At 61.4% G+C, this 57,671-nt stretch carries 54 protein-coding genes and 1 pseudogene (2 of these 55 only partly in view); 33 read left to right on the top strand and 22 right to left on the bottom strand.

Annotated elements, in window-relative coordinates; all coding sequences use genetic code 11:
- Positions 1-110 carry the 3' end of a tryptophan synthase subunit alpha gene (trpA, locus tag F3J44_RS16890; protein ID WP_167274224.1) on the top strand. Its footprint begins 700 nt before the window's first position, so 110 of the gene's 810 nt are visible here — the last part of the coding sequence; its start codon lies off the left edge, out of view; it ends in the stop codon at positions 108-110.
- 123 nt (positions 111-233) lie between these two features.
- Here trpA and F3J44_RS16885 read toward each other — a convergent pair whose 3' ends face one another.
- Positions 234-566, bottom strand: a complete 333-nt coding sequence (locus F3J44_RS16885) for a DOPA 4,5-dioxygenase family protein (protein ID WP_167063790.1) — start codon at positions 564-566, stop codon at positions 234-236.
- Between the two features lie 50 nt (positions 567-616).
- The gene (locus F3J44_RS16880; protein ID WP_167274221.1) at positions 617-1,516 is read right to left on the bottom strand and encodes a LysR family transcriptional regulator; all 900 of its coding nucleotides are present in this window, start codon (positions 1,514-1,516) and stop codon (positions 617-619) included.
- A gap of 108 nt (positions 1,517-1,624) precedes the next feature.
- Between F3J44_RS16880 and betC the strand changes: the two genes are divergently transcribed.
- Positions 1,625-3,142: a choline-sulfatase gene (gene betC, locus F3J44_RS16875; protein ID WP_167063784.1), complete on the top strand. Its 1,518-nt coding sequence runs from the start codon at positions 1,625-1,627 to the stop codon at positions 3,140-3,142.
- Positions 3,143-3,156: 14 nt separating this feature from the next.
- Positions 3,157-4,086 carry a choline ABC transporter substrate-binding protein gene (gene choX / locus F3J44_RS16870; RefSeq protein ID WP_167274218.1) on the top strand — a complete coding sequence of 310 codons (930 nt, stop codon included), beginning with the start codon at positions 3,157-3,159 and terminating at the stop codon, positions 4,084-4,086.
- Between the two features lie 212 nt (positions 4,087-4,298).
- On the opposite strand, the gene aroE is transcribed toward choX, so the two are convergent.
- Together aroE and hemF are read right to left on the bottom strand one after the other, a co-directional pair.
- On the bottom strand, positions 4,299-5,123 hold the full coding sequence (gene aroE, locus F3J44_RS16865; RefSeq protein ID WP_167063778.1) for a shikimate dehydrogenase: 825 nt from the start codon (positions 5,121-5,123) through the stop codon (positions 4,299-4,301).
- Between the two features lie 25 nt (positions 5,124-5,148).
- Entirely contained in the window at positions 5,149-6,060 is a 912-nt protein-coding gene (gene hemF, locus F3J44_RS16860) for an oxygen-dependent coproporphyrinogen oxidase (protein WP_167063775.1), read from the bottom strand.
- 135 nt (positions 6,061-6,195) lie between these two features.
- Here hemF and F3J44_RS16855 point away from each other — a divergent pair, with 135 nt between their 5' ends.
- Positions 6,196-7,173 (top strand): NADPH:quinone reductase, encoded by a 978-nt coding sequence (locus tag F3J44_RS16855; protein ID WP_167063771.1) that lies wholly within the window; start codon positions 6,196-6,198, stop codon positions 7,171-7,173.
- A 303-nt stretch (positions 7,174-7,476) separates the two neighbouring features.
- Here F3J44_RS16855 and F3J44_RS16850 read toward each other — a convergent pair whose 3' ends face one another.
- The 4 genes from F3J44_RS16850 to dprA form a co-directional block, all read right to left on the bottom strand.
- Entirely contained in the window at positions 7,477-7,776 is a 300-nt protein-coding gene (locus tag F3J44_RS16850) for a hypothetical protein (RefSeq protein WP_167063768.1), read from the bottom strand.
- 422 nt (positions 7,777-8,198) lie between these two features.
- On the bottom strand, positions 8,199-8,495 hold the full coding sequence (locus F3J44_RS16845) for a hypothetical protein (protein ID WP_167274216.1): 297 nt from the start codon (positions 8,493-8,495) through the stop codon (positions 8,199-8,201).
- 1,324 nt (positions 8,496-9,819) lie between these two features.
- Entirely contained in the window at positions 9,820-10,377 is a 558-nt protein-coding gene (locus tag F3J44_RS16840; RefSeq protein WP_167063762.1) for an L-threonylcarbamoyladenylate synthase, read from the bottom strand.
- A gap of 43 nt (positions 10,378-10,420) precedes the next feature.
- On the bottom strand, positions 10,421-11,518 hold the full coding sequence (gene dprA, locus F3J44_RS16835; RefSeq protein ID WP_167274213.1) for a DNA-processing protein DprA: 1,098 nt from the start codon (positions 11,516-11,518) through the stop codon (positions 10,421-10,423).
- Positions 11,519-11,725: 207 nt separating this feature from the next.
- Here dprA and def point away from each other — a divergent pair, with 207 nt between their 5' ends.
- Genes def through F3J44_RS16810 form a run of 5 tightly spaced genes read left to right on the top strand, consistent with a single transcriptional unit; the run spans position 11,726 to position 16,256 of the window.
- Entirely contained in the window at positions 11,726-12,232 is a 507-nt protein-coding gene (gene def / locus F3J44_RS16830) for a peptide deformylase (RefSeq protein ID WP_003260000.1), read from the top strand.
- Positions 12,233-12,292: 60 nt separating this feature from the next.
- Positions 12,293-13,225: a methionyl-tRNA formyltransferase gene (gene fmt / locus F3J44_RS16825; RefSeq protein ID WP_167274210.1), complete on the top strand. Its 933-nt coding sequence runs from the start codon at positions 12,293-12,295 to the stop codon at positions 13,223-13,225.
- Positions 13,222-14,532 carry a 16S rRNA (cytosine(967)-C(5))-methyltransferase RsmB gene (rsmB, locus tag F3J44_RS16820; RefSeq protein WP_167063755.1) on the top strand — a complete coding sequence of 437 codons (1,311 nt, stop codon included), beginning with the start codon at positions 13,222-13,224 and terminating at the stop codon, positions 14,530-14,532. The genes fmt and rsmB overlap by 4 nt, the downstream gene beginning before the upstream one ends.
- A gap of 23 nt (positions 14,533-14,555) precedes the next feature.
- Positions 14,556-15,929 (top strand): Trk system potassium transporter TrkA, encoded by a 1,374-nt coding sequence (gene trkA / locus F3J44_RS16815; protein WP_167274208.1) that lies wholly within the window; start codon positions 14,556-14,558, stop codon positions 15,927-15,929.
- Positions 15,930-15,941: 12 nt separating this feature from the next.
- The gene (locus F3J44_RS16810) at positions 15,942-16,256 is read left to right on the top strand and encodes a tetratricopeptide repeat protein (RefSeq protein WP_110638922.1); all 315 of its coding nucleotides are present in this window, start codon (positions 15,942-15,944) and stop codon (positions 16,254-16,256) included.
- 173 nt (positions 16,257-16,429) lie between these two features.
- Here the strand turns inward: F3J44_RS16810 and F3J44_RS16805 are convergent, their stop codons facing one another.
- Positions 16,430-17,317 (bottom strand): lysophospholipid acyltransferase, encoded by an 888-nt coding sequence (locus tag F3J44_RS16805; RefSeq protein WP_027917130.1) that lies wholly within the window; start codon positions 17,315-17,317, stop codon positions 16,430-16,432.
- Between the two features lie 41 nt (positions 17,318-17,358).
- Positions 17,359-17,910 (bottom strand): DNA-3-methyladenine glycosylase I, encoded by a 552-nt coding sequence (locus F3J44_RS16800; protein WP_167063752.1) that lies wholly within the window; start codon positions 17,908-17,910, stop codon positions 17,359-17,361.
- 104 nt (positions 17,911-18,014) lie between these two features.
- Between F3J44_RS16800 and glyQ the strand changes: the two genes are divergently transcribed.
- The 4 genes from glyQ to F3J44_RS16780 all read left to right on the top strand — a co-directional run bounded on the left by glyQ (position 18,015) and on the right by F3J44_RS16780 (position 22,355).
- The gene (glyQ, locus tag F3J44_RS16795) at positions 18,015-18,941 is read left to right on the top strand and encodes a glycine--tRNA ligase subunit alpha (protein ID WP_370526384.1); all 927 of its coding nucleotides are present in this window, start codon (positions 18,015-18,017) and stop codon (positions 18,939-18,941) included.
- A complete protein-coding gene (gene glyS / locus F3J44_RS16790) occupies positions 18,938-20,989 on the top strand; it encodes a glycine--tRNA ligase subunit beta (protein ID WP_167274205.1) in 2,052 nt (683 codons plus the stop codon). The genes glyQ and glyS overlap by 4 nt, the downstream gene beginning before the upstream one ends.
- Positions 20,990-20,992: 3 nt before the next feature.
- Positions 20,993-21,520: a D-glycero-beta-D-manno-heptose 1,7-bisphosphate 7-phosphatase gene (gene gmhB, locus F3J44_RS16785; RefSeq protein ID WP_167274203.1), complete on the top strand. Its 528-nt coding sequence runs from the start codon at positions 20,993-20,995 to the stop codon at positions 21,518-21,520.
- Positions 21,521-21,584: 64 nt separating this feature from the next.
- The gene (locus F3J44_RS16780) at positions 21,585-22,355 is read left to right on the top strand and encodes a 1-acyl-sn-glycerol-3-phosphate acyltransferase (protein ID WP_167063746.1); all 771 of its coding nucleotides are present in this window, start codon (positions 21,585-21,587) and stop codon (positions 22,353-22,355) included.
- Between the two features lie 213 nt (positions 22,356-22,568).
- On the opposite strand, the gene F3J44_RS16775 is transcribed toward F3J44_RS16780, so the two are convergent.
- The gene (locus F3J44_RS16775; RefSeq protein ID WP_167274200.1) at positions 22,569-24,197 is read right to left on the bottom strand and encodes an MFS transporter; all 1,629 of its coding nucleotides are present in this window, start codon (positions 24,195-24,197) and stop codon (positions 22,569-22,571) included.
- Between the two features lie 97 nt (positions 24,198-24,294).
- On the bottom strand, positions 24,295-25,941 hold the full coding sequence (locus tag F3J44_RS16770; RefSeq protein WP_167274198.1) for a GMC family oxidoreductase: 1,647 nt from the start codon (positions 25,939-25,941) through the stop codon (positions 24,295-24,297).
- A 195-nt stretch (positions 25,942-26,136) separates the two neighbouring features.
- Between F3J44_RS16770 and F3J44_RS16765 the strand changes: the two genes are divergently transcribed.
- Positions 26,137-27,024, top strand: coding sequence for a LysR family transcriptional regulator (locus tag F3J44_RS16765; protein ID WP_167274195.1), 888 nt, complete (start codon positions 26,137-26,139; stop codon positions 27,022-27,024).
- Here the strand turns inward: F3J44_RS16765 and F3J44_RS16760 are convergent.
- The 3 genes from F3J44_RS16760 to F3J44_RS16750 are packed head-to-tail and all read right to left on the bottom strand — an operon-like array spanning position 27,013 to position 30,003.
- Entirely contained in the window at positions 27,013-27,831 is an 819-nt protein-coding gene (locus F3J44_RS16760) for a sulfite exporter TauE/SafE family protein (RefSeq protein WP_167063735.1), read from the bottom strand. The genes F3J44_RS16765 and F3J44_RS16760 overlap by 12 nt on opposite strands.
- Positions 27,828-29,084, bottom strand: a complete 1,257-nt coding sequence (locus F3J44_RS16755) for an FAD/NAD(P)-binding oxidoreductase (RefSeq protein ID WP_167274192.1) — start codon at positions 29,082-29,084, stop codon at positions 27,828-27,830. The genes F3J44_RS16760 and F3J44_RS16755 overlap by 4 nt, the downstream gene beginning before the upstream one ends.
- Before the next feature lie 40 nt (positions 29,085-29,124).
- Positions 29,125-30,003 (bottom strand): MBL fold metallo-hydrolase, encoded by an 879-nt coding sequence (locus F3J44_RS16750; protein WP_370526762.1) that lies wholly within the window; start codon positions 30,001-30,003, stop codon positions 29,125-29,127.
- A 155-nt stretch (positions 30,004-30,158) separates the two neighbouring features.
- Between F3J44_RS16750 and F3J44_RS16745 the strand changes: the two genes are divergently transcribed.
- The 3 genes from F3J44_RS16745 (at position 30,159) to F3J44_RS16735 (ending at position 32,727) form a co-directional block, all read left to right on the top strand.
- Positions 30,159-31,502 (top strand): sigma-54-dependent Fis family transcriptional regulator, encoded by a 1,344-nt coding sequence (locus F3J44_RS16745; RefSeq protein WP_205299940.1) that lies wholly within the window; start codon positions 30,159-30,161, stop codon positions 31,500-31,502.
- Between the two features lie 173 nt (positions 31,503-31,675).
- Complete coding sequence (locus tag F3J44_RS16740; protein ID WP_167063726.1) at positions 31,676-32,074, top strand: RcnB family protein; 399 nt, start codon at positions 31,676-31,678, stop codon at positions 32,072-32,074.
- A 212-nt stretch (positions 32,075-32,286) separates the two neighbouring features.
- Positions 32,287-32,727 carry a hypothetical protein gene (locus tag F3J44_RS16735; RefSeq protein WP_167274190.1) on the top strand — a complete coding sequence of 147 codons (441 nt, stop codon included), beginning with the start codon at positions 32,287-32,289 and terminating at the stop codon, positions 32,725-32,727.
- 362 nt (positions 32,728-33,089) lie between these two features.
- On the opposite strand, the gene F3J44_RS16730 is transcribed toward F3J44_RS16735, so the two are convergent.
- The 3 genes from F3J44_RS16730 to F3J44_RS16720 form a co-directional block, all read right to left on the bottom strand.
- Complete coding sequence (locus F3J44_RS16730; protein WP_167274187.1) at positions 33,090-35,462, bottom strand: DEAD/DEAH box helicase; 2,373 nt, start codon at positions 35,460-35,462, stop codon at positions 33,090-33,092.
- 345 nt (positions 35,463-35,807) lie between these two features.
- On the bottom strand, positions 35,808-36,407 hold the full coding sequence (locus tag F3J44_RS16725; RefSeq protein ID WP_167274185.1) for a hypothetical protein: 600 nt from the start codon (positions 36,405-36,407) through the stop codon (positions 35,808-35,810).
- A complete protein-coding gene (locus tag F3J44_RS16720; RefSeq protein ID WP_167274182.1) occupies positions 36,404-37,525 on the bottom strand; it encodes a helix-turn-helix transcriptional regulator in 1,122 nt (373 codons plus the stop codon). The genes F3J44_RS16725 and F3J44_RS16720 overlap by 4 nt, the downstream gene beginning before the upstream one ends.
- 368 nt (positions 37,526-37,893) lie before the next feature.
- Here F3J44_RS16720 and F3J44_RS16715 point away from each other — a divergent pair.
- Positions 37,894-38,145: pseudogene (locus tag F3J44_RS16715) on the top strand (transposase); the annotation flags it as partial.
- A 124-nt stretch (positions 38,146-38,269) separates the two neighbouring features.
- On the opposite strand, the gene gyrB reads toward F3J44_RS16715, so the two are convergent.
- The 4 genes from gyrB to dnaA are packed head-to-tail and all read right to left on the bottom strand — an operon-like array spanning position 38,270 to position 44,496.
- On the bottom strand, positions 38,270-40,690 hold the full coding sequence (gene gyrB / locus F3J44_RS16710) for a DNA topoisomerase (ATP-hydrolyzing) subunit B (RefSeq protein ID WP_167063686.1): 2,421 nt from the start codon (positions 40,688-40,690) through the stop codon (positions 38,270-38,272).
- Positions 40,691-40,694: 4 nt separating this feature from the next.
- Positions 40,695-41,798 carry a DNA replication/repair protein RecF gene (gene recF / locus F3J44_RS16705; RefSeq protein ID WP_167274180.1) on the bottom strand — a complete coding sequence of 368 codons (1,104 nt, stop codon included), beginning with the start codon at positions 41,796-41,798 and terminating at the stop codon, positions 40,695-40,697.
- A 15-nt stretch (positions 41,799-41,813) separates the two neighbouring features.
- Positions 41,814-42,917, bottom strand: coding sequence for a DNA polymerase III subunit beta (gene dnaN / locus F3J44_RS16700; protein WP_167063680.1), 1,104 nt, complete (start codon positions 42,915-42,917; stop codon positions 41,814-41,816).
- A 40-nt stretch (positions 42,918-42,957) separates the two neighbouring features.
- Positions 42,958-44,496, bottom strand: coding sequence for a chromosomal replication initiator protein DnaA (gene dnaA, locus F3J44_RS16695; RefSeq protein ID WP_167274176.1), 1,539 nt, complete (start codon positions 44,494-44,496; stop codon positions 42,958-42,960).
- Between the two features lie 584 nt (positions 44,497-45,080).
- Here dnaA and rpmH point away from each other — a divergent pair.
- The 15 genes from rpmH to atpA all read left to right on the top strand — a co-directional run.
- Positions 45,081-45,215 carry a 50S ribosomal protein L34 gene (gene rpmH, locus F3J44_RS16690; protein WP_003253163.1) on the top strand — a complete coding sequence of 45 codons (135 nt, stop codon included), beginning with the start codon at positions 45,081-45,083 and terminating at the stop codon, positions 45,213-45,215.
- 16 nt (positions 45,216-45,231) lie between these two features.
- Positions 45,232-45,633 carry a ribonuclease P protein component gene (rnpA, locus tag F3J44_RS16685; protein WP_370526378.1) on the top strand — a complete coding sequence of 134 codons (402 nt, stop codon included), beginning with the start codon at positions 45,232-45,234 and terminating at the stop codon, positions 45,631-45,633.
- Positions 45,626-45,871, top strand: coding sequence for a membrane protein insertion efficiency factor YidD (yidD, locus tag F3J44_RS16680; protein ID WP_079230263.1), 246 nt, complete (start codon positions 45,626-45,628; stop codon positions 45,869-45,871). Before rnpA ends, yidD begins: the two co-directional genes overlap by 8 nt.
- 2 nt (positions 45,872-45,873) lie before the next feature.
- Positions 45,874-47,556 carry a membrane protein insertase YidC gene (gene yidC, locus F3J44_RS16675; protein WP_167063674.1) on the top strand — a complete coding sequence of 561 codons (1,683 nt, stop codon included), beginning with the start codon at positions 45,874-45,876 and terminating at the stop codon, positions 47,554-47,556.
- A gap of 85 nt (positions 47,557-47,641) precedes the next feature.
- The gene (gene mnmE / locus F3J44_RS16670) at positions 47,642-49,012 is read left to right on the top strand and encodes a tRNA uridine-5-carboxymethylaminomethyl(34) synthesis GTPase MnmE (RefSeq protein WP_167274173.1); all 1,371 of its coding nucleotides are present in this window, start codon (positions 47,642-47,644) and stop codon (positions 49,010-49,012) included.
- A gap of 519 nt (positions 49,013-49,531) precedes the next feature.
- Positions 49,532-51,424 carry a tRNA uridine-5-carboxymethylaminomethyl(34) synthesis enzyme MnmG gene (gene mnmG, locus F3J44_RS16665; protein ID WP_167274171.1) on the top strand — a complete coding sequence of 631 codons (1,893 nt, stop codon included), beginning with the start codon at positions 49,532-49,534 and terminating at the stop codon, positions 51,422-51,424.
- The gene (gene rsmG, locus F3J44_RS16660) at positions 51,421-52,071 is read left to right on the top strand and encodes a 16S rRNA (guanine(527)-N(7))-methyltransferase RsmG (RefSeq protein ID WP_167274168.1); all 651 of its coding nucleotides are present in this window, start codon (positions 51,421-51,423) and stop codon (positions 52,069-52,071) included. Before mnmG ends, rsmG begins: the two co-directional genes overlap by 4 nt.
- Before the next feature lie 18 nt (positions 52,072-52,089).
- Entirely contained in the window at positions 52,090-52,881 is a 792-nt protein-coding gene (locus tag F3J44_RS16655; protein ID WP_167063662.1) for a ParA family protein, read from the top strand.
- A 9-nt stretch (positions 52,882-52,890) separates the two neighbouring features.
- Complete coding sequence (locus F3J44_RS16650) at positions 52,891-53,763, top strand: ParB/RepB/Spo0J family partition protein (protein ID WP_167063658.1); 873 nt, start codon at positions 52,891-52,893, stop codon at positions 53,761-53,763.
- 149 nt (positions 53,764-53,912) lie between these two features.
- Positions 53,913-54,320 (top strand): F0F1 ATP synthase subunit I, encoded by a 408-nt coding sequence (locus F3J44_RS16645; protein WP_043199916.1) that lies wholly within the window; start codon positions 53,913-53,915, stop codon positions 54,318-54,320.
- Between the two features lie 16 nt (positions 54,321-54,336).
- A complete protein-coding gene (gene atpB, locus F3J44_RS16640) occupies positions 54,337-55,206 on the top strand; it encodes a F0F1 ATP synthase subunit A (RefSeq protein ID WP_167274165.1) in 870 nt (289 codons plus the stop codon).
- A 144-nt stretch (positions 55,207-55,350) separates the two neighbouring features.
- Positions 55,351-55,608, top strand: coding sequence for a F0F1 ATP synthase subunit C (gene atpE, locus F3J44_RS16635; RefSeq protein WP_003097235.1), 258 nt, complete (start codon positions 55,351-55,353; stop codon positions 55,606-55,608).
- A gap of 57 nt (positions 55,609-55,665) precedes the next feature.
- Positions 55,666-56,136: a F0F1 ATP synthase subunit B gene (locus F3J44_RS16630; RefSeq protein ID WP_027917106.1), complete on the top strand. Its 471-nt coding sequence runs from the start codon at positions 55,666-55,668 to the stop codon at positions 56,134-56,136.
- Positions 56,137-56,148: 12 nt separating this feature from the next.
- Positions 56,149-56,685, top strand: a complete 537-nt coding sequence (locus F3J44_RS16625; RefSeq protein WP_167274163.1) for a F0F1 ATP synthase subunit delta — start codon at positions 56,149-56,151, stop codon at positions 56,683-56,685.
- 21 nt (positions 56,686-56,706) lie between these two features.
- Positions 56,707-57,671: the 5' portion of a F0F1 ATP synthase subunit alpha gene (gene atpA / locus F3J44_RS16620; protein WP_085676550.1), read on the top strand. Its footprint extends 580 nt past the window's final position; the window shows 965 of its 1,545 coding nt (coding positions 1-965); the start codon lies at positions 56,707-56,709; the stop codon falls past the right edge of the window.

Below are 57,671 nucleotides of genomic sequence, written 5' to 3'. Positions count from 1 at the left end.
CGGCGCTGGTCGACAAGATTGCCCAGGCCAAATCCGCGGACCAAGCCGTTGGCGATGTATTGAGCCTGTGTTCGGCACTGGCTGAAGGTGTGCGCGGCGCCCGGTTGTAAACCGCGTCGCCTGCTTCGCGGGGCAAGCCCGCTCCTACAGGAGGAATGCGTAGCCCGCAGGGCTGGGTGATCTCTGTAGGAGCGGGCTTGCCCCGCGAAGAGGCCAGCCCAGGCTAACCCGGCCTAACCCCCAAAAATCGACAGATTCAAAGGCCGCACAGCCCCCATCCAGATCGCATGGTCCCGGTGATCCGCCAGTTCATCCCCAGTCAGCGGATGCAGGAACACCACCAGCCCCTTGCGATAAAGCGCCAACCACGGCAGCACCACCCCAACGAACTCCGGCTCGAACGCCAACTGGCAACTCCAGTCCGGGTGTGGCCCGACCGGCTTCTGGTGCATGCGCCCCATGGTCACCGGAAACAACCGCGCGGCCTCTTCACACAGCTCGCGGGCCTGCTCCAGGGTGGATGCGTCGTAATAAACGTGGGCGTGGTAGCCCTTGATCCTTTGCACGGTAACTCCTGAAATCGAACCGACCGTATGACTATACGCCGAACCCAGCACTACTGACTGCGCTCCTGCTCCAGCCAACCCACGAACCGCTCGATCAGCGCCCCGCGCCGCTTGCGCGTCGGCAGCACCACGTAATACCCCCGCGCCGAGCGCAAACTCCCCTGCAGCGGCCGGCACAGCAACCCTTGCTCCACCAGCCCGTCCACCAGGTGCCCCCAACCAATCGCCACCCCTTGCCCAGCAATCGCCGCCTGAATCAGCAGGGTGTAGTTGTCGAACCGCAACTGCCCCGGCGGCGGCGGGCTGGCCAGGCCAAGCCCGCGAAACACCCCTGCCCAGTCAAACCAACGGCTGGCTTGCTCGCCGCGCAAATGCAACAGGGGTAATCGCTGCAAAGCCTCGGCTGACAAGGGTTTGCCAGGAATCAGCCGTGGGCTGCACACCGGAAACACTTCTTCGTCGAACAACCAGCGGCTTTCGCCCTGGCGAAAGCGGCCGTCGCCAAACAACACGGCCACATCAATGTCCGGGCGCAGCATTGCCTGGCTGCGCTCACCCGTCACCAGGCTGACATCCACCTGTGGATAAAGCTGGTGAAAGCGCTGCAAGCGGGGCATCAGCCAGAACGCGGCAAAGGCAAAATCCGTGGCCACCTGCAGCACCTCACGCTGGCCTCGGCCACTTGCCTGGGCAATGCCATCGTCCATGGCCTGCAGGCCCTGGTGCACCTGTTCATAAAGCACCAGGCCCGCCTCGGTCAGCTCGATGCCCCGGTAGATGCGGTCGAACAAACGCGTGCCCAGCTGCGCCTCCAGGCGCTTGACCTGCTGGCTCACCGCCGGCTGCGTGGTCCCCAGCTCCAACGCTGCGGCGGTGAAGCCACGCAGGCGGGCGGCGGCCTCGAACACCCGCAAGGTATCCAGTGAAAGCTCGGCAAGGTGCTCAAACATAAGCGTGGCTAATCCCAGTCATTGCCCGCCATGGGCTTTACCCATGTTATCCACAGTCGCATCTTGGTAGGCAAGCGGTTCGCATAACCCCCAACGATGGATACCAGCATGACGCGCCCGAATATCCTGTTCATCATGGCCGACCAGATGGCCGCACCCTTGCTGCCGATCTACGGCCCTTCGCCCATCCAGATGCCGCACCTGAGCCGCCTGGCCGAGCAGGCGGTGGTGTTCGATTCGGCGTACTGCAACAGCCCGCTGTGCGCGCCCTCGCGTTTCACCCTGGTCAGCGGCCAGTTGCCCAGCCGCATCGGCGCCTACGACAACGCCGCCGATTTCCCCGCCGACGTGCCCACTTATGCACACTACCTGCGCCGCCTGGGCTACCGCACCGCGTTGTCGGGCAAGATGCACTTCTGCGGCCCCGACCAGTTGCACGGTTACGAAGAACGCCTGACCAGCGACATCTACCCCGCCGACTACGGCTGGGCGGTGAACTGGGATGAGCCGGATGTGCGCCCCAGCTGGTACCACAACATGTCCTCGGTACTGCAGGCCGGGCCCTGCGTGCGTACCAACCAGCTGGATTTCGACGAGGAAGTGGTGTTCAAGGCCCGCCAGTACCTCTACGACCATGTGCGCGAGAACGATGGCCGGCCGTTTTGCCTCACGGTGTCGATGACCCACCCGCACGACCCGTACACCATTCCCAAGCGCTACTGGGATCGCTACGAGGCTGTGGATATCCCCATGCCACGCGCCGAGCTCAGCCAATCGGCGCTCGACCCCCATTCCCAGCGCCTGCTCAAGGTCTACGACCTGTGGAACAAGCCGCTGCCTGTGGATAAGATTCGCGATGCCCGCCGCGCCTACTTCGGCGCCTGCAGCTACATCGACGACAACATCGGCCAGCTGCTACAAACCCTGGAAGAGTGCAACCTGGCCGACGACACCCTGATCGTGTTCTCCGGCGACCACGGCGACATGCTGGGTGAGCGCGGGCTCTGGTACAAAATGCACTGGTTCGAAATGTCGGCCCGGGTGCCCTTGCTTATCCACGCGCCCAAGCGCTTCGCCGCAGGCAGGGTGAGGGCTTCGGTGTCGACTTGCGACCTGCTGCCAACCCTGGTGGAACTGGCTGGCGGGGCTGTGGATAACCACCTGCACCTGGACGGCCGCTCACTGCTCGGCCACCTGCAGGGGCAGGGCGGGCACGACGAGGTGATCGGCGAATACATGGCCGAAGGCACCGTCGGCCCGCTGATGATGATTCGCCGTGGGGCCTATAAATTCGTGTACAGCGAAGACGACCCCTGCCTACTCTATGACCTGAGCCACGACCCGCACGAGCGGGAGAACCTCGCCGGCAGCCCGGACCACCAGGCGCTGCTGCAGGCATTCGTCGATGAAGCGCGCCAGCGCTGGGATATCCCCAGCCTGCGCCAGCAGGTACTGGCCAGCCAGCGGCGCCGCCGCCTGGTGGCCGAGGCCCTGGCCATCGGCACACTGAAAAGCTGGGACCACCAACCGCTGGTGGATGCCAGCCAACAGTACATGCGCAACCACATCGATCTCGACGACCTCGAGCGCAAGGCACGTTATCCACAGCCCGCCCCCATGGATTGAGAAGAGAGGCCGCCATGCAGAAGTTCTCCACCGCCGTGTTGACCCTGGCCCTGGGCCTGGGTGCTGCCACGGCCCACGCCGCCGACGACGACGCGCAATGCAGCACCGTGAAGATGGCCGACCCCGGCTGGAGCGACATCGCCTCGACCAACGCCGTCGCCCGCTTGCTGCTGGAGAGCCTGGGTTACCAGGTGAAGATCGACAGCCTGGCGGTGCCGATCATCTACGGCGGCCTCAAGAATGGCCAGGTCGATGCCTTCCTGGGTAACTGGATGCCGGCGCAGCAGGGCTTTCACGACAAGTTCATCGCCAGTGGCGACGTGCAGCAACTGTCGCGCAACCTGGAAGGCACCGAGTTCACCCTGGCCGTACCGGATTATGTGTGGAACGCCGGGGTGAAAGATTTCGCCGACCTGCAAAAGCACGCCGACCAGTTCGACAAGAAGTTGTACGGAATTGGCTCAGGGGCCCCGGCCAACTTGTCTCTGAAGGAAATCATCGAAAAGAACCAGTTCAACCTTGGCCAATGGAAGCTGGTGGAATCGAACGAGCAGGCGATGCTGACGCAGGTAGACCGGGCGGTGAAGAAGCAGCAGTTCATCACTTTCCTCGGCTGGACGCCGCACCCGATGAACGTGAAGCTAAAAATGCACTACCTGACGGGCGGGGAGCAGTGGTTCGGCAGCAAGGGCGAGGTGTTTACGCTGACGCGCAAGGGTTATCCACAAGCCTGCCCGAACGCGGCCAAGTTGTTGGGCAACCTGAGTTTCACCCTCGACATGGAAAACACCATCATGGCCCAGGTTGTGGATAAGAAGGTGAGCTTCGATCAAGCGGCCAAGGCGTGGGTGAAACAGCACCCAGAGTTGCTGGAAGGTTGGCTTGCCGGGGTGACTACCAAGGAAGGTGGCGATGCCCTGGAGGCCGTAAAAGCCAAGCTCTGATCCCTGCCCCTGTGGATATCCCCCTGTAGGAGATCACTCTGCGCTGTCGCGCAGGGAACATTGCCAGCAGAGGCGCCGCCATTCTTTGTAGGAGCGGGCTTGCCCCGCGAAAACCGGCGTAGCCGGTGCCATACACCGCGCCGCCTGCTTCGCGGGGCAAGTCGGGTCGCCGCACCGCCGCTCCTACAGGTATTGGGTAATGCCTGGGGAGGTCAACCCCGCGCCAGCTGCCGGCGCAGCTCGGCCAGCACCGGCGCGGTATCCGGCCGCACGCCACGCCACAGGAAGAACGCCTCGGCCGCCTGTTCGGCCAGCATCCCCAGCCCATCCAGCACCTTGGCCGCCCCCAGCTTTTCAGCCCACTGGCAAAACGGCGTCGGCTCCTTGCCATACATCATGTCGTAGCACACGGTGCGCCCGGCCTCGACCAAGCTCTCGGCAATCGGCGGCAGCTCACCGGCCAGGCTCGCCGACGTGGCATTGATGATCACGTCCACCGGCTCACGCAGCCAGGCAAACCCGCTGGCCACCACCGGGCCCAGTTCATCGAACTCCCGCGCCAGCTGCTCGGCCTTTTCCACCGTGCGGTTGGCGATCACCAGCGACTGCGGCTTGTGCGCCAGAATCGGCTCCAGCACGCCACGCACGGCGCCACCGGCACCCAGCAGCAGAATGCGCTTGCCAGCCAGCACTACCCCGGCATTCACCGTCAGGTCGCGCACCAGGCCGGCGCCGTCGGTGTTGTCACCCAGCAGGCTGCCATCGGCCAGCTTGCTCAGCGTGTTCACCGCGCCAGCGCGTTGGGCACGTGGGGTCAGGCTGTCGCACAGGCGATAGGCCTCTTCCTTGAACGGCACGGTGACGTTGCCACCGCTGCCTTGCTTGAAGAAGCCGCGCGCGCAGTCGCTGAATTCATCCACAGGCGCCAGCAAGGTGGCGTATTCCAGGTGCTGGCCGGTTTGCTCGGCGAACAGGCGGTGAATCAGCGGCGACTTGCTGTGGCCGATGGGGTTACCGAAAACAACGTACTGGTCCATGACGGTTCCTTGTTTATCCACAGGCTCACTGGCCGAGCCAATCGCGGTCCTGCAGGAAGTATTCGGTCAGGCGCGCTTCCTCGCTACCGGGTTCGGCCTTCCAGTCGTAGCCCCAACGCACCTGCGGTGGCAGCGACATGAGGATCGACTCGGTGCGGCCCCCCGATTGCAGGCCGAACAGGGTGCCACGGTCGTACACCAGGTTGAACTCCACATAGCGGCCACGGCGGTATTCCTGGAATTCGCGCTGCTGCGGGGTGAAGGGGGTGTGCTTGCGGCGCTGGACGATCGGCAGGTAGGCCTCGACGTAAGCGTCGCCGATGGCGCGCAGGAAGGCGAAGCAGGTGTCGAAGTCCCATTCGTTCAGGTCGTCGAAGAACAGGCCGCCGATGCCGCGTGGCTCGCCACGGTGCTTGAGGTGGAAGTAACGGTCGCACCAGGCCTTGTAGCGCGGGTACACGTCGGCGCCGAACGGCGCGCAGGCCTGCTCGGCCACGCGGTGCCAGTGGATGCAGTCTTCTTCGTGGGCGTAATACGGCGTGAGGTCGAAGCCGCCGCCGAACCACCACACCGCCTCTTCGCCTTCTTTTTCAGCGATGAAGAAGCGCACGTTGGCGTGGGACGTGGGCACATGGGGGTTGTGCGGGTGAATCACCAGCGACACGCCCAGGGCTTCGAAGCCTCGGCCTGCCAGTTCCGGGCGATGGGCGCTGGCCGACGGCGGCAGGCCGGCGCCGAACACGTGGGAGAAGTTGACCCCGCCTTTCTCGATCAGCTGGCCATCACCGATCACCCGCGTGCGGCCCCCGCCACCGGCTTCGCGCACCCAGGCGTCCTCGACGAAGCGGGCACCGCCGTCTTCGGCTTCGAGGGCAGAGCAGATGCGGTCTTGCAGGTCGAGCAGGTAGGCTTTCACGGCCTCGGTGCGGCTAGTCATCGGGTCACCAGGAACGGGCAGGGAAGAATTCGCCGGCTAGCATACCACCGCCGGCGCGCGCGCCGCAGTTGACGGCGATCAAGCAAAGGCGTCCGATAGAAGGCCTTTTCCCGATCCCGACAACAGGAGTGCGAGATGGCCAAGCGTATCCAGTTCAGCCAGCATGGCGGCCCGGAAGTGCTGCAGCTTGTGGAATTCGACCCCGCCCCGCCGGGCCCGCAGCAGGTGCGCGTGCGCAACCATGCGATCGGCCTGAACTTCATCGACACCTATTTCCGCGGCGGGCTGTATGCGCCGCCGTCCCTGCCTTCGGGGTTGGGCACCGAGGCCGCTGGCGTGGTCGAGGCCGTGGGTGAGGGCGTCAGCCGCCTGAAGGTCGGCGACCGCGTGGCCTACGGCACCGGCCCGCTGGGTGCCTACAGCGAGGTGCACACGCTGCCGGAGGCCAACCTGGTCAAGCTGCCCGAGCACATCAGCTTCGAGCAGGCCGCGGCGGTCATGCTCAAGGGCCTGACCGTGCAATACCTGCTGAAGCAGACCTACGCCGTGCAACCGGGCGACGTGATCCTGTTCCATGCTGCGGCGGGGGGTGTTGGCTCGCTGGCATGCCAGTGGGCCAAGGCGTTGGGGGCCAAGCTGATCGGCACGGTGAGTTCTGCCGAGAAGGCCGAGCGGGCGAAGGCGCTGGGGGCCTGGGCGACTATCGATTACAGCCGCGAAGACGTGGCCAAGCGGGTGCTGGAGCTGACCGATGGCAAGAAATGCCCGGTGGTGTATGACGGTGTGGGCGCCGACACCTGGCTGACCTCGCTGGATTGCCTGCGGCCACGGGGGTTGATGGTGAGCTTTGGCAATGCTTCGGGGGCGGTGAGCGGGGTGAACCTGGGGATTCTGTCGCAGAAGGGGTCGTTGTACGTCACGCGGCCGACCTTGGCGACGTATGCCAATAATGCCGAGAACACCCAGGCCATGGCCGATGACCTGTTTGCCATGATTGGCAGTGGGCAATTGGTTGTGGATATCCAGCAGCGGTATCCGTTGAGTGAGGCGGCCAAGGCGCAGACGGAGTTGTCGGCGCGCAGGACGGTGGGGTCTACGGTGTTGTTGCCGTAAGCGTATGCCTTGAGGTTTTCAGCGCCTGTGAAATCGAGCGCCGCCCGCGCGGCGCTTCGCGAGCTGCGCTCGCTCCTACGTTTGTTTCGGGCCAGTGAGTTCTGGGGAATTGCGCGCGAACGCCTTGGCGCCTGGCGCGATATCGTGTCGTATCAACAAGGCGGTCGCGTACGCCTGCCACAGGCATAACTGGCCCGAAACAAACGTAGGAGCGAGCAAAGCTCGCGAAGCGCCGCGCGGGCGGCGCTCGATCTCACAGGCGCTGAAAGCATCAAGGCAGGCACCTCTCAGCCCCCACACCGCCTACTGCTTAACAGGCGCCGATTCAATGCCATCCAGAATCGCCTCAACCAACCCCTCGGCCATCTCGACCGCATGCAGGCTGGACCAATACATCCCACGGCCTTCCTCGCTCAGGTAATCGAGGGTCTTATAGCCGGTTTCGTAGGCGCAGCGCAGGTACAGCGCGATATGAACCAGCGCATCAGCGGCGCAGATGTTGGGGTTTACGCTGAACAGCGCTTCATGACCGGCGTCGCAACGGCCGAAGGCGCGGGGGGCAGTGTTGGGAAGGGGTGGATCCGGGACGATTTTCTTGATCATTGGAAAATGCTCCTCAAAGCCACCACCCTTCACTACCACGTGAAGGGTGGCGACTGTACGCGAGGTGGTAGACCCGGGCATTTTCCAATCCAGGCAGGCTCGAAAGCCTCCCACGCACAGCCGCCATAGACTGTCATGGAAAAAATGCATCCGGGCTACCACACCCGATCGCCAAGTTATTCGGCGACGGTCTGAAGCCTAGAGGCAAGGATTCCCACTGAGAAGGTGATGGCAGGGGACGCTGGCTGTAGGATATTTCCCTAATACGCAGGTTGGACAGGCTGTTTGGCAACAATCAGAAAAACCTGCGGGTGTTCGCCGAAAGGTATGTGTCGCCTATGCGACCGAGCGCCGCGCGGGCGGCGCTCGATCTCATAGGCGCAGAAAGCATCAAGGCAGGCACCTCTCAGCCCCCACACCGCCTACTGCTTAACAGGCACCGATTCAATGCCATCCAGAATCGCCTCAACCAACCCCTCGGCCATCTCGACCGCATGCAGGCTGGACCAATACATCCCACGGCCTTCCTCGCTCAGGTAATCGAGGGTCTTGTAGCCGGTTTCGTAGGCGCAGCGCAGGTACAGCGCGATATGAACCAGCGCATCAGCGGCGCAGATGTTGGGGTTTACGCTGAACAGCGCTTCATGACCGGCGTCGCAACGGCCGAAGGCGCGGGGGGAGGTTTTGGGAAGGGGTGGATCCGGTACGATTTTTTTCATTGCTTGCTCCAGATAAAGGAGCTGGCACCTATCCGTTACCACACGATTTAGGTGGCAGCTGTACGCGGGGTGGTAAAACCGGGCTGGAGGCGCTCCCGGTAGGCACGAAGCCTCCCACGCACAGCTGCCATAGCTGTGACGCCCCAAGCACACCCGGGTTACCACACCCGATCGCCAAGTTATTCGGCGACGGTCTGAAGCCTAGAGGCAAGGATTCCCGCTGAGAAGGTGATGGCAAGGGACGCGGGTTGTAGGATATTTCTCAATCCTCAATCCGCACAGCCATGCGAGACATATTCAGAAAAATCCGTGCGGGTTTGGCGTCTGTAGGAGCGGGCTTGACCCGCGAAGCAAGCACCGCGGTGCATGGCACCGGCTGCGCCGGTGTTCGCGGGGCAAGCCCGCTCCTACAAAGGGTAGCGGCGCGTTTGCGGGCAATGTTCCCTGCGCGACACCGCAGCCCGCGAGGGCTGGGTTATCTCCCACAAAGTACCGCACATGCCTTGAGGTTTTCAGCGCCTGTAAAATCGAGCGCCGCCCGCGCGGCGCTTCGCGAGCTGCGCTCGCTCCTACGTTTGTTTCGGGCCAGTGAGTTCTGGGTAATTGCGCGCGAACGCCTTGGCGCCTGGCGCGATATCGTGTCGTATCAACAAGGCGGTCGCGTACGCCTGCCACAGGCATAACTGGCCCGAAACAGACGTAGGAGCGAGCGCAGCTCGCGAAGCGCCGCGCGGGCGGCGCAGATGTTGGGGTTTACGCTGAACAGCGCTTCATGGCCGGCGTCGCAGCGGCCGAAGGCGCGGGTGGTAGTGTTGGGAAGGGGTGGATCAGGAACTATCTTTTTCATGGGACAACTCTCGCTTCTATGCCCCACCTATTCGTTACCACACGATTAGGTGGCAGCTGTACGCAGGGTGGTAAACCGGTGAGAGTTCCCATAACCCGGCAGGCACGAAGCCTCCCGCGTACAGCCGCCATAGACTGCCAGGAACTCTCCGGTTCGGGTTACCACACCCGATCGCCAAGCTATTCGGCGACGGTCTGAAGCCTAGAGGCAAGGATTCCCACTGAGAAGGTGATGGCAGGGGACACGGGTTGTAGGATATTTCCCTAGTACGCAGGTTGGACAGGCTGTTTGGCAACAATCAGAAAAACCCGCAGGTGTTCGCCGAAAGATATGTGTCGCCTATACGACCGAGCGCCGCCCGCGCGGCGCATCGCGAGCTGCGCTCGCTCCTACGTCTGTTTCGGGCCAATGTTCATGTGGCCACCGCAAACGGCCCTTTGGCGCATGGCTTGAAATTTGCGCCGAGCCACAACGGCCTCACCCCGGGCGAACAACCTCACCCGTGGCCAAGTTCCGAATCACACTCGGATTCTTCCGCCCCCCCAACGCCCCACCCAGCACCAAATCCAGCTGCCCATGAAAATACTGCTCCACCCGCAACCGGGTCTTCGCCGCCGGGCGGCCGCCTGGGTTGCACGAGGTGGAAATCAACGGCCCCACCAGCGCGCACAACTCACGCACCTGCGGATGGTCACTGACCCGCAGCGCCACGGTGTCGTGCTGGCCGGTCACCCACTCGGGCAACAGGTCCTGGTGCGGCACCAGCCAGGTGTTCGGCCCAGGCCAGGTGCTGCCCATGCGGTCGATCCAGTCCTCGGGGAAATCCTCGAACAGAAAGTCGAACTGGCGGATGTTGTCGGCAATCAGGATAAGCCCCTTATCCACAGGCCGCGACTTGAGCGCCAGCAGGCGATACACCGCGTCCTCGTTCCATGGGTCGCAGCCCAGGCCCCAGACCGCTTCCGTCGGGTAGGCGATTACCGCGCCCGCCCGGATCTCACGTGCGGCTTGTTGCACACGAAAACTGCTCACCATGATTTGTCTCTCCGCCTATAAACCTTGCTTGCGCGCAGTGTACTTAGCCGGCGCGGGCAAACCAACGCCCAGCCACATTGCTGACCCGGCCTTCAAGCTCAAGCTCAGTGAGCTGCGCCAGCACCTCGGCCAGCGGCCGGTCGCTGAAGTGGGCCAGGTTCTCGCTAGTCTGTGGCGCGGCATGCAGCAGGGCAAGCAAAGGATGCACAGGCTTTTCCACCACCGCCGGCGGCAAGTGCTGCCAGCCACGCAGGCTGTCGATGATCTGCTGCACATTTTCCACCAGCAGCGCCCCATCGCGAATCAACTGGTGGCAACCCTTGGCCGCCGTGTGGTGAATCGACCCCGGAATGGCATACACCTCGCGGCCCTGCTCGGCAGCCAGGCGGGCGGTGATCAACGAGCCACTGGCAAGGCTGGCCTCGACCACCAGCACGCCCAGCGACAACCCACTGATGATGCGGTTACGCCGGGGGAAGTTGCCCGGCAACGGCCCGGCATCCAGCGGGTACTCGGAAACCAGCGCGCCACCGCTGTCGATCATCGCCTGGGCAAGCTCGCGGTGGCGCTGTGGATAAAGTTTTTGCAAGCCACTGCCGAGCACGCCAATCGTACCCCCGCCAACCTCCAGCACAGCCCGATGAGCGGCGCCATCGATACCCAGCGCAAGGCCACTGGTGATGGTGAAACCGGCCTGGGCCAGGCAGCGGGAAAATGCCCGGGCCGTGTCCAGCGCCGGGGGCGTTGCACGCCGGCTGCCAACGATGGCCAGTTGCGGGCGGTCGAGCAGTGCCGGGTCGCCAGCGACGAAAAGCAGCGGCGGCGGGTCGTCGATTTCCGCCAGCAACGCCGGGTAACCAGGGCCGTCCCACATCAGTAAATGCTGGCCCGGACGCTCTATCCAGGCCATTGCGGCCAGGGCACCATCACGTACCTCAGCACTGCGCCGGGCATCGATGGTGGCCTGTGGAATACCCAGCGAACGCCATGCCGAACCGGGCGCGCTAAGCGCCGAAGAGGCACTGCCGAAGGCTTCAAGCAAGCTGCGAAAACGTCTTAAACCCGTCTCGGGCAAGCGGTGCAGGCGCAGGCGTGCCTCCAGTTCAGCCGGGTGGCAAGGCGACGAATGGTTAATCGACATCGGGATCATCCTTGATCGAAACAGGGCCATCTACGTGGCACAACCTGTGGATAAGTTTGTGAGTAACACTTTGAAAAGCTGTCCATGAATGGCTGGCTATGAGGCCTATAGAGACCCTAGACGAGCTTTCACAGGTGCTGAAATCCGCGTTTCCCTTTATTATGTGTGCTCAGTTTTCAACCGACCGCACAGTGACTGCCTGACCTTATGGCCATCTTGAACATTCTCGAATTCCCCGACCCGCGCCTGCGCACCATCGCCAAACCGGTGACGGTGTTCGACGACGCCCTGCGTCAGCTGATCGACGACATGTTTGAAACCATGTACGAAGCCCCCGGCATCGGCCTGGCCGCTACCCAGGTCAACGTGCACCAACAGGTGGTGGTGATGGACCTCAGCGAAGACCGCAGCGAACCGCGCGTCTTCATCAACCCCACCGTCGAGGAACTGACCCACGACATGGGCCAGTACCAGGAAGGCTGCCTGTCGGTGCCGGGCTTCTACGAAAACGTCGACCGCCCGCTGCGTGTTCGGGTCAAGGCCCAGGACCGCGACGGCAAGCCGTACGAGCTGGAATGCGAAGGCCTGCTGGCGGTGTGCGTGCAGCACGAGTTCGATCACCTCAACGGCAAGCTGTTCGTCGACTACCTGTCACAGCTCAAGCGCGACCGGATCAAGAAGAAGCTGGAAAAGCAGCACCGCCAGCAAGCCTGATCCCTACCTTCCAGAAGGCTTGCTCCGGCAAGCCTTTTTCTTTTTTGAAGCGAGAACTCCATGCGCATCGTCTTTGCAGGCACTCCCGAGTTTGCCGCCGAACACCTCAAGGCCCTGCTCGACAGCCCGTACGAGATCGTGGCCGTCTACACCCAGCCCGACCGCCCCGCCGGCCGTGGCCAGAAGCTCATGCCGAGCCCGGTCAAGCAATTGGCCGTGGCCCATGACATCCCTGTGTTCCAGCCGCCGACCCTGCGCAACCCTGATGCACAGGCGGAACTGGCCGCGCTCAAGCCAGACCTGATGGTGGTGGTGGCCTACGGCCTGATCCTGCCGCAAGTGGTACTCGACATCCCACGCCTGGGCTGCATCAACAGCCACGCTTCCCTGCTGCCGCGCTGGCGCGGTGCAGCGCCGATCCAGCGCGCCGTGGAAGCGGGCGATGCCGAGAGCGGCGTCACCGTGATGCGCATGGAAGCGGGCCTGGATACCGGCCCGATGCTGCTCAAGGTGGTCACCCCGATCAGCGCCGAGGATACCGGCGGCAGCCTGCACGACCGCCTCGCCGAAATGGGCCCGCCTGCCGTCATCCAGGCAATTTCCGGCCTGGCCGACGGTACGCTGCACGGTGAAGTGCAGGACGATGCCCTGGCCACCTATGCACACAAGCTGAACAAGGACGAAGCGCGCATCGACTGGAGCCGCCCGGCCATTGAGCTTGAGCGCCTTGTCCGCGCCTTCAACCCGTGGCCGGTGTGCCACAGCACCCTCGACGGCGAAACCGTGAAGGTGCTGGCCGCCAACCTGGCCACAGGCCAGGGCGCACCGGGCGAGATCCTGTCCGCCAGCAAGGACGGCCTGGTGGTCGCCTGCGCTGACCAGGCGCTGAGCCTGACCCGCCTGCAACTGCCCGGTGGCAAGGCGCTGAACTTCAGCGACCTGTTCAACAGCCGCCGCGAGAAATTCGCCGCCGGCAAGGTGCTGGGCCAATGAACCCACGCCTCGCCGCCGCCCGTGCCCTTGCCGCTGTTCTCAGCGGCAAGGCCTCGCTCAACAGCTCGCTGCCGGCCCAGCTGGACAAGGTCGATGAACGCGACCGCGGCCTGACCCAGGACCTGGCATTCGGCACCGCACGCTGGCAACCCCGCCTGGACCTGCTGGCCGCGCAGCTGCTGCAAAAGCCGTTCAAGGCCGCCGATGCCGATGTGCAGGCACTGCTGCTGGTCGGCCTGTACCAGCTGTTCTACACCCGCATTCCGGCCCACGCCGCCCTCGGTGAAACCGTTGGCTGCGCCGACAAGCTGAAAAAGCCGTGGGCCAAGGGCCTGCTCAATGCCGTGCTGCGCCGCGCCCAACGCGAGGGCGAGGCACTGCTGGCCGGCATGGAGCGCGACCCGGTGGTGCGCACCGCCCACCCACGCTGGCTGCAGAAGTCGCTCAAGGCCTTCTGGCCAGAGCAGTGGGAGGCCATCTGCGCGGCCAACAACGCGCACCCGCCGATGATCCTGCGGGTCAACCGCCGCCACCACAGCCGCGACGGCTACCTGGCGCTGCTGGCAGGCGCCGGCATTGCCGCCAGCGCCTGCCAGTACAGCCGTGACGGCATCGTCCTCGCCCAGGCCTGCGACGTGCGTGGCCTGCCGGGCTTTGCCGAAGGCTGGGTGAGCGTGCAGGACGAAGCTGCACAACTGTCCGCCGACCTGCTCGAACTGGCCCCCGGCCAGCGCGTGCTCGACGCCTGCTGCGCCCCTGGCGGCAAAACCTGCCACCTGCTCGAAGCCGAACCCGGCCTGGCCCACATGACGGCCATCGACCTGGAAGCCAAGCGCTTGACCCGCGTGCGCGAAAACCTCGACCGCCTGCAACTGGACGCCGAGCTGATTGCCTGCGACGCCCGCGACACCGCCAGCTGGTGGGACGGCAAGCCGTTCCAGCGCATTCTGCTGGATGCGCCGTGCTCGGCCACCGGCGTGATCCGCCGCCACCCGGACATCAAGCTGACCCGCCAGGCCGAGGACATTCCGGCCCTGGCCACGCTGCAAGGCGAACTGCTCGATGCCCTGTGGCCAACCCTGGAAGTGGGCGGCATGCTGCTGTACGCCACCTGCTCCAGCCTGCCGACCGAAAACACCGAAGTGATCGATGCCTTCCTCGCCCGCACCCCAGGCGCCCGCGAGCTGGACCTGGCCACCGAAGCCGGCCTGCGCCAGCCCCACGGCCGCCAGTTGCTGGCCCAGGAAGGCGGCCACGACGGTTTCTACTATGCCAAGCTGATCAAGATCGCCGCCTCGCGCGGGTAAGCACACAGGGTAGGGAGTAGCGGATGAAGATCATCATCCTCGGTGCAGGGCAGGTGGGCGGTACGCTGGCGGAGCACCTGGCCAGCGAGGCCAACGACATCACCGTGGTCGACACCGATGGCGACCGCCTGCGCGACCTGGGCGACCGCCTGGACATCCGCACCGTGCAGGGCCGCGGCTCGCTGCCCACGGTGCTGCGCCAGGCCGGTGCCGACGACGCCGACATGCTGGTGGCAGTGACCAACAGCGACGAAACCAACATGGTCGCCTGCCAGGTGGCCTACACACTGTTCCACACCCCGACCAAGATCGCCCGGGTGCGCGAGTCGGCCTACCTGACCCGCGAGGAGCTGTTCGACAACGACCATATCCCGGTCGATGTGCTGATCAGCCCCGAGCAGGTGGTGACCAACTACATCAAGCGCCTGATCGAACACCCAGGTTCCCTGCAGGTGATCGACTTCGCCGAGGGCAAGGCCCAGCTGATGGCGGTCAAGGCCTACTACGGCGGCCCGCTGGTGGGCCAGCAACTGCGCCAGATCCGCGCCCACATGCCCAACGTCGACACCCGCGTGGCCGCGATCTTCCGCCGCGACCGGCCGATCACCCCACGCGGCGACACGGTGATCGAGGCCGACGACGAGGTGTTCTTCATTGCCGCCAAGAAAGACATCCGCGCGGTGATGGGCGAGCTGCGGCGCATCGACGAAACCAACAAGCGCGTGGTGATCGCCGGGGGCGGGCAGATTGGCGAACGCTTGGCAGAGGCCATCGAAAGCCGCTACCAGGTGAAGATCATCGAGATGAGCCCGGCGCGTTGCCGGCACCTTTCCGACACCCTGGAAAGCACCGTGGTGCTGCAGGGCAGCGCCTCGGACAAGGACCTGATGCTCGAAGAGAACATCGCTGATGCCGACATCTTCCTGGCCCTGACCAACGACGACGAGGCCAACATCATGTCGTCGCTGCTGGCCAAGCGCCTGGGTGCGCGCAAGGTGATGACCATCATCAACAACCCGGCCTACGTCGACCTGGTGCAGGGCGGCGACATTGACATCGCCATCAGCCCGCAGCTGGCCACCATCGGCACCTTGCTGGCGCACGTGCGCCGTGGCGATATCGTCAGCGTGCACTCACTGCGCCGCGGGGCGGCCGAGGCCATCGAGGCGGTGGCGCATGGCGATGCGAAGTCGAGCAAGGTGGTGGGCAAGGCTGTGGAAAACATCGCCCTGCCGCCAGGCACCACCATCGGCGCGATCATCCGCGACGAGGAAGTGCTGATCGCCCACGATGACACGGTGATCGAGTCGGGTGACCATGTGATTCTGTTCGTTGTGGATAAAAAGCATATTCGGGATGTGGAGAAGCTGTTCCACGTCGGCTTGAGTTTCTTCTAAGGGGAAGAGGGCATGCGCGAATCGCTGGAAAAGATGCTGGCCAAGGGTGTGGATAACCCGTTGCTGCGGTTTGGCCTGGGCAAGGCCTGGCTGGACGAGGGCAATGGCGCAGAGGCTGCGGTGCACCTGGCACGCTGCGTGGAGCAGGACCCGAAGTATTCGGCGGCGTGGAAGCTGCTGGGCAAGGCGTATCAGTTGGTCGGTGACCTGGCGGCGGCGCGCAAGGCCTGGGAGGACGGGATCGTGGCGGCCCAGGCCCATGGCGACAAGCAGGCCGAGAAAGAGATGACCGTGTTCCTCAAGAAGCTCAACAAAACCTCAAGCTAACGCAATCCCTGTGGGTCACATCAATCCCTGTAGGAGCGAGCCTAGCTCGCGATGGGCTGCAAAGCAGCCCCGGCAATGTTGGCTGCGAAGCTGAGAACCTGGGGCCGCTACGCGCCCCATCGCGAGCAACGCTCGCTCCTACAAAGTCCCTGCCAACACAGGCGGTATTGGTCTCAATACCAGCGCGGCTCGCCGGCCGGGCGCTTCTTGAAGCGCTTCATGCTCCACATGTACTGGCTCGGGTACTCGCGCACATAGCGCTCGACCACCTTGCTCATGGCCGCCGCCGATACGTTCACGTCGGTGCTGTACATCTCTTCCGGCGCCGCCTCCAGGAACACCTTGAAGCCCGACCCGTCCGGCAGCCTCAGGGCATGCAGGAACACCCCCACCGCCTTGCCACCCGCCAGCATGTTCGGCACGAACTTGCTGGTCAGCGCCTGGGTGCCGAGAAACGGCACGAACACCCCAGCCGATTCCGCCGGCTCTGGGTCGGCCGGAATGCCCACCTGGCCACCACGGCGCACTTCCTTGATGACGCTCAGGATGCCTTCCTTGGTCGACGGCGCCACACGGTTGCCCATCTGCACCCGCTGCTCGCGCAGCAGGTCATCCACCGCCTTCAACTTCGGCGGGCGGTAGAAGATGATCGGTTTGCACTGGTTGCAATAGAAGTGGTTCAACACCTCCCAGTTACCCAGGTGGCTGGTGATGCCGACCACGCCCTTGCCCGAGGCCAGGGCCTGCTCCAGCACTTCCAGGCCGTGCACTTCCTTGACCAGGTCCAGCGAACGCTGGGGCGGCCAGATCCACGCACAGGCACTTTCGACGAACGATTTGCCGATATCTTTCAGCGCACGGCCCACCAGCTGTTCGCGCTCGGCCGGGTCCATCTCCGGGAAGCACTTGGCCAGGTTGATGCGCACCACATTGCGCGAGCCGTTGGGCACTTTCCACATCAGCCAGCCGATACCGGCGCCAACGCGCTGCACAGCGCCCCAGGGCAGCTTGGCAAACAGGCGCAGCACCCCGACCATCAGGGCGCCCTTGAACTTTTCCACAGGCGAATTCCTTATTTCAGCAAGGCGGGCATTGTAACCCCTCAGCGCTGCAAGGCGGCGTAGCGATCGCAATCGGTGGTGTGGTCCATGACCATGCCGGTGGCCTGCATGAAGGCGTAGCAGATGGTAGGGCCGACGAAGGTGAAGCCGGCCTTGCGCAGCGCCTTGCTCATGGCGGTGGCTTCTTCGGTCACCGCCGGCACCTCGCCGCGGCCCTGGAAGTGGTTGATCTTCGGCTCACCGCCGACGAACGACCACAGCCACTGGGCAGGGTTATCCACAGCCAGCCAGGCCTGCGCATTGCGCCGCGCGGCCTTGAGCTTGAGGCGGTTGCGGATGATGCCGGCGTCCAGCATCAGCTCCTCGATGCGCTCATCGCTCATCTGCGCCAGTTTCACCGGGTCGAAGCCATGCATCACCTCGCGGTAGCGCTCGCGTTTACGCAATACGGTGATCCATGACAGCCCCGCCTGGAACCCTTCGAGCAAAAGCATCTCGAAGAGCAACGCCGGGTCGCGCTGTGGCGTTCCCCATTCCTGGTCGTGGTAGGCCTGGTACAACGGATCGTCGGTACACCAAAAGCAGCGTGGCATAAGGCTCCAATGAGTAGAGGGCGAGGCGAATCAGGTTATACTCCCGCTCTTTACATCCGCATCCCCAGATACAGGTGAATTTCGTGAGCCAGCCTACGCCAGCCGTGCGTACCTTCCAAGACCTGATCCTCGCCCTGCAAAACTACTGGGCAGCTCAAGGTTGTGTGGTGCTTCAGCCCTACGATATGGAAGTAGGCGCCGGCACTTTCCACACCGCTACATTCCTGCGCGCCGTGGGCCCAGAAACCTGGAACGCCGCCTACGTGCAGCCCAGCCGTCGCCCTGCCGACGGGCGGTATGGCGAGAACCCCAACCGCCTGCAGCACTACTACCAGTTCCAGGTGGTACTCAAGCCGAACCCTGCCAACTTCCAGGAGCTGTACCTCGGCTCGCTGAAAGCCATCGGCCTGGACCCGCTGGTACACGACATTCGCTTCGTCGAAGACAACTGGGAATCGCCGACCCTGGGCGCCTGGGGCCTGGGCTGGGAAATCTGGCTCAACGGCATGGAAGTCACCCAGTTCACCTACTTCCAGCAGGTAGGCGGCATCGAGTGCTACCCGGTCACCGGTGAAATCACCTACGGCCTGGAGCGCCTGGCCATGTACATCCAGGGCGTCGACTCGGTGTACGACCTGGTGTGGGCCGACGGCCCGTTCGGCAAGGTGACCTATGGCGACGTGTTCCACCAGAACGAGGTGGAGCAGTCGACCTACAACTTCGAACACGCCAACGTCGAGAAACTGTTCGAACTGTTCGATTTCTACGAAAGCGAAGCCAACCGCCTGATCAAGCTGGAGCTGCCGCTGCCGACCTACGAAATGGTCCTGAAGGCCTCGCACACCTTCAACCTGCTGGACGCCCGCCGCGCCATCTCGGTAACCGAGCGCCAGCGCTACATCCTGCGTGTCCGTACCCTGGCCCGGGACGTGGCGCAAAGCTATCTGCAAGCCCGCGCACGCCTGGGCTTCCCGATGGCTACCCCTGAACTGCGTGACGAAGTGTTGGCGAAGCTGGAGGCTGCACAATGAGTGCTCAAGATTTCCTGGTAGAACTGGGCACCGAAGAGCTGCCACCCAAGGCCCTGGCGAGCCTCGGCGACGCCTTCCTGGCCGGTATCGAGAAAGGCCTGCAGGCCGCTGGCCTGAACTACACCGGCAAGCAGGTGTACGCCGCCCCGCGCCGCCTGGCCGTGCTGATCCGCCAGCTCGACGTGCAGCAGCCAGACCGCAGCATCAACATCGACGGCCCACCCCTGCAGGCGGCTTTCAAGGACGGCGAGCCGACCCAGGCTGCCCTGGGCTTCGCCAAGAAGTGCGGTGTAGAGCTGGCTGAAATCGACCAGAGCGGCCCTAAGCTGCGCTTTTCCCAGCACATTCCGGGCAAGTCCACCGCCAGCCTGCTGCCGACCATCGTCGAAGACTCGCTGAACGACCTGCCGATTCCCAAGCGCATGCGCTGGGCCGCCAGCCGTGAAGAATTCGTGCGCCCAACCCAGTGGCTGGTGATGCTGCTGGGCGACCAGGTGGTCGACTGCACCATCCTGTCGCAGAAGGCTGGCCGTGAATCCCGTGGCCACCGCTTCCACCACCCGGAAAACGTGGTGATCACCACCCCGGCCAACTATGTCGAAGACCTGCGCAAGGCCTACGTGCTGGCCGACTTCGCCGAGCGCCGCGAGCTGATCAGCAAGCGTACCGCAGAGCTGGCCATGCAGCAGGAAGGCACGGCCATCGTGCCACCGGCGCTGCTGGACGAAGTGACCGCCCTGGTCGAGTGGCCAGTGCCGCTGGTGTGCTCGTTCGAGGAGCGTTTCCTGGAAGTGCCGCAGGAAGCCCTGATCACCACCATGCAGGACAACCAGAAGTACTTCTGCCTGCTGGACAGCGAAGGCAAGCTGCTGCCGCGCTTCATCACCGTGGCCAACGTCGAGAGCCGTGACCCCAAGCAGATCGTGCAGGGTAACGAGAAGGTCGTGCGCCCACGCCTGACCGACGCCGAGTTCTTCTTCAAGCAGGACAAGAAGCAGCCGCTGGAAACCTTCAACGAGCGCCTGAAGAACGTGGTGTTCCAGGCCCAGCTGGGCACTGTCTATGACAAGGCCGAGCGCGTTTCCAAACTGGCCGCCTTCATTGCCCCGCTGATTGGCGGCGACGCCCAGCGCGCTGGCCGCGCCGGCCTGCTGTCCAAGTGCGACCTGGCCACCGAGATGGTGGGCGAATTCCCTGAAATGCAGGGCGTTGCCGGTTACTACTACGCACTCAACGACGGCGAGCCGCAAGACGTGGCCCTGGCGCTGAACGAGCAGTATATGCCGCGCGGTGCTGGCGCCGAGCTGCCGCAGACCGTTACCGGTGCTGCCGTGGCCATCGCCGACAAGCTCGACACCCTGGTCGGCATCTTCGGCATCGGCATGCTGCCTACCGGCAGCAAAGACCCGTACGCCCTGCGCCGTGCCGCCCTGGGCGTGCTGCGTATCCTGATCGAGAAGCAACTGGACCTGGACCTGACCGGTGCGGTCGAGTTCGCGGTCAAGCAGTTCGGTGCCAAGGTCAAGGCCGCAGGCCTGGCCGAGCAGGTGCTGGAGTTCATCTTCGACCGCCTGCGTGCACGTTACGAAGACGAAGGCATCGACGTGGCCACCTACCTGTCGGTGCGCGCCCTGAAGCCGGCCTCGGCCCTGGACTTCGACCAGCGCGTACAAGCGGTGCAGGCGTTCCGCAAGCTGCCGGAAGCCGAAGCCCTGGCCGCGGTGAACAAGCGCGTGTCGAACCTGCTGAGCAAGGCCGAAGGCGCCATCGCCGAACAGGTCGAGCCGAAGTATTTCGACAACGCCAACGAGTTCTCCCTGTACTCGGCCATCCAGCAGGCCGACCAGGCCGTGCAACCGATGGCTGCCGCTCGCCAGTACAGCGAATCGCTGGCCCGCCTGGCGGCCCTGCGTGACCCGGTCGACGCCTTCTTCGAGGCGGTGATGGTGAACGCCGAAGACGCCAAGGTCCGTGCCAACCGTTATGCCCTGCTCAGCCGCCTGCGCGGCCTGTTCCTGGGCGTGGCCGACATTTCGCTGCTGGGGTAAGCCTTGAAACTGCTGATTCTCGACCGTGACGGGGTGATCAACTACGACTCCGACGCCTACATCAAGACGCTGGACGAGTGGGTTCCCATTCCGGGCTCGGTCGAAGCGATCGCGCAGTTGAGCAAGGCGGGCTGGACGGTGGCCGTGGCCACCAACCAGTCCGGCATCGCCCGTGGCTACTACTCGCTGGAAACCCTCGAGGCCATGCACGCGCGCCTGCGCGCGTTGGTGGCCGAGCAGGGCGGCGAGGTGGGCCATATCGTGTATTGCCCGCACGGGCCGGATGAAGGCTGCGATTGCCGCAAGCCCAAGCCCGGCATGCTGCGGGCGATTGCCGCGCATTACCAGGTGGCCCTTGAAGGTGTCTGGTTCGTCGGCGACAGCGCAGGTGACCTGGCCGCCGCCCTGGCCGTCGGTGCACAACCCGTGCTGGTGAAAACCGGCAAGGGCGAGCGGACCCTGGAAAAAGGTGTCCCGGAAACTACACTGATTTTCGACGATCTGGCAGCCATCGCCAGAGAAATAATTTAAACATTAATGCGCCCCCGGGCGCATTTTTCCTAGGCGGGCACGCCCCGCAACGGTATTAGCCACTATGTCGATCCTGCAGGCGATCAGAATCTTTCTTTTTTACCTGCTGCTGGGCACCAGTTCGCTGCTGTGGTGCTCGCTGAGCTTCTTCGTCGCGCCTTTCCTGCCGTTCCCCAAGCGCTACAAGTTCATCAACGTCTACTGGTGCCGCTGCGCGGTGTTCCTGACCCGCACCATTCTCGGCATCGACTACAAGGTGACCGGCGCCGAAAACGTGCCGGATGAGCCGTGCGTGATCCTGTCCAACCACCAGAGCACCTGGGAGACGTTCTTCCTGTCGCAGTATTTTTCACCGCTGAGCCAGGTGCTCAAGCGCGAACTGCTGTACGTGCCGTTCTTTGGCTGGGCCATGGCCATGCTGCGGCCTATCGCGATCAACCGCGACAACCCCAAGGAAGCGCTGCGTCAGGTGGCCAGCAAGGGTGACGAACTGCTCAAGCAGAAAACCTGGGTGCTGATCTTCCCGGAGGGCACGCGGGTGCCGTTCGGTACGGTAGGCAAGTTCTCCCGTGGCGGCACGGCGCTGGCCGTGAACGCCGGGTTGCCGGTACTGCCGATTGCCCACAACGCCGGCAAGTTCTGGCCCAAGACGGGCTGGGGCAAGCGTTCGGGCACCATCGAGGTGGTGATCGGCAAGCCGATGTATGCCGAGGGCACCGGGCCACGGGCCATTGCCGAGCTCAACGACCGTGCTGCGGCTTGGAACGAAGCCACGCAGCGGGCCCTGGGGTCGCTGCCGCCGGTGGGTGAAAAACCGCAGGAACAGACCGCCTGAATATCTGTGGATAACTTGTGAGCAGTTTTTTCGGGGAATACTTGAAGTCGACGCTAAGTGCATGAATTAGCTGTTTATTTCTGTGTATGACATTTTTCTTAAAAGCGTGCATAAGTTTTTTCAGGGCATAAGAAAACCGGCTTTTACAGCCGGTTTTTTTGTTTGCAGGGTATCGCGAGCTTTGCTCGCTCCTACAGGGACGTCTATGTCTGCTTAGACCTTGTCGATATCCACATCCTTGGTTTCTTTCAGGCAGAAAATGCCCACCACCAGGCTGATGCCGGTCACCAGCACCGGGTACCACAGCCCATAGAAGATATCCCCGGTGTACACCACCAAGGCGAACGACACGGTTGGCAGGAAACCACCGAACCAACCGTTGCCGATATGGTAGGGCAGCGACATGGAGGTGTAGCGGATGCGGGTTGGGAACAACTCCACCATCACCGCCGCCAACGGCCCGTAGGTCATGGTCGCAATCAGGATCATGGCCACGATCAACACCACCACCATCACCTGGTTGACCTGCGCCGGGTCCGCCTTGGCCGGGTAGCCGGCCTGTTCCACGGCGGCGCGCATGGCCGCTTCGTCGAAGCCATTGATGGTTTTGTCGCCAATGTTCACCACCACACCGCTACCGGCCACGCTCACCGAGCTGTAGGGCAGGCCCTGCTTGACCAGGAAGGTCTTGACCTTGTCGCACGGGCTGTCGAAGCGCGCCTTGCCCACGGGGTCGAACTGGAAGGTACAGCCTTGCGGGTCGGCGGTGACCACGATGGGTGCCTGGCGGCTGGCGGCGTCGATCTGTGGGTTGGCGTAATGGCTCAGGGCCTTGAACATCGGGAAGTACAGCACCGTGGCCAGCAGCAGGCCGAGCATCAGGATCGGCTTGCGGCCGATACGGTCCGACAGCCAGCCGAAGAACACGAAGAACGGCGCGCCGATCACCACGCTGATAATCAGCAGGGTGTTGGCCTGGGCCGGGTCCATTTTCAGCATCTGGGTGAGGAAGAACAGCACGTAGAACTGCGCCGTGTAGAAGGTTACCGCTTGCCCGGCATTGATGCTGAACAGGGCGGTCAGCACCACCTTGAGGTTGGGCCAGGAGGTGAACGACTCACGGATCGGCGACTTGCTGACCTTGCCCTGGGCCTTCATTTTCACGAAGGCCGGCGACTCGTGCATGCTCATGCGAATCCAGGTAGAAATCGCCAGCAGGATGATCGACAGCAGGAACGGCAGGCGCCAGCCCCAGGTTTCGAACTGGTCGCCGCTGATGTAGCGGCTGCCCAGCACCACCAGCAACGACAGCAACGACAGCAGCAGGCCAAGGGTGGCGGTGGACTGGATGAAACCGGTGTGGAAACCGCGCTTGCCGGGCGGCGCATGTTCGGCAACGTAGGTGGCCGCACCGCCGTATTCCCCGCCCAGCGCCAGCCCCTGGAGCATGCGCAGGATCACCAGGATGATCGGTGCAGCGATGCCGATGCTGGCGTAGGTGGGCAGCAGGCCCACGGCGAACGTCGACAGGCCCATCAGCACGATGGTCACCAGGAAGGTGTACTTGCGCCCGATCATGTCGCCCAGGCGGCCAAACACCAAGGCACCGAACGGTCGCACCAGGAAGCCCGCAGCAAAGGCCATGAGGGCGAAGATGAAGGCAGTGGTGTCATTCACCCCGGCGAAGAACTGCTTGCTGATGACTGCAGCCAGGGCGCCATAGAGAAAAAAGTCATACCACTCGAACACCGTCCCGAGGGATGACGCGAAAATGATCTTGCGTTCTTCACGACGGCTGGCGCTGCTGGCCGTCGCACCCTGCTCTTGGATGTAATCCGACATCATTGCTGTCCTCGGCCCGCAGGCCACAGTGATTATTCTTGTTGTTCCACTGTCGGCAGCTTCTGACCGCGAGCCGCCGGTGTTGCACGCTCCCCGGTCAGGGGGTCGGTACTGCGTCTTCGTTGAGGGAGGTCTGGGCCGGGGCTCCTTTGAGGATCAGCTGCGCCGCCTTTTCGGCGATCATCAGGGTGGGGGAACAGGTATTGCCGGAGGTGATCTGCGGCATGATCGAGGCATCGGCCACGCGCAGGCCGGGAATTCCGTGCACGCGCAGCTGGTTATCCACAACGTCCATCGGCGTATTGCCCATGCGGCAGGTGCCCACCGGGTGGAAGATGGTGGTGCCGATCTTGCCGGCTGCGTCGAACAGGTCCTGTTCGGTTTGCAGCGCCGGGCCTGGCAGGTACTCCTGGGGGGCAAAGGCGGCGAGGGCAGGGGCCTGGACAATCCGCCGGGTGAGGCGAATGGCGTCGGCGGCAACGCGCAGGTCTTGAGGGTCGCTCAGGTAGTTGGGGTCGATCAGTGGCGCGCTGTTCATGTCCGCACTGCGGATGTCGATGCGCCCGCGGCTGGCCGGGCGCAGGTTGCACACCGAGGCGGTGAAGGCCGGGAACTGATGCAATGGCTCGCCGAAGCGTTCCAGCGACAGGGGCTGCACGTGGTACTGCAAGTTCGGCGTCGCCTGCTCCGGGCTTGAGCGCACGAAGGCGCCCAACTGGCTCGGCGCCATGGCCAGCGGGCCGCTACGGTCGTAGGCGTAGCGCAGGCCCATGCCCAGCTTGCCCCACAGGCTGTTGGCCATCTGGTTGAGGGTGCGGGTGTTGCGAATCTGGTAGATCAGGCGCAGTTGCAGGTGGTCCTGCAGGTTGCCGCCCACCCCGGGCATGTCGTGACGCACACCGATGCCCAGGCTTTCGAGCAACTTGCGCGGGCCGATGCCGGAGCGCTGCAGGATACCGGGCGAACCCACGGCCCCCGCGCAGAGGATGATTTCGCGGCGTGCACCGAATTCATGCCAGGCGCCTTGCCACCAGGCCTTCACCGCCCGGGCGCGGGTGTTGTTGAGCAGCACCTGGTCGACCTGCACGCCGGTCAGCACGGTGAGGTTCGGGCGGCCCTTGATTGGCCGCAGGAAAGCTTTGGAAGCATTCCAGCGCACGCCGCTGCGCTGGTTGACCTGAAAGTATCCACAGCCCTGGTTGTCGCCGGTGTTGAAGTCGTCGACCTTGCCAATCCCGCTTTGCTCGGCAGCGTCGCGGAAGGCATCGAGGATCGGCCAGCTGTAGCGCTGGCGCTCGACCCGCCATTCACCGGCGCCGCCGTGGTGCGCGCTGGCGCCGGCGAAGTGGTTTTCGCTGGCCTTGAACAGTGGCAGCAAATCATTCCAGGCCCAGCCGTCATTGCCTTGGGCGGCCCATTGGTCGTAGTCGGCGGCCTGGCCGCGCATGTAGATCATGCCGTTGATGGAAGAACAGCCGCCCAGCACCTTGCCCCGTGGATACCCCAGGGCACGGCCGCCAAGGCCAGGTTGCGCTTCGGTCGTGAAGCACCAGTCGGTGCGGGGGTTGCCGATGCAGTAGAGGTAACCGACCGGAATATGAATCCACGGGTAGTTGTCGCGGCCACCGGCCTCTAGCAGCAGGACGCGGCAGGCAGGGTCGGCGGACAAGCGATTGGCCAGCAGGCAACCGGCGGGACCGGCACCCACGACCACGTAGTCGAAGACAGGATCGGCTGATGGCATGTGCAACCTCGCGCCTGATTATTATTCTTGTCCCGGTTCATCTTAGTGCGTAATTTCGTCATGCAAACACGTGATTTCGCGCAGCCGTTGTGCGTTTTAGCACAGCGGGAAGCCTGTACCGGCCTCTTCGCGGGCAAGCCCGCTCCCACGGGCTTGCCCGCGATAGGGCCGGTAAGAACAGCCAAAAGGATCAGCATGTTCGACTGGAACGATCTGCGGTTTTTCCTGGAATTGCAGCGCAGCGGCCGCCTGCTTACGGCAGCCAAGCGCCTTAACACCACCCACAGCACTGTCGCTCGGCATATCGAAAGCATCGAGAAAAGCCTGGGCACTCCACTGTTCGTGCAGCATGCCCAGGGCTATGAACTGACACCTTCGGGCCAGGCCCTGCTCAAGCATGCCGAAGCCATGGAAAACGTCGCCTTGCTGGCCCAGGAAGAAATCACCCAGGCCATCACCCCGCTGGGCAAGATCCGCCTGGGGGTCACCGAAGGCATTGGCATCATGTTCTTCACCCCACGCATGAACGAACTGTTTGCCCGCTACCCAGGCCTTGAGGTGGAGCTGGTGGCCGTGCCGCGCTTTGTCAGCATCCTCAACCGCGAGGCCGAGATCAGCATTCACCTGGAGCGCCCCAATGCCGACCTGCTGATTACCCGCAAGCTCACCGACTACCGCCTGGCGCTGTACGCCAGCCAAAGCTACCTGGACCGCGCAGCGCCGCTGCGCAACCGCGAAGACCTGGCCCGGCATAGCTGGATAGGCTACGTGGACGACCTGCTGTTCAGCCAGGAACTGCTGTTTCTCAACAGCTTCTGCCGGGCGCCCAACGTGGTGTTTCGCAGCACCAGCGTGATCGCCCAGCAGGCCGCCGCCCGCGCCGGCCTGGGTATCGCCGTGCTGCCCAACTACATGGCCCGTCACGACCCTACCCTGGTGCGTGTGCTGCCCAGCGAAACCATCCAGCGCAGCTACTGGATCTGCACCCGTCGTGAACTGCACAAGTCGGTGCGCTTGCGGGTAGTGTGGGACTACCTGCTGGCGCTGTGCGCAGCAGAGCAGGACGCGCTGCTAGCCGAGTAGCGCCTTGCCGGCCAGTAGCACCGCCGCCAGCCAGCCGGCGACGGCGAACAGTTGCTGCAGCCGTGGCCCGGCAATCTTCGCCGCCAATGGCCGGGCCAGCAGCAGCCCGGCAACCGCACCGACGGCGAAGGGCGCGCCGATCCGCCAGTGCATGACCCCGGCCAGGCTGGCGCTGACAACACTGCCGGTGGACACCAGAGCGATGACGGCCAGCGAGGTGGAGACGATGCTTTTCATGCGCAAGTTGGTGTAGCGGTTCAGGGCAGGAATGATGACGAAGCCGCCGCCTACGCCCAGCAGCCCCGACAACAACCCCGACATAACCCCGGTGAACGCCAGCGCCCTGGCGCAGGGGAGGGTCCAGCGCAAGCGGCCCTGCAAGGGGTTCAGCACGCAGGGTTCGATGAAGCGGTGCGCGTCGTTCGCTTCGCCGCGCAATTCCTTGGCCGCCTTGCGCCAGATGCGCAGGCAGGCGTACACCAGCACCCCGGCGAACACCAGCGCCAGCGGCGTATTGGGCAAGCGATGGGCAAGCATCAGGCCGAACGGCGCGGCGGCTATCCCAATCAAGGCAATGAACAGCGCGGCGCGGTAGCGCACCAGCCCTTCGCGCAGCCCCAGCAGCGCGCCCACCGCTGCAGCCATGCCAACGGCAAGCAAGCCGATCGGCGCCGCTTCCACCATCGTCAGGCCAAGGCCGAACACCAACAACGGCACAGCAAGAATGCCGCCGCCGGCGCCGGTCAATGCCAGCACTGCGCCAATGATCGCGCCCAGCCCAGCGCCCAGCAGTTGATGTTCGATCACTGCTCGGCCTCGGTGAACAAAGGCTGTGGCCGCGCCAGCCACTCACGTCCTTTGAGCATGGCCTGCCAGTACAGCGGCGGCAGTACCTTGGCCTTGAGCAGCCAGGCCAGGCGGGTGGGCTTGCAGCCATCGAGCAGCCAGCGCGGAAAACTCGGCGCCAGCTTGCCACCGTAGGTGAACTCGGCAAGCACGATCTTGCCGCGCTCGACGGTCAGCGGGCAGGAACCATAGCCGTCGTACTGGGCCAGGGTTGGCAAGCGGCCTAGGGCGACCAGCACATTATTGGCAACCACCGGCGCCTGCTTGCGCGCCGCTGCAGCGGTTTTGGCGTTGCTGGTGCTGGCGACATCACCCAGGGCATGGATATTGGCGAACCTGCGGTGGCGCAAGGTATGCGGGTCGACATCGACCCAGCCGGCGGCATCGGCCAGGGGGCTGGTGCGAATGAAGTCTGGGGCCACCTGTGGCGGAACGACGTGCAGCATGTCGAAGGCTTCGCTACGGGTCTCACTGCTGCCATCGGCCAGCGTACGCACGAAGGTGGCGCGCCGGTTGGGGCCATCTACCGCGACCAGGCGTTGGCTGTAGTTGAGGTCGACGCCATATTTGTCGATGTAGGCCATCAGTGCCGGCACGTAGTCTGGGATCCCGAACAGCACGGCGCCGGCATTGAAGAAGCTGGCTTTCACATCACCCAGCTGGCCATTACGCAGCCAATGGTCGCAGGACAGGTACAACGCCTTCTGCGGCGCACCGGCGCACTTGATGGGCATGGGCGGTTGGGTGAACAGGGCACGGCCCTGCTTGAGTGCCTGCACCAGTTCCCAGGTGTAGGGCGCCAGGTCGAAACGGTAGTTGGAAGTGACGCCGTTGCGGCCGAGGGTATCACTAAGCCCGTCGATGGCATCCCAGTCGAGCTTGAGCCCAGGGCAGACCACCAATTGTTGGTAACCAAGGGTACGGCCGCCTTCGAGGGTGACCTGCTGCGCCGCAGAATCGAACCCCTGGACCCGTGCCTTGATCCAGCACACGCCTGGTGGAATGACCGATGCCAAGGTGCGGGCGGTGCTTGGCGCTTCGAACACGCCCGCTCCGACCATCGTCCAGCCGGGCTGATAGTAGTGCACATCGCCTGGGTCGATCAGGGCAACGTCCAGCGTTGGGTCGCGGGCGATCAGGCTGGAGGCAGTGGCGATACCGGCGGCACCGGCACCGACGATGACCACCTGGTGGTGGTCGGTATTGGCAGGCATGGCAGTCAATCCTGGAAATTCTGGTTATAGGGCAGGGCGGTCAGAGCGTGTTCAGCGGGATCTTCAGGTAGCTCACGCCGTTCTCTTCAGGTTCGGGGAAATGGCCGCTGCGCATGTTGACCTGCACCGAGGGCAGGATCAGAACGGGCATGTCGAGGGTCTTGTCGCGTGCCTCGCGCATCGCCACGAAGCTGTCCTCATCGACGCCGTGGTGAATGTGGATATTGCTCGCGCGTTGCTCGGCAACCGTGGTCATGAATTGCATCTCACGCCCACCGGGCAGGTAGTCATGGCACATGAACAGCCGGGTCTGGTTGGGGAAGGCCAACAGGCGGCGAATCGAGCGGTACAAGGTACGGGCATCGGCACCGGGGAAATCGCAACGGGCGGTACCGTAGTCCGGCATGAACAGGGTGTCACCGACAAACACTGCGGTTTCGCCGCCATCGGCAATCGTGAAGCTCATGCACGCCGGTGTATGGCCTGGGGTGTGCAAGGCACGGGCGTGCAGGTTGCCGATGCGAAAGCCTTCCTCGTCCTCGAACAGCACGTCGAACTGGCTGCCGTCCCGGGCAAAGCCAGGCTCGGCATTGAACAGCGCGCCAAAGGTTTTCTGCACCTGGGTAATATGCGCGCCGATGGCCGTGTGGCCACCAAGTTGTGCCTTGAGGTACGCCGCTGCCGAGAGGTGGTCGGCGTGCACATGGGTTTCCAGTACCCACTGCACGTTGGCGTTCAGCTCTTTTACGCGCTCGATCAGGCGGTCTGCCGACGTGGTACAGGTTCGCCCGGATTTGGGATCGTAATCCAGCACGCTGTCGATCAACGCGCAGTGCAGGGTTTCACGGTCCAGCACCAGGTAACTGATGGTCGAGGTCGCCTGGTCGTAGAAGGCGTCCACGTGAAGGTTGTTGCCGATGATCATCACGTTCTCCAATTGATCCACCAGAAGTGTTATCAAGATGCATGCCAGGCGGTTTTAATGGCCTGGGCCAATGAAGCCGGGCTGCGGCTGGTCGCCGTCAGTGGCTTTGGCAGCACATGTGGCAGTCGACTGTCAGCCAATGGCAGTGTTTGGCAGTCCTTGTTACCCTGCGCCAGGCCATCTTCATCGGTACCGTCATGCCTGAAGCCCATCCCCTCATCCTAGCCCTGGTTTCCTACCTTGAGCACGATGCCCTGCCAACCATCGTGTTGGACACCGACTACAACATCCTCGCTGCCAACGCTGCCTATCGCCGGCAGTTCGGCCACGACGAGCAGGCCCCTCTGGGAGAAAAGTGCCACCGGGTTTCCCATCACTACGCAGTGCCCTGCGACCAAGCCGGGGAGCACTGCCCAATGCGCAAAGCCTGGGCCAGCAAGGAGCCCGAGCGGGTGCTGCACATTCACCACACACCGCGTGGGCCCGAGCATGTGGATGTGGAGCTGCGGCCGATTCTTGACGAGCAGGGCAGGGTGGTGGCTTTTGTCGAGCGCCTGACCAGCATCGCGCTGGCGTCGGCTCAACCCCAGCAGCAAGGCCTGGTTGGTCGCGCGCCAGCGTTCAAGACGGCATTGGCCAGCCTGCAACGCGCCGCGCCGGCGCAGATTCCTGTGCTGCTCCAGGGAGAGTCGGGCACTGGCAAGGAGCTGTTCGCTCGCGCCATCCACCTGGGCAGCCCGCGGGCGAACGGGCCGTTGGTCGTGGTCGACTGCACCGGCTTGACCGAGTCGCTGTTCGAAAGCGAGTTGTTCGGCTACGAGAAGGGCGCCTTCACCGGTGCCAACCAGCGTAAGGTTGGGCTGGCTGAAGCGGCCCATGGCGGCACGCTGTTCCTCGACGAGATCGGTGAGGTGCCATTGGCAATGCAGGTCAAACTGCTGCGCCTGATCGAGTCCGGCAGCTTCCGCCCGGTGGGCAGCCTGCGCACCGTGCATGCAGATTTCCGGCTGGTGTCGGCCACCCACAAACCGCTGAAACAGATGGTGGCAGAGGGGACGTTCCGTGAAGACCTGTACTACCGCATCAGCGGCTTCCCGATTCGTTTGCCGGCATTGCGTGAACGGGTGGAAGATTTGCCGCTGCTCGCTGAAAGCCTCCTGCAGCGCATGGGCGGCCCGCCGGCAGTCAGTTTGACCGAAGCGGCACTCACCCAGCTTCGCCTGCACACCTTCCCAGGCAACATTCGTGAGTTGCGCAATATCCTGGAGCGGGCACGGCTGTTTGCCGATGACGGGTTGATCCGCCCGGAGCATCTTCCCGACGACGTAGGCCAACCGTTGCCCGCTACAACCAGAGGGCGAGGGCGCAACGACCTCGGTGGCCTCGCCCTGGCTCTGGAGCAGTTTCAGGGCTCGCGCAGCGAGCTGGCCCGCCACCTCGGCCTGAGCGAGCGCACGCTGTACCGCCGCCTCAAAGCGCTCGGCCTGAACTGAAAACCTGTACGTGGAATTGCCCAGGCATCGAAACGCCGCGAAGCAGTGGCCTGTCTTTACCTGACCTTTACCTCTGCCCTTACATTAATCGGGAAAATTCGTGGTCTGATCAGTTAACCGCACCAGGCACCCAGCAGTACCCGCCGGGCGTTAACAAGCAGAGGATCACCCCCATGAAGAAAACCCTGACCGTACTCTGCGCCGCGCTTGTGCTCAGCACACCCTTGGCCAGCTTCGCTCAACCAGGACCGGATCGCTATGACGATGGCCGTGGCCCATCCCATCAAGGATGGCAACCCGAGCGTCATGACCGCCACGACAATGGCCGTTACCCGGCCTACCACAACCCGAACTTCCGCCCGGAAGCGGGCATGCCGATGCCCCATCAGCAATGGCGCCGTGGCTACGTGGTCGAACCCCGCTACCGCGCAGACCGCTATTGGGTGACCGACTGGCGTGCACGGCACCTGTATGCACCGCCACGGGATCACCGTTGGTTGTATGTGAATGGTGACTATGTGCTGGTTGCGATTGCCACGGGCGTGGTGGTGAGTGTGCTTTCGGGCTACTGATCATTCAGCTTCGCGGCTCATCAAGCCGGGGCTGCGCTCGCGCCTACATGGGCACGCTCTTGTAGGAGCGAGCATAGCTCGCGATGGGGCGCGCAGCCGCCCCAAATAATCACGGATTGAAATAGAGGTTCCACGTGAAACATCGGAACACCTAAGATTCAACAAGCAGTCGCCCAACAGCGTGGTGATTGTTTTCATCAAGGAGTGATGACGTGTCAAATGACTACAACACCACAATGCTGCTAGCTGCAGCACTGAGCCTCCTGGCTTCGCTGATGCACGTGGGCGTCATTCTAATGGGGCCATCCTGGTACCGGCTCTTCGGCGCAGGTGAGCGTTTCGTCCGCGCTGCCCAAGCGGGGCAGTGGTACCCCTCATTGATAACAGCTGCCATCGCCCTGGTCCTGGCAGGCTGGGCCAGCTATGCCTTGTCGGCTGCAGGGCTGATAGATCGGCTTCCTTTGCTCCGACCAGTACTGTGCATCATCACGCTGATCTATTTGTTGCGCGGCGTACTGGGCCCGTTTGCCTTGGCTGGCACTGGACGCAGCGGCCGCTTCATCGTGGTCAGCTCGGTGATATGCCTACTGTATGGCATTGTTCATCTGGTAGGGCTGGTTCAGGTGTGGCAACTGCTTGCTCCTGCCAGTTGATTGCAGGACAACAGAGATAAAAAAAGCCCGCTTGCGCGGGCTTTTTGGGGGCCCGGGATCGGGTTGTCGATGGGCACATAAATTGTCATCCCCCACGAAAATGGGGGTTCCACGTGGAACATGGGCGCCATGAATGTCGTGTGCGGTACCGAGTTCGTTTCGTATTGCGGCTTTCTGGCACAATCAAATGTCGTATCAAAACCAACCTCTCTACGCTAGTGGAATACGTACAGACTGAGCAGAAGACTCGTATCCCAAGAACGACAGGAGCATGTTTCGCTGCAAGCTACCATTTAGTCACAGGCCTTCAAGCATTCGGAAACATACGCCCACACCAACGATGGCGAATCAGGTACCCCATCCTAGAGCAGCTTCATGGTAGCTAGGGTATCTGTCATCCGGTACCCCATCATCCTGTAGCCCATTTTGCGCTTTTCCCACATCCGCATTAATGCAACGTTGCCCTCGTCCACAAAATCGATGACTTGTACGTCAGTCTTGGCAGTGTGCGCTCGATGCAACCGACCGGTGTACTGCTGGAGAATTCCTCGCCAGGAAATGGGCATAGCCAGCACGAGAGTATCCAACGCAGGATGGTCAAATCCCTCACCAATCAACTTGCCGGTGGCAAGAAGCACACGAGGTGCTTCCTCAGGTAAGGACTCAAGCTCTGAAAGCCGAGCTAACCGCTGCTTCTTAGGCATTCGCCCATGGAGGCTATAGAGGTTTTCGACATGGCCCTTCAGTGCATGCTCTAGGGCATCTACATGCTCGGTACGCTGTGTCAGCACGAGTACTTTTCTACCCTGGTCATACGCGGAGCGAACGTCCGAAACAATCAGCGCGGTACGCCTCGTATCATCAGCAAGAGTTTTGAAGACGTCCTGTATCCCCGAACCGTCAGATAATGGGATCGGACCTGAGAGCATTCGAGGAATGACTGACAAATCATGGGGAGCGCTTTCTGGTCGAGCGGCAGTATGCCGAATGGGGCCGCACTGCATGAAAATGATTGGCTGCTGCCCGTCTCGGCGGATGGGTGTAGCGGTCAGCCCAAGCACATAGCGCGCGGGGGCGCTCCTCAGCAATGCTTCGAAAGACACCGCCGAGAGGTGATGGCACTCATCGACAATGACCTGGCCGTAATTTTTGATCAGATCGCTGATGTCACCTTTCCGCGAAAGTGACTGCATCACAGCAATGTCGATTTGCCCAGTTGTCTTGGACTTTCCACCGCCAATCGTACCGACGATCTCTTTGCCTACGCCCAAGAATGTTTGTAACCGGGCTTGCCACTGTCGAAGCAGTTCTGTGCGGTGCACCAGCACTAACGTGTTGACTCTACGCCTGGAGATGAGTGCGGCAGCAGTTACTGTTTTGCCAAACGCTGTAGGGGCGCAGAGTATCCCGGTGTCGTATTGCATCAAAGCGTGGATAGCCGCGTCTTGATCTGGCCGTAAAGTACCTAAGAAATCAACGTCGAGGCTAACGCCAGCAAAGCGCTCATCCTGTAACTGCGGGGTGATTTTGTACTCATTTAACAGGTCCAGTACCGCATCCCAGCAACCCCGGGGAATCCCAATATGCTGAGGAAAATTTTGTGCACAACCGATGACCCTGGGTTTGTTCCAGACTGATAGGCGCATGGCCTGTGCCTTGTAAAACTCAGGATTTTGAAAAGCAGCGAGTCGGATTAGCCTGTTAGCCAAGGGTTGGGGCAGCTGCGATTTTTCAAAGTAAATCAGGTTTGCCAGCGTGACCTTAAGGGTAGCTGGCAGAGAGCAGGTCAACGGCTGGGACGTTTGCTCACGTTGTTTCCATGGTTCAGAATCATTCTGCTCGTCGACAAAAGCAACACCCAGTGGATCGCGATTGCCCATAGCTTGATTGACAGCGGGCTGGATACCTTCAGGGCTCATCCGTCGAACGGTGGCGAGGAACCGCCATTGGTCAGGATATGGCTCCAAGGATTCATCGACAAAAACACTGTGATTGTTGGCCCTGGCTCGCTTTTGCAGTGGCAAAGCAATCAGGTTACCGAATCCACCCTTGGGCATGAAATCCTGATTCGGGAAAAGTCTGTCGTACGAACTAAGTGACAGTTGCCTGGTGCGCTCGCAAGCATGGCTTATGATCGCGGCCCCTAGACGGCGGGCATCAATCGCAGGGACTTTGTCTTGGAAGAAAATCCACGCGTGAGCTCCATTTCCAGAACGCGAGACTTCCAGTGCTACGGGGACATCGAGAGAGCGAGCAGCTTGCACAAAGGCCAGTGCATCTTCCCGCCAATCAGCCTCATCGAAATCGACAGCTAGGAAATGACACGTATCATCCGAAAGCAACGGGTAGACGCCGACCACCATGGCTCCGGCTAAGTGACGATAAATGACATCATCGCTCACCGACAGAAGTTGGCGCTGCCCGCAATCACTGCACTTGATGCGTGGTTTCTCGCAGATTCCAGGCCGCCATTCATTGGCGCAGGCAGGTGCATAGCCAGACTTGCCGCCTCTGCTTTCCCAGCGCAACGGGTAAGTATCAATACGGCCTTTGAACAAGCTGCGAAAAAGGGCGAGTTTGCTACCAGTATCAAGGTTGGTTAGCGACTGATTACCCGCCACTGGTACGCATACGGGCTCAGATGGAAGGTGCCACTCAATGCCATGTGCTTCAAGCAAAGCTATCAGTCGAGCATTTTCAGCACGTAATTTCGCCACCAGCGTGGAATCGGTCACCGCCTCGCAGCCTCAGCCATTGATAGATCGCTTTAGTCTCGTTCAGGCTATCAGCAGGGGAAGTGCGGATCAAACAACCACGGCATAGCAGCCGGAGCAGAGTGCAACTCATGCCCAGGTAAGCACCAATCTTCCTTGGCGCTAGAAAGAAGAATACCTAAGGCGCGGCGGCACGGCGCGAGGGAGTAGGGATCAGGGCGCTGACAGTAGAGCTTTGAATTTGTGTAGTTAGCAACCCGCCAATTGCAATCGACCGTACAGGCCGTAGTCTTTATTGTCCGCAGCATGAGCATCGACGAATGTGCAAAAAACAAGCATTGCGCGAGGCGTCAATTGACTCGGGTTTCATGCCTTACCAAAGATCTTAGAAAAGATGGAATGCTTAGCCTCACGCCAGGTTTCGGTCAGATCGCCATTGAGTTCAAGCGCTTCAAAAATTTCCCTAACCTGATCGTTGGTAATCAATTTTGCCGTCAGCATTTTTTTTAGTAACTCATGGCCATGCCAGACCGTAATACCAAAGTCGGTGGCCAACTGATGCATCCCTAGATCATCAGTGACCACAATGGCATTTCTGATTTGACCGAAGGCCAACACGCGACAGTCTGTGGTGGACGGTGGAGAGCGCTTTCGCGTGGTATAGGGAACTGGGTTCATCAAGACCCAGCCGTGCAGCACGCTTTGCGCTGCATCCAGTTGGGCCTTTTCTTCTGCCTTGAGGCGTACCTGCTTCGCACCCCGTTCAGCAGCAACCTCCTCGCCGTCAAACCAGGGGTACTTAAACTTCAGAGCACCATTGCGATGCACTTCCGTCTCTACGTCTTTCAGAATGGTCAGCACATAGTTTTTTTGACCAAACGCGACGCCAAGCATCGGCCTTACACGCTTGGCGAGACGGAGATAGGCATTCGTATCCAGCAGTGCCAGTGTCTGTGCAGAACTCAACTCGCCAGTTCCTCATGGATCCCCACCGCATCCACAAGAGAAATGTCCATAATTTGCTGAACATACGAGGCGCCCGTGCCGTGCTCGCGAATCATGCACTTCAGCGCATGGAAGAACGTCGACTGGAAGACATTTTCTGCGGCAGCCATGTACTGCGCAGGCTTTGGCGGAGCGGGGTCAAACAAGAGCGCACTCACCCATTGAGGAGCTGAACTGTTGCGCACAGCATGAATGGTCTTATCAGCCACTCGTAGCAGCTTGAGTTGATGCTCCCGCGCGTAAGCCTGTATCTGCTGGAACACCGTATTCAACGAAATCTCATGCTGTGCCGCGAATTTTTGCAGGACAGGAATTTCCCCCGCAGCGTCAGACGCTTTCGCCGCTTCGGCATACGCTAGCTCAGCGCAGGCTTCCGGAAACAGCACCACACCTGCTAAGGCATCCGCAAAATCCTCCCCTTCGTCACTGCCAGCCAGTTCTGGGGTATAGACATGCGCCAGCTCATGGGCCATCCAAAATTTGAAGTCTTCCAGCTTAGTGTCCAGATTAACGAACACGAACGTCACGTCTGAAGACGGCAGCAAAATATGCAGCGCATTCTTGTGCTGCTGCTTTTGCCCCCAGAGCACGGGCACAAGCACAGCACCACACGACTTGAACTCGCCAATCAGCGCTGGATAGCCAAGGACGCTGCGCTCACCAATTCCCAGCTTACTGCGCACCTGCAACGCATCGATTTGCAGCCGCGCATAAGACGTAGAAGGCGAAGAAATCTGGGTACGCAAGGTCGGCAGTTTTGGCAGATAATCCACGAGGGGCTTAAGCAGGCCGCCGATACCGATGGCTTTGGCAATGTGCGCATCCGTGGTCTTGGTGCCAGCCCGCTTGCGGAAAGCCACGACGGGCTGATCCTTCGGCGGCTCTACCAACTGAGTGAAAGAAAGGTGCAGGGTTGTCGCCAGCTTGAGCAGCTTGTCAGGACGCGGGAAGTCCTTACCGTTGAACCAGTTGGTCACGGACTGCGCTGAAACCCCCAACTGTTCTGCTAGGTATTTCTGTGTCCAGCCGCGCTCGGCAAGAGCCGTACGGAGCGACTCTACATGAAGGATATTTTGCATAGCTGACCAGTGTAGTGCTCAGCTCAAAAAAATCAAGTTTAATCAAGTTTTAGTATGGTGAATGCGCACCCAAGAGCAGCTTGCTTCAGCATGAAGGTGCCTTTCACCCTGTCGTCCTGACTTGCCATCAGCGCCCAAACTGAACGTCCTTGGTATGGTTTTCTGTCATAGAGCCCCCATGGTTGCGTCTTGAAAAATACCCAGCTCATCGCATGCCTCTCTAAGCTCTCGTTCTTCCTCTAGCCCTAGAAGCTGGTCTGTAAGCGTCTGCCGAACACACCTTCAAAATCCTCAGATTAAGGACGATGGTGTCCACCTAAAAATACGTGGACACCATCGCCGTTAATTCAAGGAACACCATGCGCCAGCACTGCACCACATCGTTCTCGGCACTGAAAGCTGTGGTCTACGACTTCAGCCCCAGCCGTGCGGGCGAACATGCGCGCAACTTCCTGGGCACCTGGAACGGCAAGCTGGTGTGCGATGACTTCGCGGGTTACAAAGCCGACTTCGAACTGAGCATCACCGAAATCGGTTGCATGGCCCATGCGCGGCGCAAGTTTTTCGACCTGCATGCGGCGAATAAAAAATCCGATACCAGGGGCCTGGTATCGGATTTTCTAGAAAACTCGGCTTGGACTCAAATGCTTAAGTGAACAGCATTACGACACAAAGGCCGGGGCTTCCCTACAAAGCGACAGTAACTCGCCCACTTGCGACACTTAATGTGCCCATCAACAGGTATCAGAAATCCAGGTTCGACACCGACAGCGCATTGCTTTCGATGAAGTCGCGGCGTGGTTCCACCGCGTCGCCCATCAGGGTGTTGAAGATCTGGTCGGCGGCAATCGCGTCTTCGATGGTGACCTTGAGCATGCGGCGGACGGTTGGGTCCATGGTGGTTTCCCACAGCTGCTCCGGGTTCATCTCGCCCAGACCTTTGTATCGCTGAATGGTGTGGCGCTTGGTGCTTTCGTTCATCAACCAGTCCAGGGCTTCCTTGAACTCGCTGATCGCCTTGCGACGCTCACCACGCTGCACGTAGGCACCTTCACCCAGCAGGGTGGACAACTTGGCACCCAGCGTGACCACCGAACGGTAGTCGTTGCTGCCGAAGAAGTCGCGGTTGAAGGTGACGTAGCTGGCCAGGCCGTGGGAGGTGACTTCCACTTCCGGCAGCCAAACGTTGCGCTCCTTGTCCTCGCGAAGGGCAGCCTGGTACACCAGGCCCGACTTCTGGCTGTTGCTCAGGCGTGCCTGGAACTTGGCCAACCAGGCTTGCATCGCAGCGTGATCGCCCAGTTGTTCCAGGGTGACTTCCGGCAGGTAGATGAAGTGCTCGGTGATGTCTTCCGGGTACAGGCGGGAAAGGCGCTTGAGGGTTTTCATCACAGCGCGGAATTCATTCACCAGGGTTTCCAGCTGTACGCCGGAAACGGCTGGCGCCGATTCGTCCAGATGCAGGCTGGCGTCTTCGAGGGCCGACTGGGTCATGTATTCTTCCATGGCCTCGTCGTCCTTGATGTACTGCTCCTGCTTGCCTTTCTTCACCTTGTACAGCGGTGGCTGGGCAATGTAGATGTAGCCACGCTCGACCAGCTCCGGCAACTGACGGAAGAAGAAGGTCAGCAGCAGGGTACGGATGTGCGAACCGTCAACGTCAGCATCGGTCATGATGATGATGTTGTGATAACGCAGCTTGTCGATGTTGTACTCTTCGCGGCCAATGCCACAGCCCAGCGCGGTGATCAGCGTGCCCACTTCCTGGGACGAGATCATCTTGTCGAAGCGTGCTTTCTCGACGTTGAGGATCTTGCCCTTGAGCGGCAGGATCGCCTGGGTGCGACGGTTACGGCCTTGCTTGGCCGAACCACCTGCGGAGTCACCCTCCACCAGGTACAGTTCGGAGAGGGCAGGGTCCTTCTCCTGGCAGTCCGCCAACTTGCCCGGCAAACCGGCGATGTCCAGTGCGCCCTTGCGACGGGTCATCTCACGGGCTTTACGTGCCGCTTCACGGGCACGGGCTGCGTCGATCATCTTGCCGACAACGGCCTTGGCTTCGTTCGGGTTTTCCAGCAGGAAGTCGGCGAAGTACTTGTTCATCTCCTGTTCCACGGCGGTTTTCACCTCCGAGGAAACCAACTTGTCCTTGGTCTGCGAGCTGAACTTGGGGTCTGGAACCTTCACCGAAATAATCGCGGTCAGGCCTTCCCGGGCGTCGTCACCGGTAGTGGCGACCTTGTTCTTCTTGGCCAGGCCTTCCTGCTCGATGTAGCTGTTCAGGCTACGGGTGAGCGAGGAACGGAAACCGACCAGGTGAGTACCGCCGTCACGCTGTGGAATGTTGTTGGTGAAGCACAGCAGGTTTTCGTTGAAGCTGTCGTTCCACTGCAGGGCAATCTCGACACCCACGCCATCGTCACGCTGGACGTTGAAGTGGAAGACCTGCGAGTTGACCGGGGTCTTGTTGGTGTTGAGGTATTCAACGAACGCCTTCAAGCCACCTTCGTACTTGAAGAACTCTTCCTTGCCCGAGCGCTCATCCTTCAGCAGGATGCCGACGCCCGAGTTGAGGAACGACAGTTCACGAATCCGCTTGGCCAGAATGTCCCAGCTGAAGTGGATGTTCTTGAAGGTTTCAGCCGACGGCTTGAAGTGGATGTGAGTACCGGTGGTTTCGCTGTCACCCACAATCGCCATCGGCGCTTGTGGAACACCGTGAACGTAGGTCTGCTCCCAGATCTTGCCGCTGCGACGAACCGTCAGTACCAGCTTCTCGGACAGGGCGTTCACTACCGACACACCCACACCGTGCAGGCCGCCGGAAACCTTATAGGAGTTGTCGTCGAACTTACCGCCGGCGTGCAGTACGGTCATGATGACCTCGGCTGCGGAAACGCCTTCTTCTTTATGCACGTCGACCGGAATGCCGCGACCGTTGTCGCGCACACTGATGGATTCGTCCGTGTGGATGATGACGGTGATGTCATCGCAGTGACCGGCGAGGGCTTCGTCGATCGAGTTGTCGACCACCTCGAAGACCATGTGGTGCAGGCCGCTACCATCATCGGTGTCGCCAATGTACATGCCGGGACGCTTGCGCACGGCATCCAAACCTTTCAGCACCTTGATGCTGGAGGAGTCGTACGTTTGATTTTCGCTCATGCCTTCACTCCCGATGGTCGTGGGTCTGGGTGATACGGCCCTGTTCCACGTGGAACAAGACAACTGGCGTTTCCGTCTGCCAGCCTTCCCTCAGTAATTCGTGATCTACACAGGTGATGAACACCTGGCAGCGTAATTCTTCAAGCAAGCGGCACAGCGCGCGGCGATGCTGGTCGTCCAGCTCGGACGGCAAGTCGTCTACGAGATAAATACAGTGGCCGCGGCGAGCCTGGCTGACGAGGTGGCCCTGGGCAATGCGCAGTGCACACACCACCAGCTTTTGCTGACCACGCGACAGGATGTCGGCTGCGTTGTTGGCAGCCAGACGAAGACGCAGATCAGCACGCTGCGGACCGGCCTGGGTATGGCCCATCTGCTGATCGCGAAGGAGAGAGGAGGCGAGCACTTCTTGCAGTTCCCGGTCCTTGTCCCAGCCTCGGTAGTAGCTCAGGGTCAACCCGTCCAGCTCGACCAGTTCGCTCAGGGTTCGCTCGAAGACGGGCTTCAAGGCCTTGATGTAATTGCGACGGTATTCATCTATCTCCGCACTGGCCAGGCATAACTCCCGGTCCCAGGCGGCTTGCGAAGCTGGGTCAAGTGTACCATGCCGCAACCACGAGTTCCGCTGCCGCAGCGCCTTCTGCAGGCGCTGCCAAGCAGGCAGGAACCGGGGTTCCACGTGGAACACCCCCCAATCGAGAAACTGCCGTCGAATCTTCGGCGCACCCTCCAACAGGCGGAAGCTGTCCGGGTTGATTAATTGCAACGGCAACAATTCAGCCAGTTGAGCAGCGCTCTTGGCGTTCTGCCCGTCGATTCGAATAGTGAATTCGCCCGCCCGCTCCCTGGATACACCCAGGTTGCTGGTGCCGCCTTCGGCCAGCTGCACTTCGCCAAACACGGTGCACGCCGCTTGCTCGTACTGGATGACCGGGTTCAGTCGCGTACTGCGGAACGACCGGGCCAGGCCGAGCAGGTGCACGGCTTCCAGCACGCTGGTCTTGCCGCTGCCGTTGGCGCCGTAAAGGATATTGATGCGGGGGGACGGTGTGAGGGTCACCGGGTGCAGGTTGCGCACCGCGGTGACCATGATACGTCGAAGGGACATTTCGCCTGCTACGGGTTACAGGCGCATCGGCATGACAACGTAGGAAGAATCGTCATTGCCAGCTTCCTGCAGCAAAGCACTGCTGTTGGAATCAGACAGAATCAGACGAACTTGCTCGGTAGTCATCACGCCCAGCACGTCCAGCAGGTAGCTGACGTTGAAGCCGATCTCCAGCGAGCTACCGTCGTAGTCCACGCTGATTTCTTCTTCCGCTTCTTCCTGCTCGGGGTTGTTGGCCTGAATTTTCAGTTGGCCAGCGGCCAGCTGCAGGCGAATGCCGCGGTACTTCTCGTTGGACAGGATCGCGGTACGGCTGAAGGCTTCGCGCAGCGCCTGGCGGTCACCGACCACCAGCTTGTCGCCGCCTTTTGGCAGCACGCGCTCGTAGTCCGGGAACTTGCCGTCGACCAGCTTGGAGGTGAAGGTGAACTCACCGGTGGTCGCACGAATATGGTGCTGGCCCAGAACGATGCTGACCATGCCTTCAGGGTCGGTGAGCAGGCGCGCCAGCTCAAGGATACCTTTACGTGGCACGATCACCTGGTGGCGGTCGTCTTGCTCGATGGCGGCCGTCATGGAGCACAGCGCCAGGCGATGACCGTCGGTGGACACGGCGCGCAGGGTGTTGCGCGACACTTCCAGCAGCATGCCGTTGAGGTAGTAGCGCACGTCCTGCTGGGCCATGGCGAAGCTGGTGCGCTCGATCAGGCGGCGCAGCTTGCTCTGCTCCAGGTTGCAGGTCAGCGAGCCTGGGCCTTCCTCCACGGTGGGGAAATCGTTGGCCGGCAGGGTCGACAGGGTGAAGCGGCTACGGCCAGCCTTGACCAGCAGTTTCTGCTCGTCGACCTTGATGTCGATCAGGGCGTCGTTCGGCAGGCTTTTGCAGATGTCCATCAGCTTGCGCGCGGGCACGGTGATCTCGCCCGGCTCGGCGGATTCTTCCAGTTGCACGCGGCCAACCAGTTCGACTTCCAGGTCGGTGCCGGTCAACGACAGCTGCTGGCCTTGCACGACCAGCAGGACGTTGGACAGCACCGGCAAGGTCTGACGGCGCTCGACGACACCGGCGACCAGTTGCAGAGGTTTCAACAGGGCTTCGCGTTGAATGGTGAAATGCATGGTCTAGTCCCTTGCCTTCAATGAGCTGCGCTAACGACCATCACGTCGTCAGCGTCCGCAGCAGGTTCTTGTAGTCCTCGCGGATATCCGCGTCGGATTCCTTCAATTCGTTGATCTTGCGGCAGGCGTGCAGCACGGTGGTGTGGTCGCGGCCGCCAAACATGTCGCCGATCTCCGGCAAGCTGTGGTTGGTCAGCTCTTTCGACAACGCCATGGCCACCTGGCGCGGGCGCGCCACCGAGCGCGAACGGCGCTTGGACAACAGATCGGCGATCTTGATCTTGTAGTATTCGGCCACGGTGCGCTGGATGTTATCCACACTTACCAGCTTGTCCTGAAGCGCCAGCAGGTCCTTGAGCGATTCGCGAATCAGCTCGATGGTGATGTCCCGGCCCATGAAGTGCGAGTGCGCGATCACCCGCTTCAGCGCGCCCTCCAACTCACGAACGTTGGAACGAATACGCTGGGCAATGAAGAACGCCGCATCGTGCGGCAGCTCGACCTTGGCCTGGTCGGCCTTCTTCATCAGGATCGCCACGCGGGTTTCCAGCTCCGGAGGCTCCACGGCCACCGTCAGGCCCCAGCCAAAGCGCGACTTCAGGCGCTCTTCCAGGCCTTCGATTTCCTTCGGGTAGCGGTCGCTGGTGAGAATCACCTGCTGGCCGCCCTCAAGCAGGGCATTGAAGGTGTGGAAAAACTCTTCCTGGGAGCGCTCCTTGCGGGCGAAGAACTGAATGTCGTCGATCAGCAACGCATCGACCGAGCGGTAGAAGCGCTTGAATTCGTTGATGGCATTGAGCTGCAGCGCCTTGACCATGTCCGCGACGAAGCGCTCGGAATGCAGGTAGACCACCTTGGCATTCGGGTTCTTCTTCAGCAGGTGGTTACCCACAGCATGCATCAAGTGAGTTTTCCCCAGGCCCACGCCGCCATAAAGGAACAGCGGGTTGTAACCGTGCTTGGGGTTGTCGGCAACTTGCCAGGCCGCAGCACGTGCCAACTGGTTCGACTTACCTTCGACAAAGGTTTCGAAGGTGAAGGTGCGGTTCAGGTAGCTGGTGTGCTTGAGCGCACCCTCGACCTGCACCGTGCGCTGCTCGGTGCGGTTGCTGGTAGTCGGTGCCGAGGCGCCATCACCCATGCCGTCGAAGCTGTCGCGCGAAGCCGACTCGCCGATGTCATTGACCTGGGCAGGAGCGGCCACTGGCGCCAGCACAGGTTCGGCGATGGTCGCCACCACGGGCGCGGCAGCCTGCTGGTTCTGGCTTTGCGCAATCGACGCGGCCACTGCGGCACTGACCGGTGCATTGGGTGCGGCACGTGGGGCAGAGCTGCGACGGCTGCCTATTAATAAGGAAAGGGCAGGTGCAATGCCGCTGCCGTTTTCACCCAACAGTTCGAGCAGACGGCCGAGGTACTTTTCATTCACCCAATCGAGCACAAAACGGTTAGGCGCATAGACGCGCAACTCGTCGCCTTCGGCTTCGACCTGTAGCGGACGGATCCAGGTGTTGAATTGCTGGGCAGGCAGTTCATCGCGCAGAAGCTCCACGCACTGCTGCCAAAGTTCCACTGACACGGATATCCCCTGAGTTGAAAGCCGGATGAGGCAAAAACAAACCGCCATTGTACCGGTCGAGCGATCAGTTATCCACATGTGGAAACATTCTGAGCCATGACAAAACAGCCATTTAGCGACCAAAACGTCTCACAACCACTGTGAATAAGCTCTGTGGATAACCGGGCATGAGGGCTATGCACAACCATGAGGTCAGCCCTGTTGATAACTACCCTGTGGATAACGGTCCTTTCTATCCACAGGCTTTCCGCACGTCCGGCACAAGCACCGCACCTGTTACCGACAAGGTTGTGAATCTCTGTACATCACGAATTTTAAGGCCTGTAGAAGGTTATCCACAGAAGGTTATCCACCTAAGATTTATAAGTTCTTCAGAAAAGCTTTTTATATGTCTCTTCTTTTTTTTCATTTTGTCGTCCGTTTGCCTGTGCGATCAACCCAGCCTGCCTAGCCGACTCCGGCATGACCTTCTATAAGGAATGACTGGTTGGAAATTGACCTATGGGCTTGCTTTCTCTAGAATCGCCGATCTCTTAAAAAGGGGGCCACTCCGGCCCGTTGTCGACCAACCCAGGTAACACGCCATGAAACGTACTTTCCAACCAAGCACCATCAAGCGCGCTCGCACCCACGGCTTCCGTGCCCGTATGGCTACCAAGAACGGCCGCGCTGTTCTGTCGCGTCGTCGTGCCAAAGGCCGTAAGCGTCTGGCCATTTGATTTTTCGGCACAGGTGGTGAGTCAGGACTTCAGTCGGGAAAAGCGACTGCTTATACCCCGGCACTTCAAAGCGGTCTTCGACTCCCCAACCGGCAAGGTTCCAGGGAAAAACCTGCTGATCCTTGCTCGCGAGAACGGCCTGGATCACCCGCGCCTCGGCCTGGTGATCGGCAAGAAGAGCGTCAAGCTCGCCGTTCAACGCAATCGCCTCAAGCGCTTGATGCGCGATTCCTTCCGTCTCAACCAGCAAATGCTGGCCGGGCTGGACATAGTGATCGTCGCGCGCAAGGGATTGGGTGAGATAGAAAACCCGGAATTGCACCAACACTTTGGCAAGCTCTGGAAACGCCTGGCGCGCAGTCGGCCAGCTCCAGCGGCAAACGCCGATTCCGCAGGGGTACACAGTCAAGATGCGTAAACTGGCACTCGTTCCGATCCAGTTTTACCGTTACGCCATCAGTCCCCTGATGGCCAATCACTGTCGTTTCTACCCCAGTTGCTCCTGTTACGCACTCGAAGCCATAGAAAACCATGGCCTCTTGCGTGGTGGGTGGCTAGCCGTTCGTCGCCTGGGGCGTTGTCATCCGTGGAACGACGGCGGTTTCGATCCCGTTCCCCCCGCGCCTTCCTCCCGAACTTCTTCGATAGCCGAGTAATCATGGATATTAAACGCACGATCCTGATCGTCGCCCTGGCAATCGTGTCCTACGTCATGGTCCTCAAGTGGAACCAGGACTACGGCCAGGCTGCCCTGCCGACTCAGAATACTGCTGCCAGCACTGTTGCCCCGGCCTTGCCGGATGGCGTGCCGGCCGGTACCGCCGGCGCCAGCGCCGATGTACCGAGCGCCAACGCCGAATCCAGCCCAGCGGAACTTGCGCCGGTGGCGGTCAGCAAGGACCTGATCCGGGTCAAGACCGATGTCCTGGAACTGGCTATCGATCCGGTCGGTGGTGACATCGTCCAGCTGACCCTGCCGAAGTACCCACGCCGCCAGGACCACCCGGAGATTCCGTTCCAGCTGTTCGATAACGGCGGCGAGCGTGTCTACCTGGCACAAAGTGGCCTGACCGGTGCCAACGGCCCGGATGCCCGTTCGTCGGGTCGCCCGCTGTATGCAGCCGAGCAGAAGAGCTACCAGCTGGCCGACGGCCAGGAACAACTGGTGGTCGACCTCAAGTTCAGCGACAACGGCGTCAACTACATCAAGCGCTTCAGCTTCAAGCGCGGTGAGTACGACCTGGGTGTCAGCTACCTGATCGACAACCAGAGTGGCCAGGCCTGGAACGGCAACCTGTTTGCCCAGCTCAAGCGTGACGCCAGCTCCGATCCGTCTTCGAGCACCGCCACCGGCACCGCGACCTACCTGGGCGCCGCCATGTGGACTGCTTCCGAGCCTTACAAAAAGGTCTCGATGAAGGACATCGACAAGGGTAGTTTGAAAGAAAATGTGTCCGGCGGCTGGGTCGCCTGGCTGCAGCACTACTTCGTTACCGCCTGGATTCCGGCCAAATCGGACAACAACGTTGTCCAAACCCGCAAGGACGGCCAGGGCAACTACATCATCGGCTACACCGGCCCGGCCCTCAGCGTGCCAGCGGGCGGCAAGGCCGAAACCAGCGCCATGCTGTATGCCGGCCCGAAAATCCAGTCCAAGCTCAAGGAGTTGTCCCCAGGCCTGGAACTGACCGTCGACTACGGCTTCCTGTGGTTCATCGCCCAGCCAATCTTCTGGCTGCTGCAACATATCCACAGCCTGCTGGGTAACTGGGGCTGGTCGATCATCGTGCTGACCATGCTCATCAAGGGCCTGTTCTTCCCGCTGTCGGCTGCCAGCTACCGCTCGATGGCGCGCATGCGTGCCGTGGCGCCAAAGCTCGCTGCACTGAAGGAACGCTTCGGTGACGATCGCCAGAAGATGTCCCAGGCGATGATGGAGCTGTACAAGAAAGAGAAGATCAACCCGCTGGGCGGCTGCCTGCCGATCCTGGTGCAGATGCCAGTGTTCCTGTCGCTGTACTGGGTACTGCTGGAAAGCGTCGAGATGCGTCAGGCTCCGTGGATGCTGTGGATCACCGACCTGTCGATCAAGGATCCGTTCTTCATCCTGCCGATCATCATGGGCGCCACCATGTTCATCCAGCAGCGCCTGAACCCGACGCCGCCGGATCCGATGCAGGCCAAGGTGATGAAAATGATGCCAATCATCTTCACCTTCTTCTTCCTGTGGTTCCCAGCTGGCCTGGTGCTGTACTGGGTTGTGAACAACTGCCTGTCGATCACCCAGCAGTGGTACATCACCCGCCGTATCGAAGCAGCGACCAAAAAAGCTGCTGCTTGACGGGCTACTGCGCTAGCCTGTGAATAAAAACGCCCCCTCGGGGGCGTTTTTGCTATCTGTCGTTTTTGTGTAGAGGCTTTCGAGCATGAACACTGTGCGTGAAACCATCGCCGCCATCGCCACCGCCCAGGGCCGCGGAGGCGTGGGCATTGTCAGGCTCTCCGGGCCGCTGGCCAGCCAGGCCGGCCAGTTGATCACTGGCCGCAGCCTGACGCCGCGCCACGCCCACTACGGGCCGTTTCGCGACGAGCAGGGGCTGGTGCTGGATGAGGGCATCGCGCTGTTCTTCCCCGGCCCCAACTCGTTCACCGGCGAGGATGTGCTTGAACTGCAGGGCCATGGCGGCCCGGTGGTGCTCGACATGCTGCTGCAGCGCTGTGTACAAGTAGGTTGCCGCCTGGCGCGCCCGGGGGAGTTCAGCGAGCGTGCGTTTCTCAACGACAAGCTCGACCTGGCCCAGGCCGAAGCCATCGCCGACCTGATCGAGGCCAGCTCCAGCCAGGCTGCGCGCAACGCCCTGCGCTCGCTGCAGGGGGAGTTCTCGAAACGTGTGCACAGCCTTACCGAGGCGCTGATCGCCCTGCGCATCTACGTCGAGGCGGCCATCGACTTCCCGGAAGAGGAGATCGATTTCCTCGCCGATGGCCATGTGTTGTCGATGCTCGATGCCGTGCGTGCCGAGTTATCCACCGTGCAGCGTGAAGCCGGGCAGGGGGCCTTGCTGCGCGATGGCATGACCGTGGTCATCGCCGGGCGGCCGAATGCGGGCAAGTCGAGCCTGCTGAACCAGCTGGCCGGGCGCGAAGCGGCCATCGTGACCGACATTGCCGGCACCACCCGGGACATCCTGCGTGAACATATCCACATCGACGGTATGCCGCTGCATGTGGTTGATACTGCCGGTTTGCGTGATACCGATGACCATGTGGAAAAGATCGGTGTGGAGCGCGCGTTGAAGGCCATTGGCGAGGCTGACCGGGTGTTGCTGGTGGTGGACTCCACCGCGCCTGAAGCGAGCGACCCGTTCGCCCTGTGGCCGGAGTTCCTCGCGCAACGGCCAGACCCGGCCAAGGTTACGCTGATTCGCAACAAGGCCGACCTCAGTGGTGAGCGAGTAGGGCTGGAGCTGTGCGAGGACGGCCATGTGACCATTACCCTGAGTGCCAAGGGCGATGACCAGGGGCTGCAACTGCTGCGCGATCACCTGAAGGCCTGCATGGGTTATGAACAAACCGCCGAGAGTGGCTTCAGCGCGCGCAGGCGCCACCTGGATGCGCTACGCCAGGCCAGTTCGCACCTGGAGCATGGCCGTGCGCAGTTGACCCTGGCGGGCGCGGGTGAGCTGTTGGCAGAGGATCTGCGCCAGGCGCAGCAGGCGTTGGGCGAGATTACCGGCGCGTTCAGTTCCGATGATTTGCTTGGGCGGATCTTCTCGAGCTTCTGCATCGGCAAGTAATCCACAGCAAGCTCAAAAGCCGCTCCTTCGGGGGCGGTTTTTTTTGCCTGGGGAAAAGCAGCGCTGAGGGTGGCGCATCGCGAGCTCTGCTCGCTCCTACGGGATTTCCACAGAGGCAACCCGAAATCCCTACCCAGGAGCCCTGTGGAAAACCCAACTTCAGCCCCGTTGATAAGCAGGCTTTTTTTCTGAGGACAATTCCGCCTGTGGGTAAATGGCCATTTAATCCACAGGCTCAAAGACGTTATCCATACCCCTCATGGTGGGTAAGCCACAGGGTTCAATTTCGCTATACATCAGGTGATAAAAGGCCTGTAGAACGTTATCCACAGATAAGCCTGTGCATAAGAATAAACATAAAAACAAAGCTTTTTTAAATTTTTCCTCTTTGATTTCTGTTGTCTGCCATTCATCCACAGACTGGTCAAAATTTGCGCAGACGGTTTCTTTAAGGGGGGTGAAGTCCCTATACTTGTCCGCTTACCTTCTCTATTCGCAAAAACAGGCACGAGGTGCGTGGTGGATTTCCCTTCCCGTTTTGAAGTGATCGTCATCGGCGGCGGCCATGCCGGTACCGAGGCTGCGCTTGCGTCAGCACGCATGGGTGTGAAAACCCTGCTGTTGACCCATAACGTGGAAACCCTCGGTCACATGAGCTGCAACCCGGCCATCGGTGGCATCGGCAAGAGCCATCTGGTCAAAGAGATCGATGCGCTCGGCGGCGCCATGGCGCTGGCCACCGACAAGAGCGGCATCCAGTTCCGCGTCCTGAACAACCGCAAGGGCCCGGCAGTACGCGCCACCCGTGCACAGGCCGACCGTGCCATCTACAAGGCAGTGGTACGCGAGATCCTGGAAAACCAGCCGAACCTGTGGATATTCCAGCAGTCCTGCGACGACCTGATCGTCGAACAGGACCAGGTCAAGGGCGTGGTTACCCAAATGGGCCTGCGCTTCTTCGCCGAATCCGTGGTGCTGACCACCGGCACCTTCCTCGGTGGCCTGATTCACATTGGCTTGCAGAACCATTCCGGTGGCCGCGCCGGTGATCCACCCTCGATCGCCCTGGCGCACCGCATGCGGGAACTGCCGCTGCGCGTCGGCCGCCTGAAAACCGGTACGCCGCCGCGGATCGACGGGCGTTCGGTGGACTTCTCGGTGATGACCGAGCAACCGGGCGATACGCCAATCCCGGTGATGTCGTTCATGGGCAACGCGCAGATGCACCCACGCCAGGTGAGCTGCTGGATTACCCACACCAACGCGCGCACCCACGACATCATTGCCTCGAACCTCGACCGTTCGCCGATGTACTCCGGTGTGATCGAAGGCGTGGGCCCGCGCTACTGCCCGTCGATCGAAGACAAGATCCACCGCTTCGCCGACAAGGAAAGCCACCAGGTGTTCATCGAGCCGGAAGGCCTGACCACCCATGAGCTTTACCCCAACGGCATTTCCACCTCGCTGCCATTCGACGTGCAGCTGGAACTGGTGCGTTCGATCCGCGGCATGGAAAACGCCCACATCGTGCGCCCGGGTTACGCCATCGAGTACGACTACTTCGACCCGCGCGACCTCAAGTACAGCCTGGAAACCAAAGTGATCGGCGGCCTGTTCTTCGCCGGCCAGATCAACGGCACCACCGGCTACGAAGAAGCCGGCGCCCAGGGCCTGCTGGCCGGGACCAACGCCGCGCTGCGCGCCCAGGGCCGCGAAAGCTGGTGCCCGCGCCGCGACGAGGCGTACATCGGCGTACTGGTCGACGACCTCATCACCCTGGGAACCCAGGAGCCGTACCGCATGTTCACCTCGCGCGCCGAATACCGGCTGATCCTGCGCGAAGACAACGCCGACCTGCGCCTGACCGAGAAGGGCCGCGAGCTCGGGCTGATCGACGATGAACGCTGGGCCGCCTTCTGCGCCAAGCGCGACGGCATCGAGCGCGAAGAACAGCGCCTGAAGTCGACCTGGGTTCGCCCGAACACCGAACAAGGCCAGGCCATTGTGGATAAGTTCGGCACGCCGCTCAGCCACGAGTACAGCCTGCTCAACCTGCTGGCCCGCCCGGAAATCGACTACGCCGGCTTGATCGAGGCCACCGGTGGTGAAGCGATCGACCCACAGGTTGCCGAGCAGGTCGAGATCAAGACCAAATACGCCGGCTACATCGACCGCCAGCAGGACGAAATCGCGCGGCTGCGCGCCAGCGAGGACACCCGCCTGCCTGTGGATATCGACTACACGACGATTTCCGGGCTGTCGAAGGAGATCCAGGGCAAGCTCGGCCAGACCCGTCCGCAAACCCTGGGCCAGGCTTCGCGCATTCCCGGCGTCACCCCGGCGGCGATTTCCCTGTTGCTGATTCATCTAAAAAAACGCGGCGCAGGCCGCGAATTGGAGCAAAGCGCTTGAGTTCCCTGGTCACCCCGCAACACGCCGAAGAGTTGTCCACAGGTGCGCGCCAGCTCGGTGTCGAGCTGAGCGCCGAGCAGCACGAGAAGCTGCTGGGTTACCTGGCCCTGTTGATCAAATGGAACAAAGCCTACAACCTGACTGCCGTGCGCGACCCTGACGAGATGGTTTCCCGTCACTTGCTCGACAGCCTCAGCGTCATGGCGTTTATCCACAGCGACCGCGACTATTGGCTGGATGTTGGCAGCGGCGGTGGCATGCCTGGCATTCCATTGGCTATCCTGCATCCGCACAAGCAGGTGACGGTGCTGGACGCCAATGGCAAGAAAACCCGTTTCCTGACCCAGGTGAAAATGGAGCTCAAGCTGGACAACCTCACGGTTATCCACAGCCGGGTCGAAGCCTTCCAGCCCGCGCAACCGTTCAGCGGAATCATCTCTCGCGCCTTCAGCAGCATGGAGAACTTCACCAACTGGACCCGCCACCTTGGCGACACCGGGACGCAATGGCTTGCAATGAAGGGGCTGCATCCTGCCGATGAACTGGTAGCATTGCCCGCAGACTTCACAGTGGAAAGCGAGCAGGCCCTGACCGTTCCAGGTTGCCAGGGCCAGCGCCATCTGCTGATACTGCGCCGCAAGGCTTGATTGGGAACACACGCAACAATGGCTAAGGTATTCGCAATCGCGAACCAGAAAGGTGGTGTCGGCAAGACCACCACCTGTATCAACCTCGCAGCATCGCTGGCCGCGACCAAGCGTCGTGTGCTGCTGATCGACCTCGATCCGCAGGGCAACGCCACCATGGGCAGCGGTGTGGACAAACACGAACTCGAGCATTCGGTCTACGACCTGCTGATCGGGGAATGCGACCTTGCCCAGGCCATGCACTACTCCGAGCACGGTGGCTTCCAGCTGCTGCCGGCCAACCGCGACCTGACCGCCGCGGAAGTGGTGCTGCTGGAAATGCAGGTCAAGGAGAGCCGCCTGCGCAATGCGCTGGCGCCAATCCGCGAGAACTACGACTACATCCTCATCGACTGCCCACCGTCGCTGTCGATGCTGACGCTCAACGCGCTGGTCGCCTCCGATGGCGTAATCATTCCGATGCAGTGCGAGTACTACGCACTGGAAGGCCTGAGCGACCTTGTGGATAACATCAAGCGCATCGCTGCCCGGCTGAACCCGGAACTGAAGATCGAAGGCCTGCTGCGGACCATGTACGACCCGCGCCTGAGCCTGAACAACGATGTTTCGGCGCAGCTCAAGGAGCACTTCGGCGAGCAGCTGTACGACACGGTCATTCCGCGCAACATCCGCCTGGCCGAGGCACCGAGTTTCGGCATGCCGGCGCTGGCCTACGACAAGCAATCGCGTGGCGCACTGGCCTACCTGGCCCTGGCCGGGGAACTGGTACGCCGCCAACGCCGTCAATCACGCACTGCACAAACAACTTAAGGAATCCGCATGGCCGTTAAGAAACGGGGTCTCGGACGTGGGTTGGATGCACTGCTCAGTGGTCCTTCCGTCAGCGCGCTCGAAGAGCAGGCTGTGACGATCGACCAGAAAGAACTGCAACACCTGCCCGTCGAACTGATCCAGCGCGGCAAGTACCAGCCGCGCCGCGACATGGACCCCGAGGCACTGGAAGAACTGGCGCACTCGATTCGCACCCATGGGGTGATGCAGCCGATCGTGGTGCGCCCGATCGAAGGCAACCGCTTCGAGATCATTGCCGGTGAACGTCGCTGGCGCGCCACCCAGCAGGCCGGCCTCGACACCATCCCGGCGATGGTGCGTGAAGTGCCGGACGAAGCCGCCATTGCCATGGCGCTGATCGAGAACATCCAGCGCGAAGACCTCAACCCGCTGGAAGAAGCCCTGGCCCTGCAGCGCCTGCAACAGGAATTCGAGCTGACCCAGCAGCAGGTGGCCGATGCCGTGGGCAAGTCGCGGGTGACCGTGGCCAACCTGCTGCGCCTGATTTCCCTGCCCGAGGCGATCAAGACCATGCTCGCCCACGGCGACCTGGAGATGGGCCACGCCCGTGCCTTGCTCGGCCTTGAGGAAGATCGCCAGGAAGAAGGGGCGCGTCATGTTGTCGCACGTGGCCTGACCGTGCGCCAAACCGAGGCACTGGTGCGGCAATGGCTCAGCGGCAAACCTGAGCCGGTCGAACCGAGCAAACCTGATCCGGACATCGCACGCCTTGAACAACGGCTTGCAGAGCGCCTGGGCTCTGCCGTGCAGATCCGCCACGGCAACAAGGGCAAGGGCCAGTTGGTTATTCGTTACAACTCCCTTGACGAGTTGCAAGGCGTGCTTGCTCACATCCGCTGAAACAATTCCCGTTGTAGCGCGCAGTCGGAAATCACTACCGAAGAGTTGAATAGGGGTTAATCCACCCCTATACTCTGCGCGCATTTTGTCGGCACAAATTATGCCAAGTCATTACTGACTTGTTGGTCGACTTCCGAGGAGCAGTTGTGATGGAAATCCGCACGCCAAACCGCCTGCCTTTCCATCGCTGGGCGGTTTTTCCGGTACTGCTGGCTCAATTCGTCGTACTGCTGCTGGCAACCTTGGTGTTGTGGCAGTGGAAAGGGGCGGTCAGTGGATATTCAGGCCTTTGCGGAGGTTTGATTGCCTGGCTGCCCAATGTGTATTTCGCCTGGAAGGCTTTTCGCTTCAGCGGGGCTCGGGCGGCACAAGCCATCGTCAAGTCGTTTTACGCTGGCGAGGCAGGCAAGATGATTTTGACGGCAGTGCTTTTTGCACTGACCTTCGCAGGAGTGAAGCCACTGGCGCCGTTGGCAGTATTCGGCGTCTTCGTGTTGACCCTTTGGGTCAGCTGGTTCGCGCCCCTGCTGATGAATAAAAGACTTTCGAGACCTTAGGGCGTTTGAGGCAACCATGGCAGAAGAAACCGCTTCGGGTTATATCCAGCACCACTTGCAGAACCTGACCTATGGTCAATTACCAGACGGCAGCTGGGGCTTTGCCCATTCTGCTGCAGAAGCCAAGGCAATGGGCTTCTGGGCGTTCCACGTGGACACCCTGGGTTGGTCCGTTGCGCTGGGTCTGATCTTCCTGTTCATCTTCCGCATGGCGGCCAAGAAGGCGACTTCCGGCCAGCCTGGCGGCCTGCAGAACTTCGTGGAAGTGATGGTCGACTTCGTCCACGGCAGCGTGAAGGACTCCTTCCACGGCCGTAGCCCAGTGATCGCTCCGCTGGCGCTGACCATTTTCGTCTGGGTATTCCTGATGAACGCCGTCGACCTGGTACCGGTCGACTGGATTCCTCGGCTGGCCATCCTGATCTCCGGTGATCCGCACATTCCGTTCCGCGCCGTGTCGACCACCGACCCGAACGCGACCCTGGCCATGGCCTTCTGCGTGTTCGCCCTGATCATCTTCTACAGCATCAAGGTCAAGGGCCTGGGCGGCTTCATCGGTGAGCTGACCCTGCACCCGTTCGGCAGCAAGAACATCTTCGTGCAGATCCTGCTGATTCCGGTCAACTTCCTGCTGGAATTCGTCACCCTGATCGCCAAGCCGATCTCGCTGGCACTGCGTCTGTTCGGCAACATGTACGCCGGCGAGCTGGTGTTCATCCTGATCGCCGTGATGTTCGGCTCCGGCCTGCTCTGGCTGAGCGGCCTGGGCGTGGTGCTGCAATGGGCGTGGGCTGTGTTCCACATCCTGATCATCACCCTGCAAGCTTTCATCTTCATGATGCTGACCATCGTCTACCTGTCGATGGCCCATGAAGATAACCATTAAGACCGCCTGGCGTGTCTTGTAGCCTTCCCCGCTCGTTTGGGGGGAGGGCTTTAAAAGTCCGCAAGGGCAAGCTGTACCAAACGATTTGTTTTACCGCTTCAAACTAAAAACCTAACCAATACGACGTAAAAGTCGGGAGGAAAGATGGAAACTGTAGTTGGTCTGACCGCTATCGCTGTTGCTCTGCTGATCGGCCTGGGTGCTCTGGGTACCGCCATTGGTTTCGGCCTGCTGGGCGGCAAATTCCTGGAAGGCGCTGCGCGTCAACCAGAAATGGTTCCAATGCTGCAGGTCAAAATGTTCATCGTTGCCGGTCTGCTCGACGCCGTAACCATGATCGGTGTTGGTATCGCTCTGTTCTTCACCTTCGCGAATCCGTTCGTTGGTCAGATCGCCGGCTAATCACTCGTCTCCACGAGTTGATGGCTGTGATGAATTAAGACCGAGCGAGGTGTTGGCGTGAACATTAATGCAACCCTGATTGGCCAATCCGTTGCCTTCCTGATTTTTGTACTCTTCTGCATGAAGTACGTATGGCCTCCGGTCATCACTGCTCTGCAAGAGCGTCAAAAGAAGATTGCCGACGGCTTGGACGCTGCCAACCGCGCAGCTCGCGACCTGGAGCTGGCCCAAGAGAAAGTGGGTCAGCAACTGCGTGAAGCTAAAGCACAGGCAGCCGAAATCATTGAGCAAAGCAAGAAACGCGCTGCTCAGCTTGTCGAGGAAGCCCGTGATCAGGCCCGCGTCGAAGCTGACCGTGTGAAGGCTCAGGCTCTGGCCGAGATCGAACAGGAACTGAACAGCGCTAAAGACGCCCTGCGTGCCCAAGTGGGTGCCCTGGCCGTTGGTGGTGCTGAAAAGATCCTTGGCGCCACAATCGATCAAAACGCGCATGCGGAGCTGGTTAACAAACTGGCCGCTGAAATTTAAGCGAGGGCGATCATGGCAGAACTGACCACGTTGGCCCGACCTTACGCTAAGGCTGCCTTTGAGCATGCCCAGGCCCATCAGCAACTGGCCAATTGGTCAGCCATGCTCGGCCTGGCTGCTGCGGTGTCGCAAGACGACACCATGCAGCGCCTGCTCAAGGCCCCGCGACTGACGAGCGGAGAAAAGGCCGCCACGTTCATTGACGTGTGCGGTGACAAGTTCAATGCACAGGCACAGAATTTCATTCATGTTGCCGCGGAAAACGACCGTCTCCTGCTGTTGCCGGAGATTGCCGCCCTGTTCGACCTGTACAAGGCCGAGCAAGAGAAATCCGTGGACGTGGAAGTCACCAGTGCCTTCGCGTTGAACCAAGAACAGCAAGACAAACTCGCCAAGGTTCTCAGTGCACGGCTAGGCCAGGAAGTGCGCCTGCACGCGTCGGAGGATGCCAGCCTGATTGGCGGCGTCGTCATCCGCGCTGGTGACCTGGTAATCGATGGCTCTGTTCGCGGCAAAATCGCGAAACTGGCCGAAGCATTGAAATCTTGAGTTTGAAGGGGCAGCAGAGCAATGCAGCAACTCAATCCTTCCGAAATTAGTGAAATCATCAAGGGCCGCATCGACAACCTCGATGTGAGCTCCCAAGCCCGTAACGAAGGTACCGTTGTTTCGGTATCCGACGGTATCGTGCGGATCCACGGTCTGGCCGACGTCATGTACGGCGAAATGATCGAGTTCCCTGGCAGCGTATTCGGCATGGCCCTGAACCTGGAGCAAGACTCCGTAGGTGCAGTGATCCTGGGTGCCTATGACACCCTCGCCGAAGGCATGAGCGCCAAGTGCACCGGCCGCATCCTGGAAGTTCCAGTTGGTAAGGAACTGCTGGGCCGCGTCGTTGACGCACTGGGCAACCCGATCGACGGCAAAGGTCCTCTGGGCAACACCCAGACCGACGCGGTCGAGAAAGTAGCCCCAGGCGTGATCTGGCGTAAGTCGGTAGACCAGCCTGTACAGACTGGCTACAAGTCCGTCGACGCCATGATCCCTGTCGGCCGTGGCCAGCGCGAGCTGATCATCGGTGACCGTCAGATCGGCAAGACCGCCATGGCCATCGACGCCATCATCAACCAGAAAGACTCCGGTATTTTCTGCGTTTATGTTGCTGTCGGCCAGAAGCGTTCCACCGTTGCCAACATCGTTCGCAAGCTGGAAGAAGCCGGCGCCCTGGCCAACACCATCGTGGTCGTTGCCAGTGCTTCGGAATCCGCCGCACTGCAGTTCCTGGCGCCATACGCCGGCTGCACCATGGGCGAGTTCTTCCGTGACCGCGGTGAAGACGCCCTGATCGTTTACGATGACCTGTCCAAGCAGGCCGTTGCCTACCGTCAGATCTCCCTGCTGCTGCGCCGTCCACCAGGACGTGAAGCGTACCCAGGCGACGTGTTCTATCTCCACTCCCGTCTGCTGGAGCGTGCATCGCGCGTTTCGGAAGAGTACGTCGAGAAGTTCACCAACGGCGCAGTCACTGGCAAGAC

The sequence above is a fragment of the Pantoea sp. Tr-811 genome, assembly GCF_011752535.1.
Lineage (GTDB): Bacteria > Pseudomonadota > Gammaproteobacteria > Pseudomonadales > Pseudomonadaceae > Aquipseudomonas.
This window is presented reverse-complemented; position numbering and strand designations above follow the sequence as displayed.

Coding starts and splice junctions, on each gene's coding strand:
- F3J44_RS16880 (WP_167274221.1), bottom strand. CDS start 1,516: ATGTTTGAGCACCTTGCCGAGCTTTCACTGGATACCTTGCGGGTGTTC.
- betC (WP_167063784.1), top strand. CDS start 1,625: ATGACGCGCCCGAATATCCTGTTCATCATGGCCGACCAGATGGCCGCA.
- choX (WP_167274218.1), top strand. CDS start 3,157: ATGCAGAAGTTCTCCACCGCCGTGTTGACCCTGGCCCTGGGCCTGGGT.
- aroE (WP_167063778.1), bottom strand. CDS start 5,123: ATGGACCAGTACGTTGTTTTCGGTAACCCCATCGGCCACAGCAAGTCG.
- hemF (WP_167063775.1), bottom strand. CDS start 6,060: ATGACTAGCCGCACCGAGGCCGTGAAAGCCTACCTGCTCGACCTGCAA.
- F3J44_RS16855 (WP_167063771.1), top strand. CDS start 6,196: ATGGCCAAGCGTATCCAGTTCAGCCAGCATGGCGGCCCGGAAGTGCTG.
- F3J44_RS16850 (WP_167063768.1), bottom strand. CDS start 7,776: ATGATCAAGAAAATCGTCCCGGATCCACCCCTTCCCAACACTGCCCCC.
- F3J44_RS16845 (WP_167274216.1), bottom strand. CDS start 8,495: ATGAAAAAAATCGTACCGGATCCACCCCTTCCCAAAACCTCCCCCCGC.
- F3J44_RS16840 (WP_167063762.1), bottom strand. CDS start 10,377: ATGGTGAGCAGTTTTCGTGTGCAACAAGCCGCACGTGAGATCCGGGCG.
- dprA (WP_167274213.1), bottom strand. CDS start 11,518: ATGTCGATTAACCATTCGTCGCCTTGCCACCCGGCTGAACTGGAGGCA.
- def (WP_003260000.1), top strand. CDS start 11,726: ATGGCCATCTTGAACATTCTCGAATTCCCCGACCCGCGCCTGCGCACC.
- fmt (WP_167274210.1), top strand. CDS start 12,293: ATGCGCATCGTCTTTGCAGGCACTCCCGAGTTTGCCGCCGAACACCTC.
- rsmB (WP_167063755.1), top strand. CDS start 13,222: ATGAACCCACGCCTCGCCGCCGCCCGTGCCCTTGCCGCTGTTCTCAGC.
- trkA (WP_167274208.1), top strand. CDS start 14,556: ATGAAGATCATCATCCTCGGTGCAGGGCAGGTGGGCGGTACGCTGGCG.
- F3J44_RS16810 (WP_110638922.1), top strand. CDS start 15,942: ATGCGCGAATCGCTGGAAAAGATGCTGGCCAAGGGTGTGGATAACCCG.
- F3J44_RS16800 (WP_167063752.1), bottom strand. CDS start 17,910: ATGCCACGCTGCTTTTGGTGTACCGACGATCCGTTGTACCAGGCCTAC.
- glyS (WP_167274205.1), top strand. CDS start 18,938: ATGAGTGCTCAAGATTTCCTGGTAGAACTGGGCACCGAAGAGCTGCCA.
- F3J44_RS16780 (WP_167063746.1), top strand. CDS start 21,585: ATGTCGATCCTGCAGGCGATCAGAATCTTTCTTTTTTACCTGCTGCTG.
- F3J44_RS16775 (WP_167274200.1), bottom strand. CDS start 24,197: ATGTCGGATTACATCCAAGAGCAGGGTGCGACGGCCAGCAGCGCCAGC.
- F3J44_RS16770 (WP_167274198.1), bottom strand. CDS start 25,941: ATGCCATCAGCCGATCCTGTCTTCGACTACGTGGTCGTGGGTGCCGGT.
- F3J44_RS16765 (WP_167274195.1), top strand. CDS start 26,137: ATGTTCGACTGGAACGATCTGCGGTTTTTCCTGGAATTGCAGCGCAGC.
- F3J44_RS16755 (WP_167274192.1), bottom strand. CDS start 29,084: ATGCCTGCCAATACCGACCACCACCAGGTGGTCATCGTCGGTGCCGGT.
- F3J44_RS16740 (WP_167063726.1), top strand. CDS start 31,676: ATGAAGAAAACCCTGACCGTACTCTGCGCCGCGCTTGTGCTCAGCACA.
- F3J44_RS16720 (WP_167274182.1), bottom strand. CDS start 37,525: ATGCAAAATATCCTTCATGTAGAGTCGCTCCGTACGGCTCTTGCCGAG.
- gyrB (WP_167063686.1), bottom strand. CDS start 40,690: ATGAGCGAAAATCAAACGTACGACTCCTCCAGCATCAAGGTGCTGAAA.
- recF (WP_167274180.1), bottom strand. CDS start 41,798: ATGTCCCTTCGACGTATCATGGTCACCGCGGTGCGCAACCTGCACCCG.
- dnaN (WP_167063680.1), bottom strand. CDS start 42,917: ATGCATTTCACCATTCAACGCGAAGCCCTGTTGAAACCTCTGCAACTG.
- rpmH (WP_003253163.1), top strand. CDS start 45,081: ATGAAACGTACTTTCCAACCAAGCACCATCAAGCGCGCTCGCACCCAC.
- yidD (WP_079230263.1), top strand. CDS start 45,626: ATGCGTAAACTGGCACTCGTTCCGATCCAGTTTTACCGTTACGCCATC.
- yidC (WP_167063674.1), top strand. CDS start 45,874: ATGGATATTAAACGCACGATCCTGATCGTCGCCCTGGCAATCGTGTCC.
- mnmE (WP_167274173.1), top strand. CDS start 47,642: ATGAACACTGTGCGTGAAACCATCGCCGCCATCGCCACCGCCCAGGGC.
- F3J44_RS16655 (WP_167063662.1), top strand. CDS start 52,090: ATGGCTAAGGTATTCGCAATCGCGAACCAGAAAGGTGGTGTCGGCAAG.
- F3J44_RS16650 (WP_167063658.1), top strand. CDS start 52,891: ATGGCCGTTAAGAAACGGGGTCTCGGACGTGGGTTGGATGCACTGCTC.
- F3J44_RS16645 (WP_043199916.1), top strand. CDS start 53,913: ATGGAAATCCGCACGCCAAACCGCCTGCCTTTCCATCGCTGGGCGGTT.
- atpB (WP_167274165.1), top strand. CDS start 54,337: ATGGCAGAAGAAACCGCTTCGGGTTATATCCAGCACCACTTGCAGAAC.
- atpE (WP_003097235.1), top strand. CDS start 55,351: ATGGAAACTGTAGTTGGTCTGACCGCTATCGCTGTTGCTCTGCTGATC.
- F3J44_RS16625 (WP_167274163.1), top strand. CDS start 56,149: ATGGCAGAACTGACCACGTTGGCCCGACCTTACGCTAAGGCTGCCTTT.